This window comes from Mesorhizobium sp. WSM1293 (genome assembly GCF_000513875.1).
Taxonomy (GTDB): Bacteria; Pseudomonadota; Alphaproteobacteria; order Rhizobiales; family Rhizobiaceae; genus Mesorhizobium; species Mesorhizobium ciceri.
Genome location: NZ_AZUV01000017.1, coordinates 1 through 57,671, shown reverse-complemented (window position 1 = coordinate 57,671; position 57,671 = coordinate 1). Strand labels below are relative to the sequence as shown.

The window sequence follows — 57,671 nt, the reverse complement described above, 5'->3', positions numbered from 1 at the left end:
GTTCCCGACTGGAATGTGTTTCCAGGTTTAGGGTCAAGCGCGCGGATTTCCTGCAGCATGTCGAGAAGATCTTCTTCATCGACGCCGCAACGCTGCTTCAATGTCTGAAAATCGCGTCGCGCAAGCAGCTCAAGGTTGGCAACCAAAACCGCCATCGCCGGATCGAAGCGGTTTTTCTCGCGCAACTGTATCTCGAGACATTCGCTGAGCGATCGTGCGAAGATTCCCGGAGGATCGAGGCGCTGCAAGACGCCCAACACCCGTTCCACTTCAGTCAGCCCGACGTTTAGGGTCTCAGCCAGATCGGAAGGACTCACCCGAAGATAGCCGGTATCATCCAGATGACCGGCAAGCTGATGAGCTATCACCCGCTCGTGCGGTGTGAAAGCGGTGAGGGAGATCTGACGAGCGACATGGTCGTGCAACGTTTCGGCTAGGGCGACAAACTCCTCGTAGGCAGGACGTTCGCCCGGCGTGGCGGTTGTTGCGTTTGGCTGGGACTTCCCTTGCCTGGGCAGGTCCGGGGACCCTGCCCAGGTCGGTCCCTCAACCTCGCCAGACAGCCCTTCGTCTTTTGGCGCATGCTCCAGCAGTGGATTCTTCTCAAGCTCCTGGTCCACGAACTGATGCAGTTCGGCATGCGTCAGTTGCAGCAGGCGAATCGACTCGATGAGTTGAGGCGATGCTGCGAGAGCCTGTTTCTGAAGGAGGCTGAAGGACGATTTCATGGTCGGTTCGGTATTCCTGTCAAAGAAGCTCTTGGCCGTGGCTAATTGGATCTCTCACAGGTCGACGCTGCAAAGCCGCGACGTTTGAATGACATCACGGGCCGCGGGCTTCAGAGCCTCGCCCTCTGCGTCCCATAGCGTCGCCCAAACGCAGTTGCGCATGCCGATCTTGACCAGGTCACGCGGCGTCCTTCAACGATTGAAGGACGTTCTGCGGGGATGAGACGCCATAGGGGTCGGTCTCGCAGTTATCGGAGAAACCTTCCTCCTCGAACCACTGCTCCACCACGCCATTGTTGAGCAGAGCCGCGTAGCGCCAGGAGCGCATGCCGAAGCCCAGATTGTCCTTGGCCACCAGCATGCCCATTTTGCGCGTGAACTCGCCAGACCCATCCGGAATCAGTTCGACCTTCTGCAGCCCCAAGGACTTTCCCCATGCATTCATGACAAAGGCATCGTTGACGGAGAGGCAGTAGACCGCGTCGACTCCTTGTTTCTTGAACTCCTCGTAGAGATCTTCGAAATTGGGCAGTTGGTAGGTCGAGCATGTCGGGGTGAAAGCACCAGGCAGCGAGAACAGGATGACGCGCTTGCCGGCAAAGTAGTCGTCCGACGTTTTTTCTTCCCAACGGTACGGATTTGGCCCCTGGACTGAATCATCGCGAACGCGCGTGAGAAACGTGACGAAGGGGACCTTCTTCTGACCGGTCATCAACTTGCTCCTTTTGAAGAAACTGGCGCACTGGATTTTACTGAGACTGGCGGATTGCCGCGCTCGGGTGCTGCCGGTGTGCGAGACGATGCCTATGCGGCTTCCCACTCTTCCCCCCGTCGGATGTATGGGGAACGGCCCGGCTCCAGATGCTCGGACCTCCAAACCGGGCGATGCGCGGTCTTCAGCGATGACAACCAATGCGGCCTGTGCCGATCGTTTAGAGCTTCGCGTGCCAGCCATGGTTCGGTGTCCGTTTTCATCGTGTTCGATGGGCTCTGAGCATGAGGAGCAAGAGGCATGCCATTGCAGTTGAAGCTGCTCTGCACCAACGCTCCGCTCTCGGGACGACGTCTTTCGCCAAGCCGGATGCGTGCCATAGCCGTCCCGTGTGTAGCCCGGATATTTACGCTCCGCGCCGGCCCGCAAACGCGCACCACACAAGCGCAAGCCCATGCCGAGGGCACCGCAGCGAGGGCAAAGTGCGCCCCAGTCCAATGTGTTTTTGTGTGCGCAGAGGCATGACTGACGCGAACACACGCCTGTGGCAGCAATCCATGGCGGCCACTGTTCGGCAATCGGGTCAGGGTCGATGAAAATCGAATTCGGCTCGGCTACGATGATGACATGCTTGGCGTTCCAACGGTGTCGCCGTGTGCGCCCCTCAAACCTTCTGTGTCGGAAACCGGACTAGAATTGTCGCAAGGCCGACCGAAAGGTCGCCAAGCCGCCGCTGGCTAGCGGGAAGGGCGGAACGCTACGGAGCGCCAGCCGGGCACGCAAATTGCGAGGATCTTGTCGGTGGGACCTCCGCAATTCGAGCGAGAGCCTCGGTCCGATGATTGGCAGGGGTCTCGCTGGCTCGCGCCGAACTGTGCTGCACGTAACCTCGTGACCTTCAAACGGTCATTGAGAGCAGATTACGCCCTATCTCCCAAGCTCGTCGGTTTCTCCCGTGGGACGGGTTCGATGCCATGAAGCTGTCGGGGTAATTGCGACGGTGAAGTCGTTGCGCTGACACCTTGCAATAGCAGAACATCGATATAGGTGCGGCCCTTTCAGGGCGTCCTCCGCCAAGTCACCTTGGCGATTCCCTCTTGTCGGAGCACCACGCTTCCATCTCGGCGTAGCCTTACCGACTCAGGTGGGACGGGCCGGTGAGCCGATGGCCTCAATTGCGGCCAGGTGTGCTTGCCTCGGTCGCACCGAGGCGCAAGCGCTTTTCCCCGGCTCTTCAGGTCCAGCAGGCGGCGAAACCCGATCCGCTGCTGTTCGGCGAATCTTGAAGATCATCTGGCGACGGTGGCTAGGGCCAGCCGTTCACCAAACGGCTGAAGCTGGCCGAGGCCCGGAAGCGTGCTGGTCGCGGATAGTCCTTGTTCAGTGATCTTTCGGACCGCTCATCCGTGCAAAACGTCGGCTTCGTGACACTTGTGCCGGTTGTCCAGTCCGCGCCACAGGCTAGGCGACCCACGTCCGTGATTGCGGGCAGGCTTTAGGCTCGACCCGCCATTGGCACGAGCTTTGCGCCCGGGGCGAGAGGACGGCAGCAGCCGACAGGCCCTCATCGCGGTTCCCGCGATGGACACAACCAACGAAGGAACCCACCATGGCAGTGCCGCACCGAATCCTGGAGAACGGGCCACGAGATGGGTGGCCTGCGGCTCGGCTGATCGGCATCGACCTTGCTCGCGGCTTGGCCGTCTTCGGCATGTGTGCCGTCCATGTCGGTCCCGGCAGGGGCGACGGACTGGCCGGGCGTATGATGGAATTCCCCTTTGGGCGGTCGTCCGTCCTGTTTGCCGTATTAACGGGTTTTTCGCTCATCCTGATTGCCGGCCGCAACCCGCCGAAATCGGCGCTAGCCGGTAGACAGGCCATTGCCAAGGTTGTAATTCGCGCCCTTATCCTGCTCGCCCTTGGCGAAATCCTCGCCTATGTCAACGCGCCCGTCTCGGTCATTCTGGCATACTACGGCGTCTGCTTCCTGTTGGTCCTGCCGCTATGTCGGCTCAGCGCACAGCGGCTCGGATTGCTCGCGGCGGCAACGGCATTGGTTCTCCCGCAGGTGCGTTTCCTCCTTCTCAAAATGTTTGGCTCCGGGCGCTCAGACCCCGAGGTGTTCACCCTGCTGGTCAGCGGCACCTATCCCGCCTTGACCTGGGTCCCTTTGCTGATCGCAGGCATGGCCATTGCGCGCTTTGACCTTCGCACGCGCGCAATGCATTTGCGCCTCGGTGTAGCCGGCGTCGCGCTGGCCGTGTTGGGCTTTGGAGGATCCTGGCTCGCGCTGCATTTGATGCCTGAGGTAAGCGCAGAGCTGGCCAATCTGCAAGAACTTGAGCTGGCTCCTCAGCCCTGGTGGTGGCTGGACTTGGACGATCTCACAACGAGTTGGCTATGGATTGCCTCGCCTCATAGCGAGACGACGTTTTGGATTTTTGGCAGCGCCGGTTGCGCAATGATCATCGTGGCGGCTTGCTCGCTTGCTATGGATGCGCTCCCGTTCATGCGAAAGCTGGTCTCACCAATAATCGCGGTCGGCTCGATGCCTTTGACGGCCTATCTTCTGCACATTCTGGGAATATATATGCTTGGAAGACCTCACTCACTGTCCGCGCTGTTTGGCCTCATCGTGGTTGTAAGCGCTTTCGCGGTGCTTTGGCTGCGCTTATTCCAGCGAGGACCGATGGAAGCGCTGATGGGTTCGATCGTCGATCGAGCGACGCGACGTCCGCTGAACACCACGTCGCCCCGACTTTCGGATCGACAGTTACGCACGCCAAAGAAAGCGAACCTGACCGATGGGCCGACATAGCTGATAACTAAAATGTCGCGGCTGCTCGGTACCATCTGGGGGCAATCGCCAAATCTTGCAACCATTGCCCTGCGCGCGGCTTTGACGAAACGAATTTCGAGTATGCTGGCGCTTTTGCGCGATGTGTTTGATGCATCTCCCAAAGTCCTTAATTTCGGACCGAAGGACCCTGTCGATTTCCACGGAGGTTGTTCCAGCGAATAGGCCCGTTCCGGCGCTGAAGCGAACTCGCATTGCGGTCAGGCGGCGCCATGCGCGCAGGTGCTTGCCAAAGCTATCGCTGTCGTCGATCATACCGCGTCCCTGGCTTGGTAGAGCTTGCTGATTGGGCCACCGATGGAGTCGCGAACGGTTAAGGCGGCGAGGCGCCCGGCACTGGTCAAGGCCCGGCGGCAGCAGTCGCAATCCATGCGGCCTAGGCGAGATCAGGCCTGACCGACAAAGTGGTCGCGGGCAACGCGCCGCGCGGCTGGTGCGGCTGCATCGCAGGCGCTGAGCTGAAGGTCTCGCCCGTCAGAGGTTAGGTTGCACGTTTCGGTCCGAACAGGAACACTGTGAGGGCGGCAAGGAAAGTGGCAACCGCGCTGTAGGCGAACACACTGGCGACGCCGGCATTATCCACAAGCATTCCGCCGAAGATCGCGCCGGCCGCGATGGCGATTTGGAACGTTGAGGTCATCAGCACACCGGCGCTTTCGGCCTGCTCGGGAACGGCGCGCAGCACCATCCAAGTCTGTACTCCCACCGGCACCGCACCGAAGCCAAAACTCCATACAGCAACCGCAATGGCCGAGGCGAAGGCCGATGCTCCAGGCATCAGCAACGAGACGGCGGCTATCGCCATGAGCAGCGGCGGCAGCGCCGCGACTGCCTTGAGGCTGTGTTTGGCCAGGAATGCGCCGGCTAAATTGCCGAAAAATCCGCATAGGCCCGAAACGAGCAACAGCAGCGAGATCGTCTCGATCCGGAGCCCGGGAATCTTCTCGAGATAAGCCCGGACATAGGTGAAGCTGGCGAAGTGCCCAGAAGCGACCAGCAGCACCACCAAAAGCGCGACCTTGATGGTTGGCTTCTTGACCACATTCAGCAGGCAGCGGAATCCAGCCGTTTCAACCGGCGGTAATGTCGGAAGGGTTACGAGTTTGACCAGCAATGTAAAGGCATTGACGGCAGCGGCGATCATGAAGGTGGCTCGCCATCCCCATATGTCGCCGACATAGGCGCCGATTGGAGGCGCGCAAACGATAGCGACGGAAACGCCGGTGAGGATGATTGATAGGGCGCGCGGCACGAGGTGATTTGGAACCAGCCGCACCGCCAGCGATGCCGAAATCGACCAGAAGCCTCCGAGCGCAATGCCGAGCACCACGCGTGCCGCCAGGAAAACCGGCAGCGACCAGGCGACACCCGCCAGAAGGTTGGACACGATCTGAAGCAGCATCATCGCCCACAGGACGACTCTGCGGTCGAGGCGCTTTGTTACGAAGGCGATCGTTGGCGCCGAAATCGCCGCGGCAATGGCAGTCGCTGTCATCGTCTGTCCAGCCGCACCCTCTGTGATATGCAGATCATGCGCGAGCGGCGTCAGCACGCTGGCAGGCAAAAGCTCTGCCGCCACAAGCCCGAAGGTCCCCAGGCCAAGCGATATGACCGCGCCCCATGCGGGACGAGACCGTCGATCCGGCTTTTCTGGGCCGTGCAGAAAAGTCTCTATGAAGCCTGTCGCGGATTGCGTCATGAATAAGCTCGCCAGCTTGGGTGCAACTGCAGCATGAATTGGCTGCATTGACCCCCATTCATGCCAGGAGCACGCCGTTGTGGCGGTCTCGCACGAAGGGAATGTCCATCGCTGCCCGACATGTTGTGACAGCGCCGCGTGCAATATCAGTGCCGGGTATTCCGAGTCGGACGGGATGTGATCGTCGGCAGTCGTAGCATCACGCATGCTCCATGCCGACTTCGTGGGTCAGTCTCGAACCAGCCAAGCGCAACCAGCTGCCAGCAGGCACGTCGGAAGACCCGCGACGGGAGGCGCGCAAGCCGGTCGCTTTTGCCGCCGCCCGTACGCAGCCAAAAGTGGGTCCTAGCTCGAAGCCCCAAGTTCTTCCGGTGTCGGCTTCGAAGCTTACGCCTTGTGTCTGGCAATGTCGGGTCCGCTACAGGGCTGGTTGCGACAATCTCTTGTCTGGCAGCAAACACTTGTTGTTGCCCAACCTAAGTCGCGGGCAACAAACGAAAAAATCCCTGTTGGTTATCCACCAGTCTGCTTGGCACGAGTCTTGAGACCCTTTCGGTGTGAGGCGGCAAGAGCTGCCCATCGGCATTCATATTGCGGGCAGCCGCGACGATGGAAAAGGAAGGAAATCTATAATGTCAGGTCTGCGTCAGATCGCCTTTTACGGAAAGGGCGGTATCGGCAAGTCCACCACCTCCCAAAACACGCTCGCCGCCCTGGTCGACCTCGGGCAGAGAATTCTCATCGTCGGCTGCGACCCCAAAGCCGACTCCACACGCCTGATCCTGAACTCGAAGGCTCAGGATACTGTCCTGCATCTGGCGGCCCAGGAAGGTTCGGTGGAAGATCTCGAGCTGCAGGACGTGCTCAAGATTGGCTACAGAGGCATCAAATGCGTGGAGTCCGGCGGCCCGGAGCCGGGTGTTGGCTGCGCCGGCCGAGGCGTCATCACATCAATCAATTTCCTCGAGGAGAACGGCGCCTATGACGATGTCGACTATGTCTCCTACGACGTGCTGGGCGATGTGGTTTGCGGCGGTTTCGCAATGCCGATCCGCGAGGGCAAGGCGCAGGAAATCTACATCGTCATGTCCGGGGAGATGATGGCGCTCTATGCCGCCAACAACATCGCCAAGGGCATCCTGAAATATGCCCATTCGGGCGGGGTGCGGCTCGGCGGCCTGATCTGCAACGAACGCCAGACCGACCGTGAGCTCGACCTCGCTGAAGCCCTGGCTTCCAGGCTCAATTCCAAGCTCATCCATTTCGTGCCGCGCGACAACATCGTTCAGCACGCCGAGCTCAGGAAGATGTCAGTTATCCAGTATGCGCCGGATTCCAAGCAGGCCGGGGAGTACCGCGCGCTGGCCGAGAAGATCCATGCCAATTCTGGCCAGGGCACCATCCCGACGCCGATCACCATGGAGGAGCTCGAGGAGATGCTGCTCGACTTCGGCATCATGAAAACCGACGAGCAGATGCTTGCCGAGCTGCAGGCCAAGGAAGCGGCCAAGACGGCCGCCCAGTAACGACCGATATGGTCGCCTCTCGAGGTGGGGCGCCTTGCCAAGAACGGCGCCTCATTGGTGAGGCGTCATCAGACACCTTGAAAGGGGTCCCATGAGCCTGGAATACGAGAATGATGGTGCTCTCCATGCGAAGCTTATCGAGGAGGTGCTATCGCAATATCCCGACAAGGCGGCGAAGCGCCGCAAAAAACACCTGAGCATCGCAAAGAGCGGGGATGAGGCTGGCGGGGAAAGTGAGATTCTTTCCGAATGCGACGTCAAATCGAACATCAAGTCCATCCCCGGGGTGATGACAATCCGTGGCTGCGCCTATGCCGGCTCAAAGGGCGTGGTCTGGGGCCCAGTCAAGGATATGGTCCATATCTCGCACGGCCCCGTCGGCTGCGGCCAATATTCCTGGTCACAGCGCCGCAATTACTATGTGGGCACAACGGGCATCGATACGTTCGGGACAATGCAATTCACCTCCGATTTCCAGGAGAAAGACATTGTCTTCGGCGGTGACAAGAAACTGGAGCAGATCATCGACGAGATCGAGGTGCTGTTTCCGCTGAACAACGGCATCACCGTGCAATCCGAATGCCCGATCGGTCTCATTGGTGATGACACCGAGGCAGTTTCTCGCAAGAAGGCAAAGGAGTACGAAAAGACCATTGTGCCGGTCCGTTGCGAGGGCTTCCGCGGCGTCTCGCAATCACTCGGACACCACATCGCCAACGATGCGATCCGCGACTGGGTCTTCGACAAGACGGACGTCGACTTCGAGGCCGGTGCTTATGATGTCAATGTGATCGGCGACTATAACATTGGCGGCGATGCCTGGGCCTCGCGCATCTTGCTTGAGGAGATAGGATTGCGCGTGGTCGGCAACTGGTCGGGCGACGCAACACTGGCCGAGATTGAGCGCGCGCCAAAGGCCAAGCTCAATCTCATCCACTGTTACCGCTCGATGAACTACATCTGCAGGCATATGGAGGAAAAGTATGGCGTTGCCTGGATGGAGTACAATTTCTTCGGACCGTCCCAGATCGAAACCTCCCTGCGCAACATAGCCAAGCATTTTGGACCGGAAATCGAGGAGAAAACCGAGAAGGTGATCGCCAAGTACAGACCGCTTGTCGACGCCGTCATCTCCAAGTACCGGCCGCGCCTCGAAGGCAATACCGTCATGCTCTACGTCGGTGGCCTGCGCCCCCGCCACGTCATCACAGCTTACGAGGACCTCGGCATGGTGATCGTCGGCACCGGCTACGAGTTTGGCCACAACGACGACTACCAGCGCACCGCTCACTACGTGAAGAACGGCACGCTGATCTACGACGACGTTACCGGCTACGAGTTGGAGAAGTTCATAGAGGGAGTTCGCCCCAACCTCGTGGGCTCCGGCATCAAGGAAAAATACCCGGTGCAGAAGATGGGCATTCCGTTCCGTCAGATGCACTCGTGGGACTATTCGGGACCTTATCACGGCTATGATGGCTTCGCCATTTTCGCCCGTGACGTGGATCTTGCCATCAACAATCCGGTCTGGGATCTCTACCACGCTCCTTGGAAGGAACGCCCGCCCAGTGGGCGGGCGATAGCTGCCGAATAGACGCCCAGTCCTTGACCCGGTCTCCCCAGAGAGACCATGAACCCCGCGAGCTTGTGAGCCTCGGGACTACCGGAAACGTCTCGACTATCTGAGCTGCGGAATGGCGCGGCCAGATTAAAAAGAGGAATACCAATGCCGCAGTCGGCCGAAAAGATTCTCGACCACGCTCCCCTGTTCCGCGAGCCGGAATACAGGCAAATGCTCGCCGAGAAAAAGCTGAATTTCGAATGTCCGCACCCGGATCAGATCGTTACCGATCAAGGCGAATTTACCAAGACCTGGGAATACCGCGACAAGAACCTCGCCCGGGAAGCGCTTGTGATCAATCCCGCCAAGGCCTGCCAGCCGCTTGGTGCAGTGTTCGCGGCCGCGGGCTTCGAGCGGACCATGTCCTTCGTCCACGGCAGCCAGGGCTGCGTCGCCTATTACCGCTCGCACCTGTCGCGCCATTTCAAGGAACCTGCTTCGGCGGTTTCCTCCTCGATGACCGAGGACGCGGCAGTGTTCGGCGGTCTGAAGAACCTGGTCGACGGGCTCGCCAACACATACCAGCTTTACGACCCGAAGATGATCGCAGTGTCGACGACATGTATGGCCGAGGTCATAGGCGACGACCTGCACAGCTTCATCCAGAACGCCAAAGACGAAAACTCGGTCCCGCGCGACTTCGACGTGCCCTTTGCCCACACGCCAGCCTTCGTCGGTAGCCATGTCGACGGCTATGACGGCATGCTCAAGGGTATTCTGGAGCACTTCTGGAAAGGCCAGCAGCGCACGGAAACCAAGGGAAGCATCAACGTCATTCCGGGCTTCGACGGTTTCTGCGTTGGCAACAACCGGGAGCTCAAACGTCTGCTCGATGTGATGGGTGTGTCCTACACCTTCATCCAGGACGCGTCCGACCAGTTCGACACGCCGTCGGACGGGGAATACCGCATGTATGACGGCGGCACGAAGATCGAAGAGGTGAGGGGGGCACTCGACGCCGAGGCAACGCTTTCGCTGCAGCACTACAACACGCGAAAAACGCTGGACTATTGCGGACAAGTTGGGCAGGCCACGGCTTCCTTCCATTATCCGCTCGGCGTCCAGGCGACTGACGAATTGCTGATGAAGGTCTCGGCGCTTTCCGGCAAGGAGATCCCCGAAGCAATCCGGCTGGAGCGCGGCCGGCTGGTTGATGCCATGGCGGACAGCCAGTCCTGGCTGCACGGTAAGAAATACGCGATCTACGGCGACCCGGACTTCGTGTACGCCATGGCCCGCTTCGTCCTGGAAACGGGCGGCGAGCCGACACACTGCCTCGCCACCAACGGCTCCTCGGCGTGGGAAGCCGAGTTGAAGGAACTGCTTGCATCCTCGCCCTTCGGCAAGGACGCTCAGGTCTGGGCGGGCAAGGACCTTTGGGCTATGCGGTCGCTGCTCTTCACCGAGCCAGTGGACCTGCTGATCGGCAATTCCTATGGCAAGTATCTGGAGCGCGACACCGGCACGCCGCTGATCCGGCTGACGTTTCCGATCTTCGACCGGCACCACCACCATCGCTTTGCGCTCATGGGCTATCAGGGCGGCTTACGCGTTCTGACCACCATCCTCGACAAGATCTTCGACAAGCTCGATCGCGAGACGAGCCAGACGGGCGTGACGGACTATTCCTATGACCTCACCCGCTAGACACGGACCGGCTTTTTGCCCAGGCGGTTCATTGCTGAATTGGCTCGGGGACTGACGTGATGAACTCGCTCAGTGCCAAGATCCAGGACGTTTTCGACGAGCCCGCCTGCGACAAGAACCGCGGCAAGGATGACAAGGCGCGCAAGCAGGGCTGCGCAAGGGCGCTGACGCCAGGAGCGGCAGCGGGCGGTTGCGCGTTTGACGGAGCCAAGATCGTGCTGCAGCCGATTACCGACGTTGCGCATTTGGTCCATGCGCCGCTCGCCTGCGAGGGCAATTCCTGGGACAACCGCGGTGCAGCTTCGTCCGGGCCAAGCCTGTGGCGGACAAGCTTCACGACCGACCTTACCGAACTCGAGGTGGTGATGGGGCAGGGCGAGCGGAAGCTCTTCAAGGCGATCCGCGAAATCAAGGAAGCGTATGCGCCACCGGCAGTCTTTGTCTATTCGACCTGCGTGACGGCGCTCATCGGCGACGATATCGAAGCTGTCTGCAAACGCGCCGCCGAAAAATTCGACTTGGCCGTGGTTCCGATCAATGCGCCGGGCCTGGCCGGCTCCAAGAACCTCGGCAACAAGCTCGCCGCCGAGGCGCTGCTCGACCATGTCATCGGCACGGTGGAACCCGACGACGCCGGGCCGCACGACATCAACATACTTGGCGAATTCAACCTCTCCGGCGAATTCTGGCTGATAAAGCCGCTGCTTGATCGGCTCGGGATCCGGATTCGCGCCTGCATTCCGGGGGACGCGCGCTATCTCGACATCGCTTCCGCGCACCGCGCCCGGGCGGCCATGGTGGTGTGCTCTACGGCCCTCATCAATCTAGCTCGCAAGATGGACGAGCGCTGGGGCATCCCTTTCTTCGAAGGCTCCTTCTACGGGATTTCGGACACTTCGGAAGCACTCCGCAAGATCGCTGAGCTGCTGGTGAGGAAGGGAGCCGATCCGGAGATCCTGGACCGCACAGAGACGCTGATCGCCGAGCAGGAGGCGATTGCATGGAAGAAGCTCGAAGCCTACCGGGCCCGCCTCCAAGGCAAGCGGGTGCTGCTGAACACGGGTGGTGTCAAGTCCTGGTCGGTCGTCCACGCGTTGGTGGAGATCGGGATCGAGATCGTCGGCACCTCGGTCAAGAAATCGACCGTCGAAGACAAGGAGCGCATCAAACTGGTCCTCAAAGACGACAAGCACACATTCGAGCAGATGCCAGCGCGCAACCTTTACGCCATGCTCTCTGGAGGCAAGGCCGATATCATGCTGTCGGGCGGGCGCACGCAGTTCGTCGCGCTAAAGGCCAAGACGCCCTGGCTCGACATCAACCAGGAGCGACAGCACCCGTATTCCGGTTATGACGGCATGGTGGAACTCGTGCGGCAGATCGACCTCGCCATCCACAACCCGATCTGGGCCCAAGTGCGCGAGCGCGCTCCGTGGGATTGCTCACCCCATGTGAAGGACGAACTGCCGGGCACGAGCAACGACACCGAGAACCTGCACGCCGTCGGAAAATCCGCCGGCAAGACGCCGTCGAATTGGGTGGATGTTGAGGAGATGCGATGACCCGTATCCTCCCCCAGACCAAATCAGCATCGGTCAACCCGCTGAAGTCGTCACAGCCGCTTGGTGCAGTCTTGGCCTTTCTCGGCATCGACGGCGCCGTGCCGCTGTTCCATGGCACTCAGGGCTGCACCAGCTTCGCCCTCGTGCTGCTTGTGCGGCATTTCAAGGAAACGATCCCCCTGCAGACCACCGCGATGGATGAAGTAACAACCATCCTCGGCGGGTCGGACAATCTGGAAGAGGCGATCCTCAATCTCAAGACCCGCACGAAGCCAAAGCTGATCGGGGTCTGCACGACGGCCCTGGTGGAAACCCGTGGTGAAGATTCGGCAGGCGACATCGCCGAAATCAGACTGAAACGCGCGGCAGAACTCGCGGGTACGGAGATCGTCCTGGCCAACACGCCGGATTTCGCCGGCGCCCTCGAAGAGGGCTGGGCCAAAGCTGTCACCGCGATGATGGAAGGCATTACGCGACCAGGCGAACGGGCGCGCAAGAAAAAGAAGATCGCAATCCTGCCCGGTTGGAACCTCACCGTGGCTGACATCGAGCATTTGCGCGAGATGGTCGAAAGCTTTGGGCTGCAATCGGTGATTTTCCCGGACCTCTCAGGCTCGCTCGACGGTACCGTGCCAGACCATTGGGTCCCGACCACCTATGGCGGTACGAGCATCGAGGATATCCGCGAGCTCGGCACGGCTGGTCACTGCATCGCCGTCGGCGAGCATATGCGCCGCCCGGCCGAGGTCCTGTATAGGGCGACCGGCGTGCCCTACGTGCTGTTTCAGTCGCTGACTGGATTGAAGGGCGCCGATCAGCTCTTTTCCCTGCTGTCGGCTATTTCTGGCAAGCCTGTGCCGGCAAGTGTCCGCCGCCGGCGGGCGCAATTGCAGGATGCGTTGCTCGACGGACATTTCCATTTCGGAGGCAAGAAAATTGCGATCGCTGCTGAACCAGACCAACTCTACCAATTGGCAACCTTCTTCGTCGAGTTGGGCTCCGATATCACGGCGGCGGTCACGACGACCGATATGTCGAAAATTCTGGAAAAGGTTCCGGCGGAGTCGATTCAGATCGGCGATCTCGGCGATCTGGAAGCGCTTGCGGGCGGCGCGGATCTTTTGGTCACCCATTCACATGGACGCCAGGCGTCGCAACGCCTTGGCATTCCGCTCATGCGCATCGGCTTCCCCGTCTTCGACCGGCTCGGTAGTCAGCACAAGCTCTCGATCCTCTATCAAGGAACCCGTGACCTGATCTTCGAGGTTGCTAACCTGTTCCAGGCCGAGCAGCGTGCGCCGACGCCTGAGGAGCTTGATCCATTCCGCAAGCGGCAAACGCCAGGTGAGCCCGATGCGTCGCCTCTCACTCGTCACTGACGAGGTTCACCGTCCGATGCGTGAACGACAAGCAGGTGCCTTGCGGGTGGCAATCGCTACTCAGGACGTCAAGCAACTCAACGCCCATTTTGGGGCGGCCAAGCGCTTTGTTATCTACGACATGACGCGTGAGGAGTGGGAGCTCGTGGAAGTCATCGAGTTCGACGACGTCTCCGACGAAAGTGGGAAACATCGGGCCGAGAGGGACGACCGTATCACTCCGAAGGTAGAAGCGCTGAAGGGCTGCCACCTCCTGTTTTGCCTGGCGATCGGCGGACCTTCGGCAGCCAAGCTTGTTTCGGCAAAAATCCATCCGATCAAGGTGCGGCAGGCTCAGAGCATCCAGGAGGTGCTGTTTCGCACGCAGGTAATGCTCAGGACCTGCCCTCCACCTTGGCTGCGCAAGGTCCTGGCTGAAGCCGGCGTTGCGAAACAGAAACCGTCCTTTGAGGACGAAGACTGAAATGAGGAGGCGAAATGACCGACCCTGCGGTTAGCCCTGCTGTCGCCGAAGACGAGGTGGCGCTTGCCAGCCCGTTTCTCCAATCCCTCGTGCGGCTTATCCGTGCTCAGGATTCCCACGGGTCATGGGACGGCAAAGCGGACGCTGAGTTGCTGGCCGATTTCATCGTCAGCAAGGAACAGCGCCGTACGATTCCAATCATCGGCGATCCCGATCCGGACGTGCTGTGGAGGCTCGACAAGTTCTACACTGCCGTCGCCCTTTCAATCGAGGAGCGCTGGGGCCTGATGGCATCACCGATGATCGAAATGAGCCATGAGGGCTTCGGGCGCGTGCTTTTTGCTGCCGGGCGGCTGGTCGTTCTGTCCAAGACCCTGCGAGACGTCCATCGGTTCGGCTTCGAGACGTTCTGCAAACTCGCCGCGGCCGGTACGAAACTGGTCGACGAGGCAATCGCAGCCATCGAAACCTATCCCGAGGTGGCGCGTGCGTAATGGAAACGGATTTGGAGCATAGGGCTCATGATAGGTCTTGAGCGGTGCGACGGCCTCTACTCAACCGAACAGGCCGATGGGCTCTTGAGGCAGCGACGATGAAGCCACTCGTCCTGATCTGTTCGCAAGATGCCGAGCTCTATATGTTCCTCAGCCACATACTGGAGGTGGACGGCTTCGACAGTGAGCCGGCAGGCGGCGCAAAGGAAGCGCTCGCACTGGCGGACGAACGGGAATTTCAGGCCGTGGTGCTGGACTGCGGGCCAGCGAGCATATCCGGCTCCCCAATCTGCTCCCGGCTCAAACAGCAGCCCCGGACCGGCGGCCTGCCCGTTATCGCCCTGATCGCGCCCGGCGCCGAGAACCAGCACCTCAGCCTCCTCAAGGCTGGGATTGACGAGAGCTTTGTGCGGCCAATCGCACCGGCCAAGCTGCTGGACTGTCTGCGGGCGAAGCTGGCGCTGCCCCTACGGGGCGAAAATGGTCTTGAAAACGGCGGCTGGCTCTCCTGTGGCGGCCTCGAGATGAAGCTCGATGCCCACCGGGTTCGCGGCAACGGCCACGACATTCATCTCGGACCCATCGAGTTCAACGTGCTGCGGCTTTTGATCAAAGCCCCCGGGAAGGTCTTCAGCCGGGACGACCTTATCCGCGCGGCCTGGCCGCCCAACATCCATGTCGGTGCACGCACCGTCGATGTCCATATCAGCCGGATCAGAAAAGCCCTTCAGGCGGCTTCGCCCGGCAGCGTCATTCGAACCGTCAGGTCGGCCGGCTACTCGCTCGATAATCCGGACGGCTAAATCACCTGCCAGGTCTGGTCCCACAGCCCTTTCCTCGCTGTGAGCCGGTTCGCGGCTTGAACGCCTCAACGAATACTCGGGAAGAAGCAGGCAAATGGGTTTCAAAAGCGTACTCTGCGTGACCGGCGATGACGGTTCCGATCAGGACGTCAGAACTGCCGCCGGCTTGTGTGCCGAAGTCGGCGCGCACCTTTCCGTGCTGATCCTACCGCCTCCGATGCTCCTCATGGCGTATTATCCGTCGATCGGAAATGGTTTCCCCGAGTGGCCTGTGGGATGTGGACTGGCCATTGCCCGCTTGAACGATCGTTTTCGGGAGATCGATCGATTTACCCATGACATCGCGAGACTGGAAAGACGCTCCAAAGATCTTCAGAAGCTGCTGGGATCCATGTCGCTCTCATTTGACATCGACACCGACTGCTGCGATCCGGCTAGCCTGGGTGAATTGGCACGACAGCGGGCGCGCTGTTCCGACCTCACGATCATCGGACCGGGCCTTCTCAATGACGAGACTCTCGGCCCTCCTGTAGTCAATGGCTGCTTGTTCGATACGGGAACGCCGGTGCTCGTTGTGCCGAAGGGGGCTGAGGCGACCCTGTGGCCACGGCGCGTCCTGGTCGGTTGGGATTCGCGCGTCGAGGCTTCCCGTGCGGTTCGGGAAGCGCTGGGTCTCCTCTGCGTTGCTGAGGACGTTCGTGTCGCCCTGGTCGATCCGAAGGCGAACTACAACGGGAACGGCTCGGAGCCTGGAGCCGACATCGCTGACTATCTCGCTCGACACGGTGTTCGGGTGTCGGTTGACGTGTTGGCAAGTGCCGGCAGATCGGTCGCCACGGTGCTTGTGCAGCACGCAATCGACACGTCTGCCGAATTGATCATCATGGGCGCTTATGGCAGCCGTGGATTACGTGAGCGGCTCTTTGGCGGTGTGACGAGATGGACATTCGAGAAGCCGACATTGCCGCTGTTTTTGGCGCGCTGACTCGTCCGGAGTTGCGACACTGCTGTTCTGCGCTCTGCTTCCCGGTGACCTATTCTGATGCCGGCTGGAGAATGAACGCAACGGGGAGAACCCCCTTGCAGCCATCTGCACGCGTCGCCGCCCGGCATATGTTCTCCCTGCTTCCAGTGCTGCTGGGGTTCTGCTCACGCAGATGCACGCGCAGACCAAGTGCCGCGCAGGGCCGCTACTCGAGGCAACCAAAGCACGGTTTCTAGGTTGGCGAAGCCGAGAAAAAGAGGCGTTTCAGCGCGGCAGCCGAGTTCTGACCCGTTGCCCCCAGCCTGCACCCGCAGTGGCAGACCATGTCCTGCCACTGTTCCCTGGCTCCGGTTGTGAAGGCAATGGCAATCCACATACTGAAGGGGGGCGAAATCGAGCCACTCAAGATCGGACCCGACTCGTTTGGGGCGGCCGCAGGAATCTTCGAATGTCCGCGCCGACCGGCTTTCTTCGGGTGCTCGGGAAAGCCGAACCACACCCGCATTGCGGCAACAGGATGCTGCTGGCGGTTGGCATGGATCAGTGCCGCGGTGAGGGTGCTCGAGCCGCATAACTCGGCCGGCAGGCCTCGATAAGGTTCAAAAATTCGCTGCAGTCCTCGCCGAGGCTTAGCCCGCTTGAACCGCGGCGATCCGCGATCCGCTTGCCCGCACGCTTAGTGCCGATTCATGACTGCGAAGAGATAAGCTTGGCAAAAATGGGAGCGAGGACATGCCGGCTCGCCGGCGAAAAGTGGAGCGCGTCAAGGTAGAAGACGTCTTCACCTGATCTCAGCGGGCACTTTTGCTGCCCACACAAAACTGGGACTATGGGGACGAACTGCACGGTTGGTGGCAGCAGATCGGCGAGGACTTGATTGTTCTGCCAAGACCTCTCGGCCGGCATGGTGGAGCACGGCGCATCGCCCTTCATGAAGTCCGCACGGATAAGGCAAGTCAGCACATCGGTGGGCGGTTCTGGGGCTGGTCCAACCACGGCGGTCTTAATGCCATGCGTCGCCAGTGTGGCGGCGGTCTGTTCTATGGCGGACGTGAAGTTCGCTTTGGAAGCCTCCTGTGACGGCCAGCTTCCATCCCTTGAAAGGAAGCTGCCTCCACGCCCGGAGTAGGTGTTCCAGCGGCCTGCGAGGATCACGAGTGTGACGTTGCGATCGGCCAGCACCGATTGGAGCGCGGACCTATTGAACGCCGGGCAATCCCCTGTCAATGAACTGGCGGGAAGCATCGTCATGTTGGGGAAAGGAGCGCACCCCGCTTTTGTAATCTGTCTGACGCGCACGCCTGTGGTCCGGGCGGCCTCACTTAAAGAAGGGGCAAGATGGGCTGCCTGAGAATCCCCCCACAAAACGATCGACGGAGCGACATTGCCGGAGCCGAGGACGCATTCGCCCGTTTTGGGAATGAGCCCGCCACGCTCGAGGCAGGAAGATGCTTCGAACTTGCCCCTTTCCGCTCTAAGCGCTCGAACAGACGGGCCGCCATCCGGACCGCGACTGGGGAAGCCGGAGCTGTTGATGATCACCAAGGACAGACAGCAGACCGCAGCCGTTGCGCCGGCGGTCGGTACCAGCCAAGTCCAACCTGTAGCTCTCCGGCGGAACGGGCGCTCGACAAAGCGCCATGAGAGTGCAGAAACCAGCAGCGCGGCCATCAGGACAGCGACACGTTCAGAAACGAGCAACTCGCGATTTCGATAGATGCCAGCAAAGACCAGCAACGGCCAGTGCCAGAGGTAGAGCGAGTAGGACATCAAGCCGATGAAGCCGCCAGGTCCTGTCGACAGTGCCTTTGCGACCATTGTCTCGCGATGAAAGCCGGCGGCGATGATGAGCGCGGCTCCCACGCAGGGAGCAAGCGCGTAAAGGCCGGGAAAAGGCGTATCATGATCGAGCAGGAAGAGTGAAGCAGCGATGAGCCCCAGGCCAGAGGCAGCAAGGAATTCTGCAATCGTTTGGGTTGGCCTTATTGCCTTAGCAACAGGCAGTGCGATCAGCCCGCCCACGAGCAGTTCCCAAGCGCGCGTAGGAAGCATGTAGAATACGAAGGGCGGATCGCTCTGGAGCCAGTGCTCGGCGGCGTAGATGGACATCACGCACAGCGCCGCGACGATGATTGCCGCCCAAGGTCTCAGCCACCTCATCATGAGTATGACCGCCAAAGGCCACAGGAAGTAAAACTGCTCCTCGACGGCCAGCGACCATGTGTGCAGGAGCGGGAGCGAGGTCGCGGCTTCAGTGAAATAGTTTGTGTTGCGGTAAAAAAAGAAGTTGCTGACGGAAATTGCGACGGCGATGGCGCTGTTGCCGAACCCAACGAACTCTCCCGGCGGCAGTACAAACCACGCTGTCGCAAAACAGGCGGCGAGCATTGCGAACAGGGCTGGGAAGATCCGCCGAACGCGGCGGTGATAGAAGTCCAGTAGCGAGAATTCGCCTCGGTCTGTCCGCTCGATGATGTCGGACGTTATAAGGAAGCCGGAGATCACAAAGAAGATATCGACCCCAACGAACCCGCCGCTGACCGCTGAAAAACCAGCATGATATAGGACAACCGGAACAACGGCGACGGCCCGTAGACCGTTAATATCCGCTCGGTAGTTCATGCAACTGATTCGTCCTCAGAAGGTCACGAGCAGCGTTTTTCATGTTCGTTGCTGTTCGTAAAATCAATCGTTTCGATAAGCGCATTTACGGTATGAATGCGGGCTATCAAATTCGACTAAGACGCCGACTGATCGCGATGCGAATTCAGGTTCTACCTTCAGAAAGGCGGTGGGCTTTTAAGGACGCGTCTTCCAGCCGACTTGCTGGGCGGCAAGCGCTATCGCGGGCAGTGGGAGGCGTGGACCACAAGCAACATTGCCCACCTTGCGAAATCGATGAGACCGTCCTGGGCTTCAAGAATCTGGTCTTGTCACCCCGATGACACTGCCAAGTACCATCTGCGTTCGCCCCGGCTGCGCAATCCTGCCCAGCTCCGCACGGCGAAGGCAGACCGCATGATACAAAGATCCGATGAGGCGACGGGCGGCCGCTGATTTGGAGTGCGCCCCTGAGGCCGGAAAGCAACAACATTTCGCCACCCTGGCTTATGGCCTTGGGAGATTCTGCGATCAAGCCTCACCCCAGCTGTTAGCTGGATTCAGTTTGCGCTCGCCACAAGCAGGCGTAGGCGCCTTCACTTGTCACCAGATCAGCATGCTTTCCCTCCGCAACGACCCGCCCCTTGTCTAAGACGACTATTTTGTCGGCCCTACGGATGGTGCTCAGTCGATGAGAGATGACGACGACAGTCTTGCCGTCCCGACGCAGATCCTCAACCACCCGCAGGACAAACGCCTCGGCGACGGAGTCGAGTGATGACGTCGCTTCATCGAGGATCAGGATCTCCGGATCCCGGTACAAAGCACGAGCCAACGCCAAGCGCTGCTTCTCGCCCCCGGAGAGGCGCACGCCGTTCTCGCCGAGATTGGCCTGGAAGCCACCCGGCCAACGCTCGATCACGTCCCTCAGCCCTGTTTGAGCGCAGATTCGATGGATTTTCTGGATGTCCGGCTCGAATTCGCCAATTGCGATGTTGTCGATGACCGAGCCCGAGAACACGTCGATCGATTGGGGCACCGCAGCGACAACCTTGCGCAGGGATACGGTCGAGAGGTCTTGGATAGAATAGGGGCCAATCCGGATGTGCCCACCCTCAAGGGGGTAGACATTCTGCAGCAGCGCCGCAAGGGTGCTCTTGCCCGAGCCACTTTCACCCACAACCGCAGTCATTTCCCCGCGGGGGAAGGTGACGCTAAGATCCTGGAAAAGGTCCAGTTGCCCGCCATAGCGGAATGTGACATTCCCCAGGTGGATGTCGCCTATGCTGCATTTGGTGGCGTCGATGCCGCCACCGCTCTCCGGCTCCAGGTCGAATACATCGAACAGACGATCCGCCGCGATAAGAGCATCTTGGACGATGCGGTTGGTCTGGATCAGACTGGCAACCGGACGGGTGACATAGCCCAGTAAGGTATAACAGGACAGTAATTCGCCGGGCGTGACGGTTTGATCGAGGACAAGGGTCGTTCCGTACCACATCAGCACGATGGTGAATAGAGTTGCAAGGAAAGTCGAGGCACTGTCTCCGAAGATCGAGATCAAGCCGGATCTGTAGACGGAGTGCAGCATCTTGATGAAGCGGGTCTCCGCCCTGAAGTTGGCGAAGCTCTCCATGCCGGAGTTCTTGATCGTGGAGACAGCTCCGAGTGACTCCACCAGTTGCGTTTCCAGTTCGGCAGCGCTCTCCATTATGGCGCGCTGTCTATCCCTGTTCAGCCGGTTGGTGATCCAATAGACCGAGAGGTACAACGGGATGGAGATCGCCACGACCAAGGCGATCTTCCACGAGTAGATGAACATCAGCCCTAACGAGAACAGTATCATCAGCGAGTCGACGAACATATTGATCGAGACGTCGTTCAGGAAGCTCCTGATCTTCACCGCGTCATTCATGCGGGAAATGATTTCGCCCATGCGCATGCTGTCGAAGAATTTCTGAGGCAAGGTCAGGATGTGAGTGTAGTAACCGAGGATCAGCTGGACGTCGATCTTCTGTCCCGTTTGCAGCACGAGCCGGTTTCTGAGGAGATTGACCAGAATCTGCACAACCAAGATCAGCAGCATGGCGACGCTCATCAGGTTGAGCAGGTTGCGGTTGCCCGCTGTAATCACATGATCGACGATCTTCTGAACGTAAATGGCCGTCGAGAGGCCAAGGATCGTCGTCACCAGCGCCCCTACGAGAGCCTGCGCCATTGCCGCCCTGTGTGGTGCGAGCAGACGCGCGAAACGAGCTAGGGGCGAGGTCGTCTCGTCGCGGCGCTTGAAGGTGTCTGCCGGAACCAGGAGCACCAGGGCTCCAGTCCATTGCTTTTTGAATTCCTCGTGCGCCAGCTTGCGGACTTCACCATAGGCTGGGTCCATGACGGTGACCCACATCGGGTCGACCGCCTGGATTACAACGAAGTGGTGCAGGACCTCCTTGACGATCACGTGGGCGATGGCGGGCTTGGGGATCTTGTATAGGCTGTCGAAGCCGCCCTTCACCCCCTTGGCAACAAAGCCCAGCTTCCGAGCCGCTTCCATGAGGCCCAGCACCGTGGTGCCGGAGCGGCCGGTCGAGGCATACTGGCGAATGCGCGACAATGGCAGCTTGTGGCCATAGAAGGCCGCGACAGAAGCAAGGCTGGCGGCCCCGCAATCGGTGATGTCGCGCTGCTTGAACTTGACGACTTTGCTCGACATGGCGGCTCGCTTACTGTTGAAGGATCAGTGGCCCGCCAGGAGCGGATTGAGCCAATCGTCGACCTCACTGTAGAGGAGTTGCAGGAGAGTGCGGTCGCCCAGGATGAAGCGGGCCCGCACGGTCATGCCTTTCTTCAGGTGACCGGTGACCCCGTGCTTGAGGGCGAGATGGCGGCGCGAGAGCGCGCAGCGGACCTTGAAGACCGGGCTCCCGTCGTGGAGAATGAAGTCCTGCGCCACGTCAAGCACTGTCGCGTCAATGATGCCCGATTGATTGTAGTTGAAGCCATCCACCTGCAGACGCACTGGCTGACCGGGGCGCACAAAGCCGATGTCGCTCGGGGAAACGTAGATCTCCGCCACCAGTTCGGCGTCCGGCGAAACCCAAGCGACCGTTTGCCCGGCCTGGACATAGCTGCCTGGGCTGAGAGCTGTGAACTGCTGGAGAGCGCCCGACACAGGGGCTCGAATGCGGGTCAGATCCCGTTCGTTCTCGAGCTGATGCAAGGTGGCCGTAAGTTCATTGAGGCGCAGCCTAGTATCGAAGAGCTGCTGGCTCCATTCGGCGGCCTTGCGGCCGGCGAGGATCTCGCCCTGAACCTCAATTGTCTGGAGGGCGAGAGCCTTATCCTCAACAGCCTTTGCAGGCGCTACAGCGGCGGAGAGCAGTCGCTTAGCACGGTCGAGTTCCGCGGCGGCACTATCGCGGGCGTTTTGGTTCTCGCGCAGCAGGTTGAGGAAATGCGCGCCCTCGGCCGTGGCGGACTCGGTCAAGAGGAGGATCGGGTCTTTGGACGTGCCGGAAGAGATCAGGGTTTCGAGGTCACGGGCAAGATCGCTCTGCGCGCGAATATCGCCTGTAAGCGCCCTGAGCTTTTCCTCAACGACCTTATCATCGAGGGTGAGGATCTCCTGCCCGCGGGCAACCAGATCATTCTCAGCGGCAAGGATGCCGGAGATGCGTCCCGAGAGCGGCGCCACTAGGGGCGTCTTTTCGATGGTGGGGCGAATGCTACCGGCACTTTGGACAGACACCGGTATGGTGATGAGTGGCAGCGACAGCAATGCCCCAACCACACAGAGCACAAGTATCTTGTAGATGGCCAAAGATCGCCCTGATCGCCGAGCAAGGATGCTCTCTGCAGTGCAGTTGGCCCGTTCAGACGAAAGAGGAATCAATGAGCTATCGTCAGTATGAAGCATAGCTTTGGCGGCAATTATGTTCAATCCGTGTATCCATGGTTGATAAGCAACTCACCTATACTCGCAGCTACAAAAGCTAATAGCGTAACAGCTCCCAAAATCCAAAAGAACCCTCCCGAAATTGAAGATGCTTCTTCAGGGCTCAATTCGGTCACAGCATAAGCCGATAGGTCCGTTTTCATTGTTTCTCCTTCCTTGAAGCTAAAATAGGATGCGGAATCAGTGATTCCGCTCGGCGGCTTTCGCGACGTGTGCCGCCGCACAACGAGAACATCAAGAATCGTGCCAACTCGCAGAAATCTCAGAACGGCGCTTACGCATTTTAGATTTACCGGCTTACTTGAGAGCGCGGCGGAACGCCGGGCCGAACATCACCGTGTCGCGAACTCGACAAACCCGACAGCAGGGGCCAACGCGAGGTACTTGGCGCTGAAGTCACGTTACCGCCCTTTCCGTCAACATGCTGTTTGAGCTGAACCTGCGATGTGTTCTGCCGAGAACCTCCGAAGTCGATCTCGCGGCATGGCTGTTTGTCAGCTGGGCCAATGAAAATGCGGTGTCTAAGCCGGACCCCGAGGTGTTTTCATGCGGGCTTCGTAAACGCCATCATCGAACCGTTTGTTGGAATCTCAGGGCAGACAATCGGACCCGACGATCACAGGCCGCGGCGCTCGCCCACTGCCAGTCAGACTTGGCCCATATTCTGATGGCCGTCAAAACAACGGCTCCTCTTTTGTGAACCACTTCAGGCATTGAGTAAAGAACACTGGTACATTTCGGACAGGTGGTCGAATGGCAATCATCAGAACCTCACCTGGTCCGCCGATCAGGGTGAAGAACCTGGATGGAGCGCTGCACTCAGCCTAACCCGAGTGGGCGATCGGCAATATGCCTGACCAGCGAATTGATGCTTTCGTTGCCCGGAAGGACCGCTCTCCTCGGTTCTTGCTCTCTCAGTTGAACTTGATGCTAGCCTGCACGAACACGCCATAGCGCTCTACCTCCCACTTCTCGACCTGCGGGGAAAAACCGACCTTTTCGAAATGAGCGGTGCCGTTAGCCGCCACGCCCCAGTAGCGGGAGCCGACCCCGATGTTGAACAAATCCGCGACCTCGTACTTCAACACCGCCTCGATCTGGACACCATGCCCATCGCCGTCCTTGGGGATTTGCCCGATGAAAGAGTGCATATGGTGCTGATCTTTGCCGTCGAGCCGCGTGAACAGGAGCGCCACCTCAGCAGAAAGGCTGAGGTGCCCGGTGAGTTGCATCTGGCCGGCCAGGCCGAGTCGCAGCGAATGCCAATCGCCGCGCGATCGACCGAGACAGTTATCTAGGCCCCCTTTTTGCCGTCGCGGCCTGCTGGTGGGCGCGAACAGAGGTGCTGTCGATCATCTGGATGTCACCGTCGCGCGCGGCGGTGATGGCATCCATCAGCCGGTCCCACACGCCCGCCTTCCGCCATCGCGAAGCGGTTGTAGCAGGTGGTTCGTGGTTCGTGGGCCGTAGCGGCAACGCCCAACATCCCGCCTAAAAGCAATCGGCGCTGGAAGCGTGCTTCAGCAAACGGCTCTACCGTGATCGCAATCTGATCGAGCGCTTCTTCTCCAGGCTGAAACACTTCCGCCGCATCGCCACCCGCTACGACAAGCTCGCCAACAACTTCCTCGCTATGGTCCAGCTCGCCTCAATGCGCCTGTCGCTGCGCGCTTATGAGTCTACGGCCTATGATACTGTTCGCCCACCTGTCAGTAGCCATTTAGCTCTTATGTTTCAGGATTTTATCTACAAATATACCCATAATTACTAGTCCAGCAATTCCGAGAATGGCGAAGCCAAGAGGTAACAACCATCCCCCCGAAACGGAGGACGCTTCTTCAGGAGTCAATTCTGTAACATCATAAGCTGGCATATCCATAAGGTCTCTTTCCTGGCTGGTTGTTCCAATGATAACATTCTGGCAGCTCTAGCTGACAGCAGGGTGAAAGCTTCCCGATATTTTTCGCCGCAGCGGTTCAGCGTAGGGTCGCTATAGTGGCCTCGCATCATTGTGAAGACTGTTTACTGGAGGCGTAAGCTGGTAGAATCGCGTCCCCTGCACATCGTCTTAATGATGCTTCAGATATCTTTCCAGTGCTGCTAAAGCCAGCCCTAACGCACCAATTGCGCCAAATCCTGCCACCGCTCCCCAGAACCACCATCCTCCGGACGTTGCACATGCTTCTTCGCGCGTTAACTCGGTCACACCACAGGCTTGAATATTGGTCTTCATCTTTTCTCCTTTCCTAGAGCTTGAATATCAGGGGTGAAACAATAGCTTCACCGTAGCAGCGTGTGCCGCTGTACAACGAGATCATCAAAGGTCGTGCCAACTGACAGAAAACCCCAAACAGCGTTTATGCATGTTCTTTGACGGCTTAGTTGCGAACGCGGCCGAACATCACCATGTAGCGAATTCGACAAACCCGACAAACCCTACAACAGCCTACCAAAGGTTCGTTCTGATCGTCTGGAGAGGATGCTCTCTTCCGTACATGTGATTGTTCTCCGTAGAGAACAGGCAGATCAGTCAACGATGCTGTCGGCCGGCAGACCGGCGGTCGTCCTTTCATAGACGCCAGAGAGAATGAATCCGTGATGCCGGTCGGCGGCGTGTGGTGCCATGCAAAGAGACGTCAGAGGCATCCCAATCCCACGGGGGGTCTTAGAACCCTGTCAGCAGATTTAACGGCTGCATGGAATGCGCGCACATCACGGCAAAGCATCGCGGATGGCGGACCCGACAACAGGAAACCTACAAGCAGCACTAAGTCCGTCGCGTTGGGTTGGCGATGAGGTCAGGGCCCTTATGTCGGACAGCGGCCGGACGGCCTAAGCAATGAGGTGTCCACTGGGGCGTAATTGCCTGCCGTTACGAACTCGACCGATCGGCCGCTTGGGCCTTGCCCGGCGTACGGTTACCCCTCACTGTCCAATATCGGTCAATTTCCTTGTGGCACGCTAGATGCAGGGGTCCTTCCGAACACATCAAGGATGCGTCCTATGATCAGGCCCACGGAAGAATGCTATCGCCGTATTCGAGACCGCGCCCTCGCGGATCCCCAAGCTGCTCAAACCTCGACGGGAGGGAGCGACTGCGCCCGATTAAAACACGGGATAAGCTTGGAAAGCACCTCGCTGACCGAGACGCGATCATTCGAAGCGGGGAGCGGGCCGTCGATCGCGCCGCCCCACACCTCGCCGACATGAGTGTCAATCTCCCCACTATGCTGGGATCCATGGGCTTCACAGCTGACCACACGAAAGCTTCTAGCAACTCCAGCGGCACGGAGGAGAATGCCCGTGTGGCGCGTAAACCAAGTGGCCGATATTCGCCGCGATCGTCGCCTGATTGGGAAACACCTACACGAACAGAGCGAGTAGAGCTCTCTTGCATTGGAGTGGGTGCCGGGCCGTCCAATTTGAGCCTTGCGTGTCAGATACACGAACAAATGGGGCAAGGGGCCCTGTTCCTGGATCGGCAAGTCGATTTCCGCTGGCACCCAGGTAGCGCATTCGATTCCTCGGAGCTCCAGGTCAGCCACTTCAAGGATCTGGTCACGCTCGTGAATCCGCGATCAGCCTACACTTTCATAAACTACCTGCACGAGAACGGGCGTCTCTACCATTTCCTGAATGCACAGTTCGAGGCCGTGCTCAGAGCTGAGTTCGAGCAATATCTGAGCTGGGCCTTCCAAAGGAACCCGCTTGTTCGCGGCGGCCAGACAGTGCGCGAAATTCGCTTTGACGGCGAGTTTCGGGTGCGCACGGATAACGCGGCTCTCGGCGCCAGAAACGTCGTGATCGGCATTGGCAAGCAGGCGAAAGTTCCGCCTCAGTTTAAGGGGTGGACTGGACGCAACCTGTTCCACTCATCTGAACTACTGCACATCCACCCTGAGGTGCACAAAAAGCGTGTCTGCGTGGTCGGCGGAGGACAGTCGGGAGCCGAGGTGCTGTTGCATCTAGTCGGTCGGCCGGAAGAAGGGCGGCCTGCCTCAATCACTTGGGCCTCGCAACGCGAAAACTACCTGCCCCTCGACGACAGCCCGTTCACAAACGAGTTGTTCATGCCCTGCTTTTCGGATCGTTTTGCGGCTATGAGCGAGTCACACCGCAGGCTGTTCCTGCGGCGTTTTATGCTTGCTTCGGACGGCATTTCGGAAAGCACGTTGCGCGCTGTTTATCGGGCGCTGTACCGCCACGCATTTCTTGAGCCAGACCGATGCGCAATCGCACTGCGGCCGGGCTGCACGGTCTTGCACTGCACCAATGCCGGCGCGGCTCACAGGCTGACCCTGCGGCACGGCATGGACGAATTCGAAGAAGTCACGGCCGACATCGTCATCCTGGCCACCGGTTACGAGAACGCGGTACCAGCCTTCCTGGAACCGATGGCGGACCGGCTGGAAAAGATCGACAATGAACTGGCCATTGGCGACGATTTTTCGGTGAGCTGGGACGGACCGTGTGACAGACGCATCTTCGTACAAAACGCGAGCCTCGGGCAGCGCGGGCTGGCTGATCCGAATCTAAGCCTACTGGCCTGGCGAGCGCGTCGCATCCTCGACAGCCTTCTAGGGCGCGCGCCTCGCGCCGACTCTGAGTATCCCGGCTTCATCAGCCCTACCTCCGTCGACAGCTGGTTCGACCCCGTTGCAGAAATGGGTGGGGGGATATGACCCGCCGACTACGGATCATCGGCGGTGGCATCCAAGGAACGATGTCGGCCTTCGCCGTAGCGAAAGCCGGAGCCTTCTCCGAAATCATCGCAACTGAAATAATTGGACTCAGCTGCCCATCTCATTACTCCGCGGGCCAGCATTTCCCTTCGGCCGCAAAGACCTTAGCAGGTCGCTCGCTCGAAAATGCGCAGTGGCCCTGGTGGCCATTGCTGGGTCGACGCTCAGCGGAGGGTACCGGCCCGTGTCAGTGAGCCTCGTGGCTCATCGTTGGAGCTCATGTCGCGCATGTGCCGGCCCTGATCGCCCAGCCTCAATGGGACCGTGTCGCAGAAACTTGTGTGGGGCAGGGCTTGCGCTGGGTCAGACTGCACGAAAGGTCGCCGACCGAGCAGTCGCATCATCAACAGCATGGTCGGCCGCGTACCCTTCACACGTACTGCCCGGCAGATGTTTACAAGCCTCGACGATCTCTCCAGTGAGGAGGGACAACAAAGCCCAGCAACATACCCGGAGCGGAACGTGCTTAGCGCCGCCGTCGAGATGCCGTGGAGTACCGTCTGCATCGATGCACAGCCTGACTCGCCCGCCCGACTGCCACAACCGGGATGTTAGACCACCGTCCTACCAACAGGAGGCTTTTCGCATGTTGACTGATGCACAAAGAGAAAAGTGGCAGAAGGACGGCTATGTCAGGCTCGAAAGGTTTTTCGATGCCGTGGCTGTGGAACGCATTTCCAGCTTTGTTGAAGACGTATCATGCTGGGAGGTCAGCGATGACAAATGGCTCATGTGGTTCGAGAAGACGACGGATAATCGAAAGATCACCTCGAAGGCCGAGAATATTCTCGACTTCCATGATCCATTGCGTCATCTGCTACTGGACGATCAGCGCATAGAGGCTGCGGTCGAGGAGCTGCTCGATGAACGGTCGCGCAGGCTCAAGGAGTGCTGATTTTCCACTATCCCGACAGCGGCGGCTATCGCCCGCATCAGGATATCTATCACATTCCACACGGACTGCCCGACCGGATGGTCCATGCGGTTGTTGCGGTAGGCATCGACGACTCCGACCCGGGCAACGGCGGGCTTTTCTTCAGCCCCGGCAACCACAAGAAGGGGATATTTCCCATGGATGCCGGTGGCGTGATTGATCCTGAGGTCGCCGAAACATTCTCCTGGGAACCCGTAATATGGAAGGCTGGCGACATCTTCATCTTCGACGATTACGCACCGCATTACTCGCAACCGAACAAAAGCAACCGTTCGCGGCGGACGCTCTACTTGGTCTTCCAGCGTGCTTCAACCGGTGGACCGACCCGCGCCGAATATAATGTGCTTAAGCGCGCCGTTAATCCGCCAGAGGGCAAAGTAGCCGATCTAGACAATCTCAAGCCGCCAAACGGCATTTTCTATCGCAATTGAACTCTAGCAGCTAGGCGAGGCATGCACAGGCAACTGATCGGCTGCTCAAAATGCGGAGAGCATTGCGTTTTTGATTGTGGGCTGCTGGAGCAGCGCCGCAGCCGTCACGAGGCTTTGGCACGACGATTGTGGGCTGGTCGCCGGGCGGTCTTCCGTGACGCCTAAAGCCGTACTGGCGTGCCCGTCTTGGCCCGCCTGGGGGCTAGAGTTGGGTTTTTCTGGCGGGAGCGTCAACGGGTCCGGGCTGCCGCCTCTCTTCGTGACTTGCGGCAGAGGCTTTGCGTTGGCGGCCGAAGATATCATAGCTTGAATAGCTGAGGTTCGTTATGCGCAAATCCACGTTTTCTCGAACGGAACTATCGCGGGCGTTCGGTATTGACGTGGCCACGCTTGGAACGGGAAGCGCGGGCACCGGATTTTCATTTGGCAAGGTGGCACCGGGCGTCACATCCGAGCCCCATCGGCACGACGAAATCGAGGCTTTCGTAGTCCTGTCTGGCGCGGGCAAGGTCAGGACCGACCTAGGGGAAATCTCGATCAAAGCCGGCGACGTAGTTCTGTTCGATCCATTTGAAGCCCATGTACTACACAACGATGGGGACGAAGATCTAAATTTCGTGGATGTCTTCTGGCGTGACGGCAAGGCCGCCCTCGATGCCGCTGCACAGGTCGCGGCTCCCGGCCGGCCGATCTTCGTCTTCTCCGCGCCGCCAACGCCTAATGGCGATCTGCATCTGGGACATCTTTCTGGTCCTTATTTGGGTGCCGATGTCTACACGCGTTTCCTGCGCATGAATGGGGCCGAGGCCTATCATTTGACTGGGAGCGACGATTACCAAAGCTACGTTGTGACGCGTGCCGATGCCGATCAATCGACGCCCGCAAAGGTGGCTCGCCACTACGCGCACGAGGTTCGCACCACGCTTGGTCTTCTTGACTGCGAGATCCACAGCTTCCTACACACGATGGGTGATGCCGCTTATGGCGAATTTCAAGTCGCGTGTTTCCGAAGTCTTCTGAGGAGCACGGCCGTAGATGTGAGCGAGAGCCCTGCGCTGTTTGACGCCGTGACAGGCGATTACCTTTACGAACCGGATGTTAGCGGCCTCTGTCCCGATTGCGGCGCCTCCGCCGGTGGCAACATCTGCGAGGACTGCGGCGCGCCGAACCTATGCCACGACCTGGGTGCAGTCCGGTCGCGGCACTCGGCCGAGGCGCCGCTGGTCGGCTTCGTGCGCCGCCCTGAACTGGATCTGGAACGGTGCTATGTCAATATAGACCGGCATTTAAGGGCGTCGGGCGCCCCCGTTCGGATCCTGGACCTGTTCGCGCGTCTACGCCAACGCGCCGACCTTTCCGTGCCCCTTACCCACCCCTCGAACTGGGGCCTGCCGGCCGAAGGGCTCCGTGGGCAGGTGATCTGGGCTTGGCCGGAGATGGCTTTCGGATTCCTTTACAACATCCAGGCGCTAGGTCGCATGCTTGGGCGCGACTGGATGCGTCGATGCCCAGCAACGACTGGCAGATTGTCCATTTCTTCGGTTTCGACAATTCCTTCTACCACGCTCTACTCTACCCCGCTGTTTATGCCGAGGTGTTCTCCCACTGGACGCCGCGGGTCCGGTATCACGTGAATGAGTTCTACCTGCTCGATGGCCAGAAGTTCTCGACCAGCCGTCGCCATGCGGTCTGGGGCAGGGAGGTTCTGGGTCCAAGGACAGTCGACGTCGTGCGCCTTCATTTGGGCCTGACACGCCCGGAAGGTGAGCGGACGAACTTCACGCTGGACGCGCTACGTCGCACCGAGAATGAGGTGTTTCACGGGATCTGGCTGAATTGGCTTGATGCGCTGCACCGGGAAATCAAGCAGGACTTTGGCGGCTGTGCGCCCGACGCAGGCGACTGGGCTCCCACAGATCGCGCTTTCTTTGCTCGGATAGAGAACCATCGCGCAGCGATGGAACGCGCCTATTCCGACGCTGGCTTCTCGGTCCGTCGCGCTGCTGTGCAGGCCTGCGATTTCGTGCGCGATTGCTTAATCTATGGTCAGGCGCAAGACTATGCAGCGGCGCGAAATCTCTATCCCGCCCGCACCCGGACTTCCCTCGCGCTTCAGACAACAGCCGCTGCTATCCTTGCGCATACACTCGCACCACTGATGCCCCGATTTGCCAGCACGCTAGCGCGAGGCATCGATGGCGTCTCAACCGAAATATGGCCCACTTCCGTGCGGCGACTTGCGCCAGGGACGATCTTTGATCTCGGACCCCTGCTCGCGTTCTATGCCAAGTCAGGCAATCCTAAATGACCGGCGGGCGATGAGCTACTCGAACCTCGAGCGGATGTCGCGACAATCAAAGTCGATGAAGACAACGTCTTTACTCGCTGCTGCTGGCGCCCGAAGGCCGCTACTTAACTCTTGAGACCAGATTGGCCAACTGAACCACCGAATCATTGACGCCGAGCTTCCATTCCTTACTGCTGCAAATGCCGGCGTGGGCTCTGCGCTGAGCAACCCGCTCCGGCCTTGGGGGATTGCCGTCCGAGTGCCGGTCAAATCCGCCATCGGTCGAGGCAACTTCTGTTATGAAAATAATGGAGGTGCATGCGGCATCCGGCGTCTAGCGAAACAGCATACGCACCATCCGGCCGCTCGCACTCGATACGCCGGGCCTTATCGACCCGGCGCTGTGAGGGCTCTTCGCTGTTCTAAGCGAATTACGCACCAGAGATGCGTGTCCAAAACCTGACAGCCGGCAGAAAACATGTCGGGATCGAAACAACCGTCCTCTTGGCTCTGTTCGACTTATCGAAGCCGATAAAGCGTTTGCAGCGTGCTAGGCGCGCTGGCACGGCCTTTGCTCATTGAGGGGCGGCGATGGTGGGTGACCCGCATGAGACACCCAACAGGAGTGATGGCCTCCCGTGTGTTCCGTTCCTGAGGGTAGAGCCAGATCGCTTATGGACGCCAACGAGGTCCGGGAAAACGCTTATGGAGAACAGCATGGTGTTGCGTATTGAGTCCCCGGCTCCTGCGATCAAAGTCAACGACTGGCTCCGTGGGAAGCCCCTCGCGAACTTTCAGCCAGGCAAGGTGTACCTTGTTGAGTTTTGGGCGACCGGGTGCGGACCTTGTGTGGCGGCGATGCCCCACCTGATGCAGCTACAGGATAAATATCAAAATAGCGGATTTGAGGTCATCGGAGTCGCAGCTAGCGAAGATGGCCCGACCACGGAGGAGACGCGGACGAGCTTGGATGCTTGGCTGGTTCAGAGATTCCCAAATTTAAATTATCGGATTGCCTTCGATTACACAGGCGAAATGAACAGGCTTTGGATGAAGGCGAGTTCTTCTCTCGGGATTCCTGCCTCGTTCCTGGTGGACCGCGACGGCCGCATCGCATTCATCGGCCACCCGGCGGAACTCGATGATGTTTTACCGAAAGTCGTAGACGGCAGCTGGCGCGGCAGCGATGAAGCGAAAGCCGCCGATAAAGGGCGGATCGTTAGGAACGAGCGCACAGCGCGCGAACTGGCGCTGACCGAACCAATTTATGCCAAGCTCCAGCCGGCGATGCAGGCGCAGGATTGGAAGGCGGCACTCTCGGCCCTCGAAGAAGGCCTCGCTTTAATGCCAGACAATCACGGGTTCCGGCATACTCATGCGGATCTTCTGCTTCACAAGATACGCGACTTGGAGACCGGCTTGCCAGTTATGCGCCAACTAGTCGACGACGCTATCGACAAGAAGTTTGAGGCCGTGTCCTGGATGGTAATGGCCCTGAAGCAACTCTTCGATTCCTCGACGAACAACTCCCATCTTCCCCGTGCTGAGCGCTTCGCGATGGGCAAAGAGCTGTCTGAACAAATCTTGGCACTGAGTCCTCCAGAAAACGACGGCCCCCTTAAATTCGTTTGGTACGTTCCAGTCGCTGAGTACCATTATGAGTGTGGCAACAAGGTTCGCGCGATTGAGCTGATCGAGGTTGCGCTGAAATCGCTCGACCTTCCGGAGCCCATGCCGGACCACATCAAACAGTACTACCTTACGCCCTTGCTCCAAGCCTTGGCCAACTACACGGGTGAGAAGGCCTCTTACGCGGATCTCTGCGTGGTTCCACAAACTAAGGCTCCGGAAATTCAAACCGCAGCCGCCTGATGAGCAAAGATCACAACGGAATACGTGGAATTGAACTTGGTCGATTTTCCGCGGCGGCGCCGGCAGGAAGTATGCCCCAAGCATTAGAGGCGGGATCGTTTGCTGCAAATAAAGGCTCAGACATTAGTGACCAACAAGCGGACAAGGCGTGGAAGAGAAGTTCGAGCGGTTTTGCCACGTGTTTGAAGGCATCTCAGTCCAGGACGTGTTCGAGATCGGCCATGAAGACCTCAATTACCCTAAAAAGGGTCCCCCACGCGAGCCGCCGGTTGCGCAGGTGTGCCCGAACTCGGCGTACCCGAAAGCAGAAATCCTCCGTTGCGGACGAGGACTGGAATTTGAGGAAACGAAATTTCTCACGGCGCCTGGCCTGCCGTCAACAACGAGCGCCTTGCCCTTGTTGGAGTAATTCTGGAGGTTTTCCGATGCTCAGGATTCCCAGGGCTCATGCAAAGGAAATCGGGGACCGAGCTGCTGGCCGGCTTCATCATTCACGGAACTGCGCCGCAAGTCCGATCATTCGCAATCCGGATCCGGATGTGGAGGCACTATGTTTTCAGGCCAGCGGAGATAGCGATCGAGGAGAGCTCAGGTGTGATGAAACTAACATTGAAAGTTTCTGGGCCTCTGGCTCGTGCTTTTCGCGGACGGCAGTTGTTCGTTCTGTCGAGGCGTCCGCCGGTTGGCATTTCCGGGAAGTCGCGGGCGGAACCAAACTGGTCGATGATGCGACTGCAGCTATTGTAATGTCGCGCGGGCGTGAAAGACTGATTTTCGAGGAAGGATCATGTCGAACTTGGATGAGATGGTGAAGAAGGTCCGAAAGCTTCAACTGCGCGCAGCAATTGCTAAGACGAACCTGCGCGACCTGGCCGAAGGTCTTCCGGTAAAATGGACTGAGATAGAGGAAGTGGCCGAGAAGGCGCACGCCGTCTATGCGGAGCTGCACGGTGCCAGGAGAGAGCTCACGAAAATGAAGAGTTTACAGTGAGAAGCGCATTCATCACCCGCGACGGCTCTAAATGGATGCCGGAATATCTGACGACCATAAATGGCAAGATCTGTATCGGCTGCGGGCGCTGTTTCAAGGTCTGTTCTCGGGAGGTCATGCACCTTTACGGCGTAGATGACACGGGTGAAATTCTCGGCGCCTGCGACGACGGTGACGATGATTTCGATGGTGAGCTCAATCGCATGATCATGGTGGTGGACCATGCCGGCCGATGCATTGGCTGCGGAGCCTGCGGCCGTGTCTGCCCAAAGAACTGCCAGACTCATGTCGCGGCCGACCAGATCTCGGCCTGAGCTGCACGATTGACGAGAAATCAGGAGAACGGCATGCGCTTAATCATCTTTTGTCGGCTGCTGGGGATGGTCCTGTGCGGCAACGCTGTGACGGTTTACTTCGCGTCGGATTCCATCCGTCTGGCCGTCTTCACGACGCTGGCCCTTTGGCTGGTTCTCCAGGTGGCCTATTTCGCGAGCATTCTATTTCTAATCTGGCGGTCCAGCGGCGTTGGCGGCGAGCAAACGGCTGAGCTTTTCGGTCGCTCCCAGAAAGCTCGATTCCCGTCGCCGGATAATGATGAGGTTAGGAATGAACATTCAGATCTGCGCCAGCGCAATCAAATGCTCGGCATAGCGCTGCTCCTCCCTTGAAGCGCCGTTGGCAATATGAAGCACAGCTTCCTCCAGATTCGGCGCACCATAATGAGTTGATCACTGCGTGAGACGATCGGATGCGACCGCGTTCTGGTGGTCGTACTGCCATCGAACGCGGTTTCGCCCATTCTTTCGCGGGCACCAGCACCCGGGTTCGTCTCGACGGCTAACGAAGCGCCGGAAAGCATCAACAGTGGCGCTCTTTTGGAAAAGCAGCCCCTCTTGGAAGCGCTCGTGAACCGCTAGTTTCAGGGCGATCACTTTACCACTGGAGAAAACATGCTGAAAAGGTTCGCACGCTACCCGCTCACCTTCGGACACACCCCCGTCGAGAAGCTCGACCGGCTCGGCAAGCATCTGGGCGGCAAGGTGGAAATCTACGCCAAGCGCGAGGACTGCAACTCTGGTCTCGCATGCGGCGGAAACAAGCTGCGTAAGCTTGAATACATCATCCCCGATGCGATCGCATCAGATGCCGACACGCTCGTCACCGTCGGCGGCGTGCAGTCCAACCACACCCGGATGGTGGCAGCGGTCGCTGCCAAAATCGGCATGAAATGCCTCCTGGTTCAGGAGAGCTGGGTTCCACATGACGATGCCGTCTACGACCGGGTCGGCAATATTCTCTTGAGCCGCATCATGGGGGCAGAGGTTCGCCTGGTCGACGAGGGCTTTGACATCGGCATCCGCCAAAGTTGGGAAAAAGCTCTCTCTGATGTCAACGCAAGGGGCGGCAGACCTTATGCGATACCAGCCGGGGCTTCTGTCCACAAATACGGCGGCCTCGGCTATGTCGGGTTCGCCCAGGAGGTGCGCGCTCAGGAGAAACAGCTTGGGTTTGCCTTCGACTACATTGTCGTTTGCACGGTTACCGGTTCAACGCATGCCGGCATGCTCGTCGGGTTCGCCGCGGACGGTCGACAGCCCAACGTGATTGGTATCGATGCCTCCGCCACTCCCGCCAAGACAAAGGCGCAGGTGCTTGGCATTGCGCAACATACAGCGATGCTCGTCGAACTCGAAACGGAACCTGCTGAAGATGACGTAGTGTTACTCGAGGAGTACGCGTATCCGCGTTATGGCATTCCATCCGAAGAAACGAAGGAAGCAATCCGGCTGTGCGCTCGGCTCGAGGGCATGATTACGGATCCCGTCTATGAGGGCAAATCGATGCAAGGGATGATCGACCTGGTGAAGAGAGGCTTCTTTCCAGCGGGGTCTAAGATCCTCTACGCGCATCTTGGTGGCGCGCCTGCGATCAACGGGTACGGTTACGCCTTCCGCAATGGCTGACGCGCGACATACGCTACGCCATGCTGCCCTGTGGGCGATATGAACCAACTGGAATTCCATTTTGCTAAGGTGGGAGCGTTCAGGACGGTGGGAGCAGCGGTACCCGATAAAGCGCGCATAGACAGCTCCGGGCTTTCGATCGACGCCGGGAAACAGCTGCCGCAAAGCGCGGCGTCCGCCGGCCCTGTTTCCAACCCCCATTGTCGATGCCGGAATGCGGAGCCGGCGCTTGACCGACTTCACACAGACGTCGTCGGGTCGATTTGGACGGCTGCAGCGGCAGCCAGGCATGCCTTCACTCAGGCACCCGCCTGGCGCGGACCGTCGATCAGTTCCGTGCCGAAGCAGTCGGCCGGGCCTTTGTGGTCCTCGCCACCACTAATTGCGTTCTTCTGTTCGGGCGTCCGCTCTGTCATGCGGGCGTTTGCGTGGGCACAGATCATGGTCGCCACTCCTCTGTCAGCATGAGGTCAACGGCGCACCAACCACCAACCGCTATGCCTTCCCCTTCCGGGATAGCAAAGCGTATCTTCCGGAAGGCCACCGGCTTGATGCTGCAAGACCCTCGCCATGACGTGATACCAGCAGGTTCGTTTCCAGGAATCTTGGGCCAGAGAATTCCCTGATTTATTCGCGTCGGCGTCAACCGGAATGGCCAGCCTCTGTGGAGGTCTGCCTCATACCGGAGCCGACTTGAGGGAGTTCTCGCACGGCAAATGCGTCAACTACCAGATGCCGTAGTTTCGGCGTTCAGCCGAAAACCTTAGACAAGATCGCATCAACCCACTCTCCCATTGACGCTCGCTTAGATCAGGGACTCATCATGAATGCCGACGCTTTCGAAACGTATGAATCTAACGTTCGTCGTTATTGCCGGTCCTTTCCGGCAGTATTCACGAAAGCTCTCGGGGCGACAATCTGGGATGAGTCCGGTAAGCCTCATATCGATTTTATTGTCGGGTCTGGCGCACTTAACTACGGACACAACAACCCCGCTATCATTGCCCCAGCAATAGAATATATGGTCGGTGATAACATTCTTCTGTCGCTTGACATGTCTACGGCGGCAAAGCGTGACTTCATTGAAGCGTTTGTCGAATCGATCTTGGTGCCCAGGGGCCTTTCGTACAAGATACAGTTTCCTGGGCCGACCGGCACAAATGCCAACGAAGCGGCACTGGCCCTGGCGCGAAAATATACCGGTCGCTCGAGTGTCATGGCGTTCACAAACTCATACCACGGCATGTCGCTTGGCTCGCTGGCGGTGTCCGGCTCGGCGTCTACGAGAGAGCTGGGAGGCGTCGCACGCCACGACGTGATCCGTGTCCCTTATGACGGCTATGCAAACCAAGCTTTCGATTCTGCGAGTTACATCGACTGCGTTTTGAGCGATCCGGGAAGCGGCATAGAAAAACCTGCTGCAATCATTTTGGAGCCTATCCAGGCAGAAGGAGGCATGAACACCGCATCCGCAGCTTGGCTCACAGAAATTCAGCGCATCTGCCGCAAGCACGGCATTGTTTTCATTGTTGATGACATTCAGGCAGGATCGGGTCGGACCGGTGATTTCTTCTCGTTCGAGTTCGCAAAAATCGAACCTGATATAGTGACTCTTTCCAAGTCCTTAAGCGGTTCAGGTAGTCCGTTGTCCATTGTTCTGATTAGACCCGATCTGGACGTATGGAAACCCGGAGAACATAGCGGGACTTTCAGAGGCAACAATTTCGCCTTCGTGACGGCAGGGGCCATGTGCAAAATGTGGTCGGACCTCGGGTTTACTGCTGGCGTTGAGGAGACAGCGGTCAAGCTGCAAGCGCACCTTGACCGCCTTGTCGCCAAGTTTCCCAAGTCTATTGAACAAAAGCGCGGCCGCGGTCTGATGGCCGGCCTCAAGTGCAGCTCTTCGGCCGCTGTGAGCCGTGTACACGATGTCGCGTTCGAAAACGGTCTGCTTATCGAATCTTCAGGGCCAGATCGCGACGTCATCAAAATTCTCCCGCCGATAACCATCACCGATGACGAGCTCGATCATGGCATCGCCGTGCTTGATCAAGCACTACAGGAGCAAGACAATGTCTAGTCAGATACCTCAACCGCCGGCCATCTCCCCAGTTTCTGTCAGAGAACGCACCGGCTCCATCAGCACTGCTGACATCATCTCAGTCATGAAGGGTGAGACCACCGCTCTGCACATGAAGCAAGCTTTCAGCACTGAAGTCGCCGAGGAGATCACCGCCAACTTCAGTGGCAGCACCGGTCTCAAGGAGCGAAAAGATGGAGTGCCCGGACAATATGTCGGCGCATCGCACTACAGGAAGGACGCAGCCAAGTATTTCGCAGAGGCCAAAAATGCGCGACCGTACGTGGAGGCCCTGTTTAAGAATTTGGTTGACCCGGTCCGGGCAATATTCGACGCGTTGAAGCGCGAGCTTGACAACCAAGGCATTGAATTGCGACTGGCCCGTTCAGAACACGGTCAGGCCAATGTTTGCCGTGCCATTAGCTGGTCCGGCAGCGGCACATTTTCCTTGGACCCCCACGACGATGTCGCTCAAGTCCTGCGTGCTGGGGACGGTTATGAGCTTTCTTCGGTTGCGCAAAACACTGTCGCAGCACTCAACTTCTATCCCAGCATGCCCGAGGAAGGCGGCAATCTGAGGCTTTGGAGCCATAAACCGACAGTCGCGGACCGAGTAGCCCAAGGTGTGGAGACCACTGGCTATCCCTATTCAGCAGCCTATCTCAAGGGCGTCCCATCTCGCGAATTTGATCTTAAAGCGGGAGATATCGCCCTGATCGATGGCGGCTTCGTTCACGGGGTCACCGGTCAATCAGGTAACGGAAAGCCACGCCTGGTGCTAAACTGCTTCTTCGGCTTTGCGCGACCGGATCTTGTTGTCTGGTGGACCTAACAAGGGAGGACTAACCACCGCCGACGAACATCCGTGCGGAACGCGGAGGCCCCTTCAGGCACAGCCTCGGTTATCCAAAGACCGACACGTGGCGCTTGAATGATGCTCGCCGCCGACACAATTTGCATTAGGGTCTCGCATGCACTGCCTGCGGAGGCCGCGAACCACAGGCTGTTGGTGCTCGATGTTTCGGAAGTCGGGTGCTCGCAGCGGCCTTTTCCGGAGCACAGCCAAGAGGCATCGCGACGGCAAAGGCAGAAGCACCGCATGAGGAGAGGGACCAGCGCTGTTTTTTCGCAGATCGATGCGCATCTGGCCGCGTCAGGTGTGCAATGGACCTGCTCTCGGTCAAGAAAACTCGCCAAGGCTCCGCAACCAAGCCGTCCGTGCGGAAATTATGATTCGCTCCAGACATATCAATACGAGTTGTCCTAGAATTCTATCAGTCCAGATTTAATAGCCTTTATGGCGGCTGTAGTTCTGCTGCAAGCATCTAGCTTTCTCATCACATTCTTGATGTGGAAGTTAACCGTATTTGGGGAGATTCCCAGGATCTGTCCGATTTCCCAAGAGGATTTTCCTCTCGCGGTCCATAGAATGCACTCCTTCTCTCTTACCGAAAGTGCTTCTGTGTTCTCTGCGTCGCCAATCCGTCGGTCTTCCACAATCACTGCTCCGCAACCCTCGCAGGATGTTATCACTGGGTACGAAACTGCTGGAGTAAGGCTGAGGTACTTTGTGCCTTCCTGGGCAGCTCTGACCGGCACAGCTTTAGCACCAGGTCGCGATTGAGTAAGTTATGTTTTTCGTAAACTTGTATCTCCTTGATGTTACACGAGCGCAACATTGACAACTGCGGGTAACATGTGGAGTTTAATGGAATGTTCAGTGTGGAATTGGCACGGGAAGCAATCAGCCCAAAAGTGGGTTGGACAACCAGCAGCGTCATACTGGATTGCGTGAGGAGCTTGCCGGCACGAACCGAGCGCGTGTAACTCTGGTGGGAGATCAGGCCTGGCCTGTCGGTCCCGTGGTCGGCAATGCGCGCCGTAGTTCAGAATTGTCGCCGCCCCGGCGTGGCTCAATGTCCCTCCCGCTTTGTTCAATTTTGCGGCGCGCCGGTCGGGCGAGTCCGGCCGATATCCGTAGTTCGAGCAACTTTCGTCGATCGTCCACAGGGAAAGTCTGGCAGCGCCGCCGCAATAGTGAATGAAAGAAGTTCTCAGAAATATTAAACGAAGGTGAACAAAAAATCGTATTGGTTTACCAGTTCTTATCTCTACCGCTCCAAGGCCGTGCTAAACAGTACTGGTCAGGGTGGGCTCTAGGTTGTCCATGAACCTCAAAGGGCCAAAGCATAAGGGATGAACGATCATGAAGGCGCTACCACTAATTTCACTGGCGAAACTGGGAACGGGTAAAACGCAACGTGAAGAGCAACGGCGCCTCGAAATGGCCTGCGAGGAGTACGGGTTCTTCTACCTTGTCCAGCATGGCATCCCGAAGGAACAGATCGCCAAAGCCATCGAGGCATCCCGGCGGTTCTTCGCGTTGCCACAGGCAGTGAAGGAACGCTTCGGTCACGCCGCTCAAAGGATTTACCCCACCAACGCCCGTGGATACAGTCCACTGCACGGAGAAATCCTACATCCCGACTCCGGCCGCGATTCGAAGGAAGTGTTTGATCTCGGAATAGACAACGAGGGCGACCGCCGTCCGTTTGGCGGGAGCACGCTGCTTCCGGATGAGACCCTGGCTCCTGCATTCGCGCGAAGTCTGCTTGCCTTGCAGACTACCGTTCTCCGCCACGTCGTGCCGCAGCTCGGAACCGCACTTGCTGATGTGATCGGCATGGAACAGGGTTGGTTCCAACGATATTTCAGCCCGCCGACGCTCGAGCAACGCGTAATTCGATATCCATCTCGCGGCGGCACGTGCGCCAAGCACACCGATGGTGGTTTCTTCACGCTGCTGCTGCAGGAGGAACTCCCCACCCGGTCGTTGCAGGTGTGGCTGAGCGGACGCTGGATGCCAGTGCCGAGCCTGCCCGACAGTCTCGTAGTCAATTTGGGCGATATGCTTCAGGCTTTGAGCGACGACCGCTTCAAGAGTACGCCGCACCAGGTCGCGCACAATGGTCTGACCGACAGAATTTCGCTCCCCTTCTTTATTTATCCAGACATCGAGGCGCGCCTGACTTCGCAGGAAGGGCGGCATACCTTTAGCGTCGCGGAAATGATGCTGCGCAATTACGAGTCAGTCGAAACCGGGAATGGCGCCGGACGTGCGCGAGAATTGCAGTAAGTGTCCGTCCTTCTCAGGCACACCAAGCTCTTGACGACGGCGGGCGATGCGCCTGGAGAACTCTCCTGAATGCAAGATTGTAGGGCGGCTGTGCGTCTCGGGATCCGCCTCGGTCCCGAGACAACCGCCTTCAGGAACTTGCATCCGCTGCGCACGGCAGTCGCTTTGCCCGCGTTCCTCGAAGTGCTTAGCCCATGACGAGTTCGGTCTCGGGTTCAACACCGACGCGAAGAATTTGGCCTTATGACGGGTCATCTGATCTGAGAAACTGCGGGACAGGAAGGTAGATTTTCGTTGTGCCACGATCTCAATCACGCGTCGCAAGCAACCCAGAATTGGGTCAGCGATTTGGCATGGAGACTTCGTTGGCATGATCGCGAGCGGGTTTTTCGAGCCTTGATTGCGACGCTGCACGCGTTGCGGGACTGCTTGCGCCACGACGAGGCCGTGTACATGGGTGCGCAGCTGCCAGCTTTACTACGCGGCTTTTACTACGAGGGTTGGCACCCCCGCCGCCGTGCCATCGCCAGAAACCGGAATTCTTTTCTCGATCGCATCCACGACGGCGTTCACCGGGACCCGGCGGCGGATCCGGAAGAGATCGCTCGCTCGGTCATAGGCCAATTGGCGGACCGTTTGTCTGCAGCAGAGATCGAACTGGCCAAGGCAGCCACTCCAAGAGCGCTGCATGACCTTTGGCCAGTGTGAGAGACGTTTGCCCCGCGAGCGTACACACGAAGGCTCGGGCCCAAGAAAGGCGCGCGTGACGTCGGAGCGGGTTGGTTGCCGCCCGGGCATTACGAACGCAAGCTTGTGACGCGAGGAGGGGCCACACACCTTGGAGTTTCGCACGTTCGGGCGGGCCGGTTCTCGGCGGAGTTGTCTGAACACAACACTACCAGCGCTCGGAAAAGGCATCGGTATCTGCGTCGGTGGAGATGTAAGTGTGAGGTCTCTGGACCCGCGAGGCGAAGGATCACGGAGGAGCTGCGCGGCTTGCTTCCCCCAAACATGTGCATGAAAATAGGTCAGCGCCGTTTCCATCGCCTCCGCTCAGCCATAGAGCGCCGAATAATCGACGCCCGCCCGCAGCAGCCCCTTGGCAGCACGCTGTTCCGCTGTTCCTCAATGAGGACGACACCTGCTTCGGGACGCAGTGTTAGCGAGGTTGGGGACATAATTTGTTCGGCAGCGCCTGCTCTTGGCCCATTGCCACCGCATCGCACGTGGCGCCGGGCCTCAGCATCATCGTGTCCCGGTCGAGCTCGATGATCTGAGAGATCCGCACCCCGTTTGCGCGGCATAAACAGCAGAGTGTGATCTCTCTGTCCAAGACATGTGCTGTGATCCGGAGAGGTGAGGATCGCCTCAATATCGGGCCTTGTGACAAACTGAAGCTGTTGCTTGTCGGCAACGTGCGGCTACTCCGCCTAAGCCGGACGTTGTCCGCTAAGGACACACGTCTCCATTAACGCTCATTCAGTATGGCGTCAGAAAGTTTTTCGGCAACCATAATTGTGGGGATGTTCGTGTTTGCTCTAGGGCAGAATGGCATCACCGACGCATCGGCGACTCTTAAGCCCGACACTCGGTGAACGCGCCCGGACGGATCAGTAACACTTGTTTCCACAGCAGATCCCATTCGACAAGTTGAAGTTGGATGAAAGTTTCCAAAGACATTCTGGCGTATGAAGCGGTCAAGAAGCTCGTCGCTGCCGATGAGGTCTGATACGCCGTATCCATCGGTGACGACAGTTCTTATGAGACTTCGACGTAACCAAGAGGAACTATCCATGAGCACGGCGAAAACGGAAGTGAGTCCGAAATTTAGGCGATTGTACCTGCCAACCCGCTTTGCTCGCCCAGTCCAGGTAGAAGGAAATGGGTCAAGTGCGAGCGCGACCAGGGCCTTGTGCTCAAGCAGTCGTGCTACGAACCGAAACGCCTCCTTTAATCTCTCAGCATCCCGTCTGTCGCTCAACATATTGAAATTCACCTCCGGGTCGGTAGCGTGAGATGAATTCTTCAGCGAAACCGTTCCTGTGGAGTAGGCGCGGTTGACCCAAAAAGCCAAGGTTCCAAGGCGTGTGCCGATCGGATGCCAAGCGGATTTAGCGAGGGCTGAGATAGCCATATCGGTGGACGGGCAGCCCTCGTAACCTGACGAGTAGCGAGCATGCATCTGAATATAGCCGGTTGCATCAGGCGCCATGCGATCGTCGTGCCTCAAATAGGCCGAGATGGCGACCCCCGGGTGCTCTTGGAGGTTTTTCCCGACCCCGTTTATATCCGCGACAACCGGGATGCCGACGTTTAACAGCTGTTCCGCTGGGCCGATCCCGGATCTCATCAACAAGGCCGGCGTATGAATGGCGCCGGCACATAGGACGATCGTTGACGCGCTATAGGAGGACCGCCCGGCCTTACTCTCGGTCTCCACGCCAGTTATTTGGCGTCCTGAGGAGGTTAAACGTACCACCATGGTCTCGGAGAGGATCATCAGGTTGGGTCGAGCTCGGACGCTCTTGGACAAATATGCCATAGCAGTTGAGACGCGGCGGCGGTGGTGGTTCGTCAATGGAACAACCGAGTGACCATCTCCAAACTCGCCGTTAAAATCTGGCAGAAAAGGTATCCCGTTATCCGCGAATGCGATCGAGGCGGCGCGAATAAACCCGGACCATTCTGCTTTGACCACGCGTTTGATCGGCAGTGGGCCGTCGTCGCCATGAAATGCATCGTTGAAATCCAGATCGCTTTCAAGTCGGCGGAAATATGGCAGGACACCCATCCAATCCCATCCCGCCGCACCGCCGGACGCCCATTCGTCATAGTCCGCGGGGCCTCCCCGATTAGCTACTTGGGCGTTAATGCTGGAGCCCCCACCCATGACCCGCGCTTGCTCATAGTGTGTACGCCTGCTGGGATCCTTCTCCACCATGGTCGCGTTGAGCGACGGCCACTGATAGCGAGGATTGTAGTAGGCCCTCGTCGGGTTGCCATCGAGGATATCATCAGGGACGGCATCAGGGCAAAAATCAGGACCAGCCTCGATGAGCAGGACCCGACTCCCATTGGCCGATAGCCTGTTCGCCATGACGCATCCGGAAGAGCCACCACCTACAATTATATAGTCGTATAACAAGGCAGTCCTCCGCTTTCTTCTGTAGCCCGCACAAGGCGTCCGGTAAGGAGCCAATGCGCGGGTTCAGTGACTTCGTGCGATCGACAAGACAACTGGTGACGTGCAAGGCCGAGCGGGTAGGTCATGCAGGCGCTAATCCGCGCTTCAGACCGAGAGTTCGTTCAAAGGCAGTAGACGGCACACGCGCTTCCGAGGACCTCTACTGAGCTGCGTGCAAGTCAAATCCGGCCGCAATCGCATCGGCCGGAAAGAGTCCATGATGATTCCGACCAATTTCCTCCCAAAGCTTGTTCCTCGAAATTTGATCGCTATTTCCTGCCGCGTTTTCCGACTCCATGTCACCCAAGCTTGGCAACCTGTTTAGATAAAACCAATATAGCTAATATCGGCGTCATCCACGGGGTGTTAGTCTCAGTACTGGCCCATGCCGAATCCGCCCGCCTCCGCACAAATCCGGCACAACGTCACTAAGGGTGCCGAAAGCTCGCTCAAAACGGGCGACGCCATAACCGACGCGACATATACTGCGTCTTAAGGCTAAAATCCCCCACGTATGCTGGTAGGTATCACCACACGAGCGGAAGCTAGCTTCTGGGTGCGAGACATAAATGTTCAAAATTTCTTCATGAAAAGTCTTTTGCCTGCGTGGTAATAATTGACGTTCAGTACGTGTGGGATGAACGAGAAGCCAAGAATCGTATGCGCGAGCATGCTGCCACCGAGATTGCGGCTGGTAAGCACCGCTTTTAGCTCGGTCTCGAGTATCCAGTTGAGACCGGAAACCCCGGTAGTTGGAGCAGCTTGGGGCGTCAGACACTCTCTTGTGATGACCTGATCCCATCCTGGGAAAAGGCAGGATGATTGAGGTTTCACCAGGAATGCTCAAACTCACACTCCAATGACTAGCAGCATGTGGATCCCACATTGGGGTGACAAATAGTTAAAGGATTAGTCATAATTCTTTATAAAATCTTTGCGCAAGCAGAGCGCTGAGAATGGTAGCTTCGCCGTGAGGCTGAATTCATCCGTAAATTGAAACCCGACGCTATTTACCCTCATGCGTAGAACTTGTCCGAGAGGTGCAATCATAGCGGACTTCTTCCGATCAAGATCGCCGGTCGTCAGAGCCATTCAAACTTGTGCAAGCGAGATTTGTTGAAGATCTCGTTATTCGCGATCGCGGGCGGAAAGAATGCTGAATCATCGACGGTCTCATGGGCTCTGGGAGCGGACGGCGCCGCCACCCCCTGTGACGGAGAAGCTGGCAAGCGACCTCATCGCTGACGTTGCGATCGTCGGTGCCGGCTACACCGGGTTGTCCACTGCGCTGCACCTTGCTGAGCGCGGCCTGGACACTGTCGTGATCGAGGCAGCCGAGATTGGTTTTGGCGCCTCCGGGCGGAGCACCGGATTGGTAAATGCCGGACTTTGGGTGATGCCATCGGCGCTCAAGGAGACGCTCGGTCCGGTCTATGGTGGTCGCTTGCTTGATTTGCTACGCGATTCACCGCGCACCGTATTCGAGATCGTCGACAAACACAACTTGCCGTGCGAGCTGAAGCGTGCCGGCACGATCCACTGCGGAGCCGGTAAGAAGGGCATTGCCGAGATCACGGAGCGAGCCCGCCAATGGCAGGCGCTCGAGGCTCCGGTGCACATCCTCAATGCCGGGCAGACCCGTGCAAAGACAGGCACATCAGCCTTCCGCGCAAGCCTCCTCGACCTGCGTGCCGGGACCATCCAGCCACTCGCCTATGTGCGCGGCCTTGCTAGCGCGGCCATTGCTGCCGGCGCCATCGTGTTCACCGCTTCCCCGGTCGAGTATATAGCGCGCGAGGCGGGCGTCTGGCGGCTCGCAACTCAAGGAGGAAGCGTCCGGGCCAAATGGGCGGTTGTTTCAACCAATACCTACACCTCCGGGATTCTCCCCGCACTACGAGGCGAGCAATTGGTGCTGCCCGTCTTCCATGTCGCGACTGCGCCGCTGAGCCAAAGCATTCGCCGCACCATCCTACCGGAGGGGCACGGCGCGTGGGACACCCGCACCGTGCTGACCGCCTTTCGAACAGACGATGCCGGCCGCCTTATAGTCGGCAGCATCGGAGCGCTCCGCGGCACCGGAACCGTGATCCATCGCAATTGGGCTCGGCGCCGTATTCGGGCGCTCTTTCCGCAGATCGATGACCTTGAGCTAGAGCATGAGTGGTGTGGGCGGATCGGCATGACGGCCGACCATCTGCCGCGCCTTCATGTCCCAGCGGAAAACATGATCGCGCTGACGGGTTTCAACGGACGAGGCATCGCGCCGGGCACGGTGTTCGGCCGCGAGCTCGCCCGCCATGTGAGTGGCGAGCTGCCGCTCGACGCAATGTTCCTGCCGGTGTCTCTGACACAGCAAGCGCCCTTCCGGGCCACGAGAGAGGGATACTATGAGCTCGGCGCGCAGATCGCGCATCTGCCGCCGGCACGCTAACCCGGCGGCGGCGCGCACAAGTCTGCCGCTCCCCTCGCGGAATCACCGCATATGTCGCACCATATTCAGAAGACTTGAGGACAACGCAGTCGGTGTGACAGCCCTGCGTCTTCGGCATTCTCGAAGATCCCACAACATTAACGTGCGATCCCCGGATCCGTGGCGCTGTGGAAATGAAACGGTTAAGCGACGTTGGCCCCTCAACGTCTCCTCTCCAAGACGGTCACGTTCTCGGCTTCAATCAGTAGATCAAAGTTTTTCTGAGCGAGAAACTGGCTGCCGATCTAGACTAAATAGACCGCATTTCGCTTACAAGGGCCTGGGTGACGCAGCTTATTGCGCCCGAGCTGCGACAACTCGCCGACAAAGTGGAATGGGACGCAGGACTCGATAGCCGCTATATGAAATCGTTTCTTTTGACCCGTTCAGCCAGGTCTGTTTTGGTGTCCCGCGCCGGTCCGTCCCTGCGGAGCAGCTTCTGCATGGTCGACCATCGCCGACGACAGCTGGCGGCAGCATGTCGTGGCGACGGTCCCGCTCCGGCGTACAATAGCTAGACTCTCCGGGAATGCGGAGCGTACCGTCAGCCTTTCGACATGCTGTCCTGCACCGCGCTGATGCTATCCCGAAGGATTGATAGACCACGGCGCAAGTCAGCCTCTTCAATAGTAAGAGCTACAAGGAATTTCAGAACCTCATTCTGCCCGCCACAGGTCTCGATCACCAAGCCGCGGCGAAGAGCTTCCCGCGAGATTCGCACAGGTAATGAGGTGTGCTTTTGAAATACGAGCCCGTACATCAGTCCGCGGCCCCGTACATTTAGACCGAGATTGGGAAAATTGTCTGCGATCAATTTAAGTTCTTCTAATAGAATGGCAGACTTGCGTCCGATTTGTTCCTGGAACTTGGAATCGGTCCAGTAAGTCTCAAGAGCAGCACGAGCAGCGATGAAAGCAAGATTGTTGCCCCTAAATGTACCGCTGTGCGCGCCAGGCGACCAAACATCCAGTTCAGGCTTCAGAAGAACGAGGGACATCGGCGTGCCGATCGCCGACAACGACTTCGACAGAGTGACGATGTCCGGCACGATTTCAGCCGCTTCAAAACTGAAAAAACTTCCAGTGCGACCGACGCCGGCCTGGATATCGTCGATGATCATTAAGATTTCATGCCGCTTTGTTAGATCACGCAGTCGCTGCAGCCATTGAAAGCTGGCGGGATAGATCCCCCCCTCACCTTGGACTGTTTCCAAAATGACCGCGGCGGGCTTATCCAGGCCACTGCTGGGCTCATTGAGCAGCTTCTCGAAATAATCGAGTGTGTCAACGGACGGGCCGAGATAGCCATCGTAAGGCAAAGATGTGACGTGCGCCAGCGGGTAACCTGCGGCACTCCGGTACTTTTTGTTTCCGGTTGCCGCCAACGATCCAGCGCTGACACCGTGGAACGAATTAGCAAAGGCGACGATGTTTGACTTGCCGGTCACTATCCGAGCTAGCTTCAGTGCCGCCTCAACGGCGTTCGTACCTGTGGGACCAGTAAACTGGAGTTTATAATTCAGACCACGTGGCTTCAGAATGTACCGCTCGAAAGCCTCGATGAATGCCTTCTTGGCGCTAGTGGCGAGGTCGATCCCGTGCACAATTCCATCCCGCTCGATGTAGTCAAGCACCGGTTTCTTGAAAGCCGGGTTATTGTGCCCGTAATTGAGAGCGCCTGACCCGGCGAAAAAGTCTAGATATTCACAACCGTCTGCAGCTATAAGGCTGCTGCTGACCGCGCGGTCGAATAGGATCGGAAACGACCGGATGTAGCCCCGCACCTCGGATTCCAGACGCTCAAAAATCGCGATGCTGGCGTCGCCCGAAGGCGCGAAGTTCTTGTCCAAAGCGGCATTATTCCTGTTCATATTGAATTCCTTCGGATGAGAGTCTGATGCGTGCATGGCGTTCAGGCTTGGAGTCGCCAGCAATTCAGAGAACTATCATCTCCCAAAATGAGCGTCCGTCGCATTAAAGATCTACGAATTTTCATAACATGGTCGCTGGTCGTTGCAGGTGAGGCGGGATATTGGATGAGCCGCAGCGTTGAGGCGGGATCGGAGAGACGTACAGTAGGTGCCCTTGAGGCGCGTTTACCTGTCTGGGATAAGATCATACACATCCGACGGTCCAGGGACTTGTCCCAGCGCGCGACGAGTTCGAATTCGCACTTCAGCGTTGAATCGTTCTATGCCTATTCTTGGTATCTGTCGCGGAATGCAGCTTCTAAACGTTGTAGCCGGCGGTACGATTTATCCCCGTCACCCTTGACGAAGTTGCAAATGCGCTCGACCATCGGGACGGAACACCTTTACATAAAACGGTTCACGAGGTTCAAATTGATCGAGATTCGCTCCTGTGGCGGTCCTGTGGTGGGCGGCATTGGTTATTCCCGGTGAACAGTATGCATTACCAGGCCATCAAACAACTGGCCCCTCAGTTCGTGATTTCCGCACGTGCCAATGACGGAGCGGTCGAGGCGATTGAGGCACTCGGCCGGCCTTTCGTCATCGGCGTACAGTGGCACCCAGAATGGATGTACGTGAGTGAACCGGCCGACGCCCGACCAGCCGACCGTCCGCAAACGCAATGCAGATTTGCAGAACCACTGGGGGCACGAAGCGGCGGAACCATGCGAAGCCATCTGCGCGACCGTCGGCCGGCGATCAAATGCGGTTCCGGTGGTGAGTTGGACATGAAGTATCGCTTCACAAGTTGACGGCTGGCTCGGTAAGCACCCTTGCTCAACAATACGGTCCTCCGAGACTCATGCCGACTGGGCATCGGGTTGGTACCGCGGCGCGAGGCGGCCTCTTTCTCAGGCCGATTGCCGACGCGATAGGACTCCAACAGTATTTGTCCAGACCTGATCGAACGTTCTAAATGTCATCCTCTTTGACCGCGCCTAGAGGACGGCTCCGTCTCATCGGCACCTGTTGCAGCCGCTCGTTTCCGCGGGTGAGATGGTTTCCTCGGCGCCATGGCATTGATCAATAGCATGGGAGGGCTGACCAGCTAGCCACGCATCCGGCAACCCAACTCCGCGCATGTACCCGGTGACGGCCGCCTTGCTGAGGTAGGCTGAAGGCTGCGACTCCTAGTGCAAGCACTAGGAGTAGCCCTGTGACGAAGCATCAGATCGAAGTGATCACGTCGGTTGAGCGCCGGCGCTGGTCTCGGGAGGAGAAGGAGCGGTTGGTCGCGGCGACGTTTGAGGCTGAGGCCAATGTTTTCGAGATCGCGCGATCGGCCGGCATTCATGGAACCCAGCTTTTCCGGTGGCGCAAGGAGCTCTGCCAGGTCTCCGCGCCGTACATGCCGCAACTCGTTCCCATGGAAGTCGTCGAGGCGCTGCCAGCGCCGCAACCGCCTGCGCAGCCACCGCCGATCTCCCGACCGCGCAAGAAGAGCAGCATGGTGACGATCGAGCTTGGCGGCGCCCGCCGCCTGCGGGTCGAGAGTGATATCGATAGCGAGGCACTCGGCCGGATCCTGGATGTTCTGGAGCGGCGATGATCCCGGTTCCGAGCGGCGTAAAGGTGTGGCGGCACTGGCTACACGGACATGCGCAAGGGCTTCCCCGGCCTTGCATTGATGGTGCAGGACACCTTGAAGCGCGATCCGCACGCCGGTCACCTGTTCTGCTTCCGCGGGCGGCAGGGTGGCTTGGTCAAGGTGATCTGGCGGATGCCGCAAAAAAACCTGGCGTCCGAGCTCGGCGGGATGAGCAAAATCATTGGCATGGAGGAGCGAATATGATTCCATCGCGCCATGACCGATGCGGCCGATCAGCTTCCCGGTGACCTTGCCAGTGCGCACGCGACGATCCTCGCCGAGCGTGCCGACCCTCGTGAGGCGCAAGCGCTCGCCGCCCGCGCGCAAGCCGTGAACTCGCACTCGGATGCGCTGATCGCTCGGCCCAGGCTGGAAATCGAGAAGCTGAAGCGCGAGATCCATGGCAGCCGGTCCGAACGCAAGGCGCGGCTTCTCGAACAGATGGAGCTGCAGCTTGAGGAGTTGGAAGCCGACGCCAGCCATGACGAATTGGCGGCGAAACTGACGGCATGCCCCTCGACGGTCAGGGCGTTCGAGCGCAAGCGCCCGTCGCGCAAGCCTTTCCCCGACCATCTGCCGCGTGAGCGCGTGGTCATCGCCGGGCCGGCGAACTGCCCGTGTTGCGGTTCGGGCAAGCTGGCCAAGCTTGGCGAGGATGTTACCGAGACGCTGGAGGTGATCCCGCGCCAGTGGAAGGTGATCCAGACCGTGCGCGAGAAGTTCTCTTGCCGCCATGCGAGAAGATCGCACAGCCGCCGGCGCCCTTCCATGTGACGCCGCGCGGCTTTGCCGGGCCAAACCTTTTGGCGATGATCCTGTTCGAGAAGTTCGCCCAGTACCAGCCGCTGAACCGGCAGAGCGAGCGATGCCCGCGAAGGCATCGACCTCAGCCTGTCGACGCTGCGGACCAGGTCGGAGCCTGTGCCGGGGCGCTGAAGTCGCGCGATCGGCGGCAGGAACATCCTGAGCGCCATCTGGAGACCTTTAGCGGCATTCTACAGGCGGACGCCTATAGCGGCTACAATCCGCTCTTCAAGGCAGATCGTGGTCCTGGTCCGCTGACCCAGGCGCTGTGCGGGGCGCACAGCCAAAGAGAGTAGTTTTTATGGTGTCCGATTCAGCTCGATGGTTGGGAACGAGACAAAATGTGCCGTCGCAAACACACAGATCGGACGCGAGGACCGAAAGTGTTGAACCAAAATAATTTTCAGAATGGCATAGCGCTTGCGTTCTTAGCTGCGAAGTTCACCCAGGAACGAAGCCGCACAATCTCCACGCTGACAAGAGCCCGATCACTACGCTCGTTTAAGCAATTTTGCTGGGAGAAAAGGGGATTGGAACCTCTGTATCTAGTTAGATCGCAATGATTCGAGGCTGCGTTCAGGGGAGCGAAGGACTGCCGCAGAATTTATCAATAGTATCAGTAAAAAAGGAAAGACGAAGATGTTATCAGGTGAGTTCGCCTACGACAGGTTTGCTTCAGTCTATGATAAATATACGGATATGGTAGGTAAGGTGTCTGAGTCGGAGGAAACTTCCGCCTTCCTTGCGCGACTGTGCAGAGGCGGGAATGCTCTAGAACTTGGAATTGGCAGCGGGCGCGTGGCCGTACCTTTGACCGAGCGCGGCGTCACCGTGGAAGGCATAGATAACTCAGAAAATATGTTGAAACTTCTCGCGGACCGTACCGATCTGATCAAAGCTTGGAAGGGGAACATTGCCGGTTTCAGCTCGGAGCAATGCTACCGTCTCGTCTATTGTATTTATAACACATTCATGGTGCTTGTCACGCGCGAAGAGCAAATAGCTTGCCTCCAATCCGCCGCGGATGCGCTTGATGAGGAGGGAGTGTTGGTAGTAGAACTGCGTGTGCCAGCCTTCGACGGTTTTGTTAATGGCCAGAAAACGACCACTATGTTCGTGGACCATGAGAATACGTTCCTCAATGCGGAGATACACGACCCAATAACCCAGAACTTGATTCAAACTTTCCTTTGGTTTTCTGGTACATCGGTCAGGCGACTCCCAGAGCGGCTTCGTTACGTTTATCACCAAGAGCTCGATACAATGGCCGAACACGTCGGGCTGAAGCTGTCGGAGCGGTGGGGAGATTGGAAGAGAGGTGCTTTCACCGATGCTTCCAAACGTCATGTCTCGGTTTACCGTCGAAATCGACTGAAGCGTTGATCAACGGTTGGCAGACTGCGGAACTGGGATCAAGCTACTTTGACGCTGATCCGAAGCGTCGTTAAGGGCGCCATCTTCCGATATTTCTGGACCATGTCGCCGCGCGCTTGAGGCAACTTCTCCGTCGTCGGTCGGGTTGCGTTATTTCATGCCAATCCAAGCAGTGTGCTCCGATCAGAACTTCATTCGCACAGCGGGGCAGCCCGCCTTGATGGGAATCTCATCCAACGTCACGGTTTATCTAGCATTCCGTCATCAGCACTACACGCGCGGCTCGTGTGTGCTTTACAGCGGCCCACGCTCGAGCTACGCGAAACATTCGGACATCTGCAGGAATGTCTACCTGATGTCGTGGCCGCAGCTGACTACGCCGGTTCCCGGCGTGACCATCCGGCTCTGTCGCGCGGCATACTTCTGAGCAGGCGTTCGGCAATCGGCCCGCATCTTGGAGACCGGTGCGCGGACCGTTCACCCAGCAATCGGCATCTGCGCATCATCTGGTTGCAATTGGCCCCGATCGGTTTGCTTGTCTGTTCGGTGACCCGAAATGCGTCGATCGCCAGTCCGAAACGAGCGAGGCCACTTCAGCCGCGATCGCGGCCAGTGTTTATAACTGACCCAACCATCATGCATCACCTTGGAGGACGAGCAAAAATGGTCGACGCACGGCTGCGCGCTGCGTCAGTTGTCCGCTCGATCGAAAGCACTGTTCGTGGAGGATATTCTCCATGATGCAAAGCGACAAGGTGCTGGACCACTTCCTTGTCTGCTGCAGTGAGCCGATGATTGAGGCGAAGAAAGTCGGTCCAGGTTGGCGTGCGGAACGTCTCTGTCCAAAGTGAAGGCGTGTGGAGGTTGCGCTGGAGCGTCCAATTGCGTGCACCGGCACGGCTGAATGCATGTCGCTTTGCGCGCATGCGACCAAGAAAGGCGTCGATGTCCTTCTCAAATACCGAATAGTCCGTTCTGGCAACGATTGGGCCACTCCTGGGCTTCAAATCGAGTGCCAGCTCCGGTGCTCGAAATTCCGAACTTCCCTGATCGGAATCTTCCCACGGGCGTACCGGCAGAAGTATCCCCACCGCGGCAACCAACAACAGAGCGCATGCCGCCCCCAACAGCGCCCAGGTCAATGAGTAGTTCTGGGCAACGGCACCCCAGATCCAGCTACCGGCCGCGATACCGCCGTAAGTCAATGCGTAGTAGATCGAGAGCGTGCGACCGACAACCCATCTGGGGCTCGCCAACTGCACCCAGACGTCAGTGCCGGTCCAGGTGGTCAGCCAACCCGCGCCGCCGATCGCCATAAAGATCACTGCGACCACAACCGACGATGTCAGTGCCAGCGAAATGCAACATGCCGCGCAAGCGATCGAGGCGAACGTCATCAACGAATTCTGAGAGACAATCCGCCTCAAGAAGCCGTTGCTCATGCCGGCAATGAAGGCACCCATGCCGAAGCCGGCCAACAGAACGCCGTAAATGATCGGCCCGCTTGCCAGTTTGTCCCTCGCCACGAGAGGCAGGAGCGCGAGAATGGAAATGCTACCCATGCCGAAAAGGGCTGCTCGGGCGATTGCAGCCCTGATTTCCGAAGACAGCGCCGTAAAGCGCACTCCGTCGTGAATCGCCGTCACCATCCTCTCGCGCGGGAGGGGAGAAGAGCGGACATGCCATTTGGTTCTCCAAATTGCGATGGGAGGCGCCAGGTCACTCAAAGCTGCAAGGGCAAAAGCCGCAAACGGTCCAAAGAAGGCCAGGATCACTCCACCCAGAGCAGGGCCTATGCTGCGAACAATGTTGTATCCGACCGACATGAGCGTCACCGCAGCCGGAATGTCATGCTTGTCGAGAATATCGCCGACGGAAGCATGCCAAGCCGGATCATTCAACGCGAAGCCGCAGCCGGCTAGGAAACTCAGGCCAAGTATCAGCCAAGGATGGACAAATCCCACGCCGACACAAATTGTCAGCGCTATTGACGCCAATGCGATAAGGCATTGGCCGGCAAACATGACCCCCCGTCGACTGAAATTGTCAGCGATGGCTCCCGCCAGAATCGAAAGAAAGAACGCCGGCAATGTGGAGGCCGCCTGCACGAGCGCAACCATCAGATCGGAAGCGGAAATGGTGACCATTAGCCAACTGATAGCGACTGTCTGCACAAGCCATCCCAGGCTGGATATCTGTGTAGATATCCAGATCGAACGAAACACATGGTTGCGAAGCGGGGCGAGAGTCGTTGGAAGGATGGAACGATGAGAAGCTTCGTGCTGCATGACTTGTCTTACCTCCAGCGACGTGGCGCGTTCTCGTCTTCTCCACCCATCCTAAGACCATGCTTCGAAATCCCGAGTGAAGCCCGGGGAAAGGCGCTTGGAGCGGATGAATTGTTTCCAGGAGGTCACACTGACGGCGCTCGGTTGCGCTCACTTGGGCACAGTCATCGAAAATGTTATCAAGCGACACATCGCAGAGTTCGAATGGGACGATACTGACATTGAACGCTGCAGTGACAGCTTATGCGGGCGGGGCGTCTCAGGAATTCGGCGTTTTTCGCAAGTGCGCGCAGGTAATGAGCGCCGATGGCGACCCAGCCAATCCCTTCCGCAAACGGGCCTCCAGGTCTGCCGCGAATTAGAGGTTCTTATGTGCCGGGAACACTGACCGCTGGCCGCCGCGCGAGCCGAACGGGCCTAGCTTACCGGCGGACGGACCTGTGTAGAAACCCGCGCGATAACCGCCGCTTTTCTGCATAGTGGGGAGGAGGACGAAGATCTTGTGCGTGGGTAGCGAGGAATCGCCGAAATGGATCAACCAGATCTGCTACATTCACCAAGTGCGCCACCCGATGCACCGCTAGCGGTCGGCTCCTTATTGGACGAGCCGCTGGTGATCCAGACCTTTGGCAAAGGATTCGCGACTACGCCTCCTCCCAAGGCGCGCCGGCCCGGCAGCGAGCTTAGTCTCCTGCCGGGCGTCGGTGTCTTCGTAGGAGTAGCGGAGTCGCTCCTCCACCTGTGTCGGTCCGCCTCGGCGAGGTTACTTTGCTTTTGCCCCGGTGACTCGGCATTCCACCCCCTGGTGCCCGAACCGGCGCTCCCAACCTCACACAAAACGATCTCTATAAAACTGGCCGTTTATCGCCCTCAACTTCGAGAGTGAAGGAAGACGAAGTTTTTCTGCATCTGCGGAAAGGTTTTGCAGAACGCAGCCGATGAAGGCGCGCTATGGTGCCGGTTAAGCAGCTTAAGCTGCCCGTCGTCCGCTGCCGAGGAGAACCATGTGTCCAAAGTCAAACTCTTCAAGCCTGCCGAGATCGAGCGAAAGTATAACGACAGGGGTACGTCGTGGCACGAGTTTGTTAACGAGATAGACGGCGCACCTCTGGCTTCCGGCGTTACCTATCTTCGAGACTCTGACTTCGAGTGGACGCTATGGTATGACGAGATGATGATTTGTATTGATCCTGGGCAACTGCTAGAGGTGACGGTTGACCGTCGTGCATATTTTCTCGCAAGTGGCGAGTCGATATGGCTCCCTAAAGGGACCGTGGCGAAGTATAGGTCAGTCGGTCTTGCCCTAATGTACTACGCAATATCCCCGTCTGACTGGAGGAACGATACAAGGTATGCTCGGTACACTCAGTCCTAGTAAGCATACCACCACATAAATTCAGTTTGCGAGTGTTCGTGAGCCGTATAGGGTCGAACCCTCGATGCCCAGCTACGGGAAGGTGCCGTCGGATTGAGTTGGAGCTTCGGCCTGAGTAGCATCTCCTCACGCCGTTGTGGGCGCGGTTGTGATGCGCTGCTTTTTGCGCCGCTTGGATGGCTGGAGGCTCTGTCTCGCTTGCCCGCATGCTGACGCGCGATGCTGGGGCAAACCTCATTCAATCAGATGCGTCTTCGTCACTTTCACGATGGACTCGGCGCTCCATCGAGTACGTCGCGCAGTTATTCGGCGGCTAAGATCAAAATTCGCAGAATAGCGTCGGCCCACACCAGAACTTAGCACAATTCCTGCGAAGCTCGTGCCTTATTCTGTGTGGCCAGACTGTGGCCCGTTGTTCGGCATGCAACTGCGCCGACGCAGAAGCTTCTGCTGACCGAACTTTAAAGAGACCTAGCCCTGCTGCTGAGAATAGATCCAGCGAGGATAAACATGATCACGAACTCGCCTCTGCACCTCGTGAACCAAGTCGCGCTAATGAGATTGTCATTCCGGAGGGATCGCGAAAACGAGCCGTGCGTCATATCGCGGGAATCGACAAAGAAGATGTCGCGATCCAGAGCGAAATACTTTACCACCAGCACTGCTGACGGTTTGGCGGAAAACCTACATCGGCCCTGGCTCTAGTAGCGGTATGTTGCAGGACAGCACAATAAACGAGAGATGAAATGAAGGTACTTGTCGCAGTGAAGCGGGTTGTAGATGCGAACGTCAAGGTTCGCGTGAAGGCTGATGGTTCGGCGGTGGAGCTCGCCAACGTCAAGATGGCGATGAACCCGTTCGACGAGATCGCGGTTGAAGAAGCGATCCGGCTGAAGGAAGCNGGCAAGGCGGAAGAAATCATCGTCGTCTCGATCGGCCCGCAGCAGGCGCAGGAAACCCTGCGCACGGCGCTCGCCATGGGCGCCGACCGCGCCATCCTGGTCAAGACCGACGAACAGACCGAGCCGCTCGGCGTCGCCAAGGTGCTGAAGGGCGTCGTCGACGCCGAGCAGCCCGGCCTCGTCATCCTCGGCAAGCAGGCGATCGACGACGATTCCAACCAGACCGGCCAGATGCTGGCGGCACTGTTAGG

44 protein-coding genes and 5 pseudogenes (1 of these 49 running past the window's edge) are annotated in these 57,671 nt (G+C 58.4%); 32 read left to right on the top strand and 17 right to left on the bottom strand.

Features of this window, described 5'->3' with window-relative positions; genetic code table 11:
* On the bottom strand, window positions 1-728 hold the 5' portion of the coding sequence (rpoN, locus tag M729_RS0121245; protein ID WP_027162769.1) for an RNA polymerase factor sigma-54. It extends 682 nt beyond the left edge of the window; the window shows 728 of its 1,410 coding nt (coding positions 1-728); it begins with the start codon at window positions 726-728; the stop codon falls past the left edge of the window.
* Window positions 729-906: 178 nt separating this feature from the next.
* Entirely contained in the window at window positions 907-1,440 is a 534-nt protein-coding gene (locus M729_RS0121240) for a peroxiredoxin (protein WP_027162768.1), read from the bottom strand.
* 1,609 nt (window positions 1,441-3,049) lie between these two features.
* On the opposite strand from M729_RS0121240, the gene M729_RS01000000135515 reads away from it, so the two are divergent.
* Window positions 3,050-4,258 (top strand): DUF418 domain-containing protein, encoded by a 1,209-nt coding sequence (locus tag M729_RS01000000135515; protein ID WP_084652686.1) that lies wholly within the window; start codon window positions 3,050-3,052, stop codon window positions 4,256-4,258.
* 520 nt (window positions 4,259-4,778) lie between these two features.
* Here M729_RS01000000135515 and M729_RS0121230 read toward each other — a convergent pair.
* Window positions 4,779-5,996 carry an MFS transporter gene (locus tag M729_RS0121230; protein WP_027162767.1) on the bottom strand — a complete coding sequence of 406 codons (1,218 nt, stop codon included), beginning with the start codon at window positions 5,994-5,996 and terminating at the stop codon, window positions 4,779-4,781.
* Between the two features lie 632 nt (window positions 5,997-6,628).
* Between M729_RS0121230 and nifH the strand changes: the two genes are divergently transcribed.
* The 9 genes from nifH (at window position 6,629) to M729_RS0121185 (ending at window position 16,476) form a co-directional block, all read left to right on the top strand.
* Complete coding sequence (nifH, locus tag M729_RS0121225; protein WP_027162766.1) at window positions 6,629-7,522, top strand: nitrogenase iron protein; 894 nt, start codon at window positions 6,629-6,631, stop codon at window positions 7,520-7,522.
* A gap of 91 nt (window positions 7,523-7,613) precedes the next feature.
* The gene (gene nifD, locus M729_RS0121220; protein ID WP_027162765.1) at window positions 7,614-9,116 is read left to right on the top strand and encodes a nitrogenase molybdenum-iron protein alpha chain; all 1,503 of its coding nucleotides are present in this window, start codon (window positions 7,614-7,616) and stop codon (window positions 9,114-9,116) included.
* Between the two features lie 132 nt (window positions 9,117-9,248).
* Complete coding sequence (gene nifK / locus M729_RS0121215; RefSeq protein WP_027162764.1) at window positions 9,249-10,790, top strand: nitrogenase molybdenum-iron protein subunit beta; 1,542 nt, start codon at window positions 9,249-9,251, stop codon at window positions 10,788-10,790.
* 59 nt (window positions 10,791-10,849) lie between these two features.
* A complete protein-coding gene (nifE, locus tag M729_RS0121210; protein WP_027162763.1) occupies window positions 10,850-12,352 on the top strand; it encodes a nitrogenase iron-molybdenum cofactor biosynthesis protein NifE in 1,503 nt (500 codons plus the stop codon).
* Entirely contained in the window at window positions 12,349-13,731 is a 1,383-nt protein-coding gene (gene nifN / locus M729_RS0121205) for a nitrogenase iron-molybdenum cofactor biosynthesis protein NifN (protein ID WP_027162762.1), read from the top strand. The genes nifE and nifN overlap by 4 nt, the downstream gene beginning before the upstream one ends.
* Window positions 13,697-14,194 carry a nitrogen fixation protein NifX gene (gene nifX / locus M729_RS0121200; RefSeq protein ID WP_027162761.1) on the top strand — a complete coding sequence of 166 codons (498 nt, stop codon included), beginning with the start codon at window positions 13,697-13,699 and terminating at the stop codon, window positions 14,192-14,194. Before nifN ends, nifX begins: the two co-directional genes overlap by 35 nt.
* A gap of 14 nt (window positions 14,195-14,208) precedes the next feature.
* A complete protein-coding gene (locus M729_RS0121195) occupies window positions 14,209-14,688 on the top strand; it encodes a NifX-associated nitrogen fixation protein (RefSeq protein ID WP_027162760.1) in 480 nt (159 codons plus the stop codon).
* Window positions 14,689-14,786: 98 nt separating this feature from the next.
* Window positions 14,787-15,491, top strand: a complete 705-nt coding sequence (locus M729_RS0121190) for a response regulator transcription factor (protein WP_027162759.1) — start codon at window positions 14,787-14,789, stop codon at window positions 15,489-15,491.
* Between the two features lie 94 nt (window positions 15,492-15,585).
* A complete protein-coding gene (locus M729_RS0121185; RefSeq protein ID WP_027162758.1) occupies window positions 15,586-16,476 on the top strand; it encodes a universal stress protein in 891 nt (296 codons plus the stop codon).
* A gap of 687 nt (window positions 16,477-17,163) precedes the next feature.
* Here the strand turns inward: M729_RS0121185 and M729_RS0121180 are convergent.
* The 6 genes and pseudogenes from M729_RS0121180 to M729_RS01000000135510 form a co-directional block, all read right to left on the bottom strand.
* On the bottom strand, window positions 17,164-19,098 hold the full coding sequence (locus M729_RS0121180; protein WP_027162757.1) for an acyltransferase family protein: 1,935 nt from the start codon (window positions 19,096-19,098) through the stop codon (window positions 17,164-17,166).
* 529 nt (window positions 19,099-19,627) lie between these two features.
* Window positions 19,628-21,784, bottom strand: coding sequence for a peptidase domain-containing ABC transporter (locus M729_RS0121175; RefSeq protein WP_027162756.1), 2,157 nt, complete (start codon window positions 21,782-21,784; stop codon window positions 19,628-19,630).
* Window positions 21,785-21,808: 24 nt separating this feature from the next.
* On the bottom strand, window positions 21,809-22,891 hold the full coding sequence (locus tag M729_RS0121170) for an HlyD family efflux transporter periplasmic adaptor subunit (protein ID WP_027162755.1): 1,083 nt from the start codon (window positions 22,889-22,891) through the stop codon (window positions 21,809-21,811).
* 116 nt (window positions 22,892-23,007) lie between these two features.
* Window positions 23,008-23,169, bottom strand: coding sequence for a hypothetical protein (locus M729_RS1000000138485; protein WP_156949320.1), 162 nt, complete (start codon window positions 23,167-23,169; stop codon window positions 23,008-23,010).
* Window positions 23,170-23,940: 771 nt separating this feature from the next.
* Window positions 23,941-24,258 carry a hypothetical protein gene (locus tag M729_RS1000000138910; RefSeq protein WP_198032120.1) on the bottom strand — a complete coding sequence of 106 codons (318 nt, stop codon included), beginning with the start codon at window positions 24,256-24,258 and terminating at the stop codon, window positions 23,941-23,943.
* 36 nt (window positions 24,259-24,294) lie between these two features.
* Window positions 24,295-24,488, bottom strand: a pseudogene (locus tag M729_RS01000000135510) (IS5/IS1182 family transposase); the annotation flags it as partial.
* Between the two features lie 10 nt (window positions 24,489-24,498).
* On the opposite strand from M729_RS01000000135510, the pseudogene M729_RS1000000137480 reads away from it, so the two are divergent.
* Window positions 24,499-24,674, top strand: a pseudogene (locus M729_RS1000000137480) (transposase); the annotation flags it as partial.
* Between the two features lie 72 nt (window positions 24,675-24,746).
* Here M729_RS1000000137480 and M729_RS1000000138905 read toward each other — a convergent pair.
* Window positions 24,747-24,905 (bottom strand): hypothetical protein, encoded by a 159-nt coding sequence (locus M729_RS1000000138905; protein WP_198032124.1) that lies wholly within the window; start codon window positions 24,903-24,905, stop codon window positions 24,747-24,749.
* 189 nt (window positions 24,906-25,094) lie between these two features.
* Window positions 25,095-25,259, bottom strand: a complete 165-nt coding sequence (locus tag M729_RS1000000138480) for a hypothetical protein (RefSeq protein WP_156949319.1) — start codon at window positions 25,257-25,259, stop codon at window positions 25,095-25,097.
* A 1,168-nt stretch (window positions 25,260-26,427) separates the two neighbouring features.
* Between M729_RS1000000138480 and M729_RS0121150 the strand changes: the two genes are divergently transcribed.
* The 10 genes and pseudogenes from M729_RS0121150 (at window position 26,428) to M729_RS0121100 (ending at window position 36,247) form a co-directional block, all read left to right on the top strand.
* The gene (locus M729_RS0121150) at window positions 26,428-27,708 is read left to right on the top strand and encodes a SidA/IucD/PvdA family monooxygenase (protein WP_280940187.1); all 1,281 of its coding nucleotides are present in this window, start codon (window positions 26,428-26,430) and stop codon (window positions 27,706-27,708) included.
* A gap of 646 nt (window positions 27,709-28,354) precedes the next feature.
* A pseudogene (locus tag M729_RS1000000139855) lies at window positions 28,355-29,133 on the top strand (phytanoyl-CoA dioxygenase family protein).
* A gap of 326 nt (window positions 29,134-29,459) precedes the next feature.
* Window positions 29,460-30,767: a class I tRNA ligase family protein gene (locus tag M729_RS01000000135500; RefSeq protein ID WP_280940178.1), complete on the top strand. Its 1,308-nt coding sequence runs from the start codon at window positions 29,460-29,462 to the stop codon at window positions 30,765-30,767.
* Window positions 30,659-31,441 carry a class I tRNA ligase family protein gene (locus tag M729_RS1000000139720; protein ID WP_280940186.1) on the top strand — a complete coding sequence of 261 codons (783 nt, stop codon included), beginning with the start codon at window positions 30,659-30,661 and terminating at the stop codon, window positions 31,439-31,441. Before M729_RS01000000135500 ends, M729_RS1000000139720 begins: the two co-directional genes overlap by 109 nt.
* Before the next feature lie 684 nt (window positions 31,442-32,125).
* The gene (locus M729_RS0121130) at window positions 32,126-33,292 is read left to right on the top strand and encodes a TlpA disulfide reductase family protein (RefSeq protein WP_348626674.1); all 1,167 of its coding nucleotides are present in this window, start codon (window positions 32,126-32,128) and stop codon (window positions 33,290-33,292) included.
* A 148-nt stretch (window positions 33,293-33,440) separates the two neighbouring features.
* On the top strand, window positions 33,441-33,701 hold the full coding sequence (locus M729_RS0121125; protein ID WP_027162751.1) for a hypothetical protein: 261 nt from the start codon (window positions 33,441-33,443) through the stop codon (window positions 33,699-33,701).
* 378 nt (window positions 33,702-34,079) lie between these two features.
* Window positions 34,080-34,283, top strand: coding sequence for a CCE_0567 family metalloprotein (locus M729_RS0121115; RefSeq protein WP_027162749.1), 204 nt, complete (start codon window positions 34,080-34,082; stop codon window positions 34,281-34,283).
* Window positions 34,280-34,597: a ferredoxin III, nif-specific gene (fdxB, locus tag M729_RS0121110; RefSeq protein ID WP_027162748.1), complete on the top strand. Its 318-nt coding sequence runs from the start codon at window positions 34,280-34,282 to the stop codon at window positions 34,595-34,597. Before M729_RS0121115 ends, fdxB begins: the two co-directional genes overlap by 4 nt.
* 33 nt (window positions 34,598-34,630) lie before the next feature.
* Window positions 34,631-34,951, top strand: coding sequence for an exopolysaccharide production repressor protein (locus tag M729_RS0121105; RefSeq protein WP_027162747.1), 321 nt, complete (start codon window positions 34,631-34,633; stop codon window positions 34,949-34,951).
* Window positions 34,952-35,233: 282 nt separating this feature from the next.
* Window positions 35,234-36,247: a 1-aminocyclopropane-1-carboxylate deaminase gene (locus M729_RS0121100; protein ID WP_027162746.1), complete on the top strand. Its 1,014-nt coding sequence runs from the start codon at window positions 35,234-35,236 to the stop codon at window positions 36,245-36,247.
* A 299-nt stretch (window positions 36,248-36,546) separates the two neighbouring features.
* On the opposite strand, the gene M729_RS1000000138475 is transcribed toward M729_RS0121100, so the two are convergent.
* The gene (locus M729_RS1000000138475) at window positions 36,547-36,690 is read right to left on the bottom strand and encodes a hypothetical protein (RefSeq protein WP_156949318.1); all 144 of its coding nucleotides are present in this window, start codon (window positions 36,688-36,690) and stop codon (window positions 36,547-36,549) included.
* Between the two features lie 380 nt (window positions 36,691-37,070).
* Here M729_RS1000000138475 and ectB (M729_RS0121090) point away from each other — a divergent pair, with 380 nt between their 5' ends.
* Window positions 37,071-38,327 carry a diaminobutyrate--2-oxoglutarate transaminase gene (gene ectB / locus M729_RS0121090; RefSeq protein ID WP_027162745.1) on the top strand — a complete coding sequence of 419 codons (1,257 nt, stop codon included), beginning with the start codon at window positions 37,071-37,073 and terminating at the stop codon, window positions 38,325-38,327.
* Window positions 38,320-39,159, top strand: a complete 840-nt coding sequence (locus M729_RS0121085) for a hypothetical protein (protein WP_027162744.1) — start codon at window positions 38,320-38,322, stop codon at window positions 39,157-39,159. The genes ectB (M729_RS0121090) and M729_RS0121085 overlap by 8 nt, the downstream gene beginning before the upstream one ends.
* Before the next feature lie 431 nt (window positions 39,160-39,590).
* Here M729_RS0121085 and M729_RS1000000137475 read toward each other — a convergent pair.
* Window positions 39,591-39,782 (bottom strand): annotated as a pseudogene (locus tag M729_RS1000000137475) (helix-turn-helix transcriptional regulator); the annotation flags it as partial.
* Window positions 39,783-40,533: 751 nt separating this feature from the next.
* On the opposite strand from M729_RS1000000137475, the gene M729_RS0121080 reads away from it, so the two are divergent.
* Together M729_RS0121080 and M729_RS0121075 are read left to right on the top strand one after the other, a co-directional pair.
* Entirely contained in the window at window positions 40,534-41,463 is a 930-nt protein-coding gene (locus M729_RS0121080; RefSeq protein WP_027162743.1) for a 2-oxoglutarate and iron-dependent oxygenase domain-containing protein, read from the top strand.
* Window positions 41,464-41,757: 294 nt separating this feature from the next.
* A complete protein-coding gene (locus M729_RS0121075; RefSeq protein WP_027162742.1) occupies window positions 41,758-42,171 on the top strand; it encodes a DUF2267 domain-containing protein in 414 nt (137 codons plus the stop codon).
* 760 nt (window positions 42,172-42,931) lie between these two features.
* On the opposite strand, the gene M729_RS0121065 is transcribed toward M729_RS0121075, so the two are convergent.
* Together M729_RS0121065 and M729_RS1000000138470 are read right to left on the bottom strand one after the other, a co-directional pair.
* The gene (locus M729_RS0121065) at window positions 42,932-44,608 is read right to left on the bottom strand and encodes a GMC family oxidoreductase N-terminal domain-containing protein (RefSeq protein WP_027162741.1); all 1,677 of its coding nucleotides are present in this window, start codon (window positions 44,606-44,608) and stop codon (window positions 42,932-42,934) included.
* A gap of 612 nt (window positions 44,609-45,220) precedes the next feature.
* Window positions 45,221-45,481: a hypothetical protein gene (locus tag M729_RS1000000138470; protein ID WP_156949317.1), complete on the bottom strand. Its 261-nt coding sequence runs from the start codon at window positions 45,479-45,481 to the stop codon at window positions 45,221-45,223.
* A 376-nt stretch (window positions 45,482-45,857) separates the two neighbouring features.
* On the opposite strand from M729_RS1000000138470, the gene M729_RS0121055 reads away from it, so the two are divergent.
* On the top strand, window positions 45,858-47,081 hold the full coding sequence (locus M729_RS0121055) for an FAD-binding oxidoreductase (RefSeq protein WP_348626673.1): 1,224 nt from the start codon (window positions 45,858-45,860) through the stop codon (window positions 47,079-47,081).
* 583 nt (window positions 47,082-47,664) lie between these two features.
* Here the strand turns inward: M729_RS0121055 and ectB (M729_RS0121050) are convergent.
* Window positions 47,665-48,990, bottom strand: coding sequence for a diaminobutyrate--2-oxoglutarate transaminase (gene ectB / locus M729_RS0121050; protein WP_050596310.1), 1,326 nt, complete (start codon window positions 48,988-48,990; stop codon window positions 47,665-47,667).
* 386 nt (window positions 48,991-49,376) lie between these two features.
* Here ectB (M729_RS0121050) and M729_RS1000000137465 point away from each other — a divergent pair, with 386 nt between their 5' ends.
* The 5 genes and pseudogenes from M729_RS1000000137465 to M729_RS0121025 all read left to right on the top strand — a co-directional run bounded on the left by M729_RS1000000137465 (window position 49,377) and on the right by M729_RS0121025 (window position 52,864).
* Window positions 49,377-49,841, top strand: coding sequence for a gamma-glutamyl-gamma-aminobutyrate hydrolase family protein (locus M729_RS1000000137465; protein ID WP_084652683.1), 465 nt, complete (start codon window positions 49,377-49,379; stop codon window positions 49,839-49,841).
* A gap of 404 nt (window positions 49,842-50,245) precedes the next feature.
* On the top strand, window positions 50,246-50,638 hold the full coding sequence (locus tag M729_RS0121045; RefSeq protein WP_027162737.1) for a transposase: 393 nt from the start codon (window positions 50,246-50,248) through the stop codon (window positions 50,636-50,638).
* A gap of 48 nt (window positions 50,639-50,686) precedes the next feature.
* Window positions 50,687-50,881: an IS66 family insertion sequence element accessory protein TnpB gene (tnpB, locus tag M729_RS1000000137460; protein WP_027162736.1), complete on the top strand. Its 195-nt coding sequence runs from the start codon at window positions 50,687-50,689 to the stop codon at window positions 50,879-50,881.
* A 12-nt stretch (window positions 50,882-50,893) separates the two neighbouring features.
* Window positions 50,894-51,774, top strand: a pseudogene (locus M729_RS01000000135490) (IS66 family transposase zinc-finger binding domain-containing protein); the annotation flags it as partial.
* Window positions 51,775-52,120: 346 nt separating this feature from the next.
* The gene (locus tag M729_RS0121025) at window positions 52,121-52,864 is read left to right on the top strand and encodes a class I SAM-dependent methyltransferase (RefSeq protein ID WP_032809022.1); all 744 of its coding nucleotides are present in this window, start codon (window positions 52,121-52,123) and stop codon (window positions 52,862-52,864) included.
* Between the two features lie 632 nt (window positions 52,865-53,496).
* Here the strand turns inward: M729_RS0121025 and M729_RS0121020 are convergent.
* The gene (locus tag M729_RS0121020; protein ID WP_027162732.1) at window positions 53,497-55,143 is read right to left on the bottom strand and encodes an MFS transporter; all 1,647 of its coding nucleotides are present in this window, start codon (window positions 55,141-55,143) and stop codon (window positions 53,497-53,499) included.
* Window positions 55,144-57,264: 2,121 nt separating this feature from the next.
* Here M729_RS0121020 and M729_RS0121005 point away from each other — a divergent pair.
* Window positions 57,265-57,671 (top strand): electron transfer flavoprotein subunit beta/FixA family protein (locus M729_RS0121005; protein WP_027162729.1); only part of this gene is annotated, 407 nt, incomplete at its 3' end.

Bases quoted from the DNA above. Each gene is read 5' to 3' on its own strand.
- M729_RS0121240 (WP_027162768.1), bottom strand. From the start codon at position 1,440: ATGACCGGTCAGAAGAAGGTCCCCTTCGTCACGTTTCTCACGCGCGTT.
- M729_RS01000000135515 (WP_084652686.1), top strand. From the start codon at position 3,050: ATGGCAGTGCCGCACCGAATCCTGGAGAACGGGCCACGAGATGGGTGG.
- M729_RS0121230 (WP_027162767.1), bottom strand. From the start codon at position 5,996: ATGACGCAATCCGCGACAGGCTTCATAGAGACTTTTCTGCACGGCCCA.
- nifH (WP_027162766.1), top strand. From the start codon at position 6,629: ATGTCAGGTCTGCGTCAGATCGCCTTTTACGGAAAGGGCGGTATCGGC.
- nifD (WP_027162765.1), top strand. From the start codon at position 7,614: ATGAGCCTGGAATACGAGAATGATGGTGCTCTCCATGCGAAGCTTATC.
- nifK (WP_027162764.1), top strand. From the start codon at position 9,249: ATGCCGCAGTCGGCCGAAAAGATTCTCGACCACGCTCCCCTGTTCCGC.
- nifE (WP_027162763.1), top strand. From the start codon at position 10,850: ATGAACTCGCTCAGTGCCAAGATCCAGGACGTTTTCGACGAGCCCGCC.
- nifN (WP_027162762.1), top strand. From the start codon at position 12,349: ATGACCCGTATCCTCCCCCAGACCAAATCAGCATCGGTCAACCCGCTG.
- M729_RS0121195 (WP_027162760.1), top strand. From the start codon at position 14,209: ATGACCGACCCTGCGGTTAGCCCTGCTGTCGCCGAAGACGAGGTGGCG.
- M729_RS0121190 (WP_027162759.1), top strand. From the start codon at position 14,787: ATGAAGCCACTCGTCCTGATCTGTTCGCAAGATGCCGAGCTCTATATG.
- M729_RS0121185 (WP_027162758.1), top strand. From the start codon at position 15,586: ATGGGTTTCAAAAGCGTACTCTGCGTGACCGGCGATGACGGTTCCGAT.
- M729_RS0121180 (WP_027162757.1), bottom strand. From the start codon at position 19,098: ATGAACTACCGAGCGGATATTAACGGTCTACGGGCCGTCGCCGTTGTT.
- M729_RS0121175 (WP_027162756.1), bottom strand. From the start codon at position 21,784: ATGTCGAGCAAAGTCGTCAAGTTCAAGCAGCGCGACATCACCGATTGC.
- M729_RS1000000138485 (WP_156949320.1), bottom strand. From the start codon at position 23,169: ATGAAAACGGACCTATCGGCTTATGCTGTGACCGAATTGAGCCCTGAA.
- M729_RS1000000138910 (WP_198032120.1), bottom strand. From the start codon at position 24,258: ATGCAACTCACCGGGCACCTCAGCCTTTCTGCTGAGGTGGCGCTCCTG.
- M729_RS1000000138905 (WP_198032124.1), bottom strand. From the start codon at position 24,905: ATGGATATGCCAGCTTATGATGTTACAGAATTGACTCCTGAAGAAGCG.
- M729_RS1000000138480 (WP_156949319.1), bottom strand. From the start codon at position 25,259: ATGAAGACCAATATTCAAGCCTGTGGTGTGACCGAGTTAACGCGCGAA.
- M729_RS01000000135500 (WP_280940178.1), top strand. From the start codon at position 29,460: ATGCGCAAATCCACGTTTTCTCGAACGGAACTATCGCGGGCGTTCGGT.
- M729_RS0121130 (WP_348626674.1), top strand. From the start codon at position 32,126: ATGGAGAACAGCATGGTGTTGCGTATTGAGTCCCCGGCTCCTGCGATC.
- M729_RS0121115 (WP_027162749.1), top strand. From the start codon at position 34,080: ATGTCGAACTTGGATGAGATGGTGAAGAAGGTCCGAAAGCTTCAACTG.
- M729_RS0121105 (WP_027162747.1), top strand. From the start codon at position 34,631: ATGCGCTTAATCATCTTTTGTCGGCTGCTGGGGATGGTCCTGTGCGGC.
- M729_RS0121100 (WP_027162746.1), top strand. From the start codon at position 35,234: ATGCTGAAAAGGTTCGCACGCTACCCGCTCACCTTCGGACACACCCCC.
- M729_RS1000000138475 (WP_156949318.1), bottom strand. From the start codon at position 36,690: ATGATCTGTGCCCACGCAAACGCCCGCATGACAGAGCGGACGCCCGAA.
- ectB (WP_027162745.1), top strand. From the start codon at position 37,071: ATGAATGCCGACGCTTTCGAAACGTATGAATCTAACGTTCGTCGTTAT.
- M729_RS0121085 (WP_027162744.1), top strand. From the start codon at position 38,320: ATGTCTAGTCAGATACCTCAACCGCCGGCCATCTCCCCAGTTTCTGTC.
- M729_RS0121080 (WP_027162743.1), top strand. From the start codon at position 40,534: ATGAAGGCGCTACCACTAATTTCACTGGCGAAACTGGGAACGGGTAAA.
- ectB (WP_050596310.1), bottom strand. From the start codon at position 48,990: ATGAACAGGAATAATGCCGCTTTGGACAAGAACTTCGCGCCTTCGGGC.
- tnpB (WP_027162736.1), top strand. From the start codon at position 50,687: ATGCGCAAGGGCTTCCCCGGCCTTGCATTGATGGTGCAGGACACCTTG.
- M729_RS0121025 (WP_032809022.1), top strand. From the start codon at position 52,121: ATGTTATCAGGTGAGTTCGCCTACGACAGGTTTGCTTCAGTCTATGAT.
- M729_RS0121020 (WP_027162732.1), bottom strand. From the start codon at position 55,143: ATGCAGCACGAAGCTTCTCATCGTTCCATCCTTCCAACGACTCTCGCC.